This window comes from Paenibacillus glycanilyticus NBRC 16618, assembly GCF_004000805.1.
GTDB lineage: Bacteria > Bacillota > Bacilli > Paenibacillales > Paenibacillaceae > Pristimantibacillus > Pristimantibacillus glycanilyticus.
Genome location: NZ_BILY01000036.1, coordinates 1 through 57,671, shown reverse-complemented (window position 1 = coordinate 57,671; position 57,671 = coordinate 1). Strand labels below are relative to the sequence as shown.

Genomic DNA, 57,671 nt, shown 5'->3' with positions numbered 1-57,671 from the left:
TGGGGGATCTGCTGTTCACCTCCGGTCAAATTCCGCTGGACGCATCGGGCCAATTGGTAGAGGGCGGAATCGAGGAACAGACGCACCAGGTTTTCCGTAATTTACAGGCAGTATTAGAAGAAGCAGGAGTAACATTAAATAATGTTGTAAAAGCAACAGTATTTATGAAAGACATGAATCAATTTGCAATTGTTAACGGCATCTATTCTTCCTACTTCGGCGACCATAAGCCAGCACGCTCCGCGGTTGAAGTGGCGCGGCTTCCGAAGGATGTGCTTGTCGAAATCGAGCTCATTGCATCGACTGTTGTCGAATAGAAACGAAAAAAAATTATCTGTAAAAAAATATTTTAAATATCGCATTTTTTTCCAAAAAAGCAGAAGGAATTAGCACAAAAATGTGGAAGTATACACCAAGTCTCAGATAGGCAAAGGTGGTGAACACAAGTGCAAATTACTGATGTCAGACTCCGCCGTGTAAATTCGGAAGGGCGTATGAAAGCTATTGCTTCTATCACCATTGACAATGAATTCGTTGTTCACGATATTCGCGTCATCGATGGTAACAATGGCATGTTTGTGGCTATGCCTAGCAAACGTACGCCAGATGGAGAATTCCGGGATATCGCTCACCCAATCTCTTCGACGACCCGGGAGAAAATCCAAGCTGCTGTACTCGCTGAATACGAGCGTGCGGCAGTGGAAGAAGTGGCAATTGAAGAAGGAGCTTAAGCCTATCCTTTAAGTAACGGAATTGCGTCCCTTTGTCGGGACGGCGGACGCCGTTTTAACAAAGGGATAATAGAAAAGAGGGCCGTGAGGCTCTCTTTTCTTTTTGTGTATAATGGGATATAGTCTTTTACAAGGTGGCGGAACGCGTACTTTTGCGTAATTTATTCATAGGACATCCAAACTTATAAATAACAACATTCAAAATAGGTAGTGTAGGAGGAATTTCAATTGAAGGTAATGACGATTGTATTGGCTGCCGGTCAAGGCAAGCGGATGAAATCGAAACTATATAAGGTTCTTCATCAAGTGAGCGGCAAACCGATGGTTGGCCATGTGCTCGATACGGTTAATGAAGCAAAGAGCGAGCGGACGGTAGTTATCGTTGGTCACGGGGCGGAAATGGTAAAAGGCTACCTCGGCGACCGCGCGGAATACGTGCTGCAGGAGCAGCAGCTGGGCACCGGCCATGCCGTACGCCAAGCAGAAGCGCTTCTCGGTTCGGAGGAAGGCACAACGATCGTTATTTGCGGCGATACTCCGCTTGTACGGGCGGAGACCATTCAATCGATGCTGGCCTTGCATACATCCACTGGCGCGGCAGCAACGGTTCTGACCGCATCCTTCGATAACCCGACGGGTTACGGACGCGTTATTCGCGGCGCGGACGGCGCCGTACAGCGCATTGTCGAGCAGAAGGATTGCTCGGCCGAAGAAGCAGCCGTGAAGGAAATCAACACGGGTACGTATTGCTTCGACAACAAGAAGCTGTTCGCGGCTCTGGCGGAAGTGAAGAACGAGAATGCGCAAGGCGAATACTATTTGACCGATGTTATCGGTATTTTCCGCAATGCAGGCGATACGGTTCAAGCTTATTGCACGCCGGACCTGGCGGAAGCGATTGGGGTAAACGACCGCGTAGCGCTGGCGGATGCCGAACGATTCATGCGCGAGCGTATTAACCGCAGGCATTTAATTGAAGGTGTAACGATTATTGATCCCGCGAATACGTACATTGAAGCCGATGTGCGCATTGGAGCGGATACGATTATATATCCGGGCACCGTTCTGCGCGGCAAAACGGTTATCGGCGAGGAATGCGAAATCGGGCCTCAGGCCGATATCACCGATTCCGAGATTCAAAACGGCGCTGCCGTAAAATATTCGACGGTTGCCGATTCGGTTGTGGGCAAGGACAGCACGGTTGGTCCTTACGCGAACCTGCGTCCGGGCTCGAAGCTTGGCGAGGGCTGCAAGGTCGGCGATTTCGTCGAGCTGAAAAACGCTACGCTTGGCGACGGCAGCAAAGTGTCGCATTTGAGCTATGTGGGCGATGCTGTAGTCGGCAAAGACGTTAATATCGGCTGCGGAGCGATTACGGTCAATTACGACGGCTTCAACAAAGCGATTACGGAGATCGGCGACAATGCTTTTGTAGGCAGCAACGTCAATCTGATCGCACCGGTGAAGCTTGGCGAGGGCGCTTACGTCGTAGCCGGATCGACCATCACTCATGACGTTCCTTCCGGGGATCTGGCGATTGCTCGTCAGCGTCAGGAGAACAAAGCCGGTTATGCGGATAAGATCCGTGCCCGCGCGAAAGCGAAGAAAGAAAGAAGCAAGAAAGAATAGGTTTTCCAGCAGTTGGGCAAAGTGATATGGAAATTGACTTTTTAGGAGGTTCCTATCCCGATGTCCATAGCAATGACGGCAGAACAAAGAAATACAACCATGAAGAGCGAACTCCGCAGCTTGAGGGCAAGCGGCCGGGTACCCGGCGTCGTTTACGGCAAGCAGCTCGCTTCCCCGGCTTCCGTGGCCATTCAGGAGAAGGAGCTGCTCGCTTTGCTGCGTTCCCATCCGAATGCGGTCATCGACCTGGACATTCCGGGCGCGGGCAAACAGTCGGTCATGATTGCCGACGTACAGCGCGAGAAGCTGTCGCGTAAGCTGATCCATGTTGATTTCCAGCAAATCAATATGAATGAGGAAGTAACAACTCATGTCCGTATCGATCTGGTTGGGGACTCGCAGGGCGAGCGCGAGGGCGGCATCGTGCAGGCTTTGCTGCATGAGCTGGAGGTGCGCTGCCTGCCGGGAAGCATTCCGGATTCGATTCCGGTTGACGTAACCGGCCTTCTGATGGGAAGCAGCTATCTGGTGGGAGACGTTCAGGCTCCGGCTGGCGTAACGATTATGACCGATCCTTCGGCGGTGCTCGTGACGGTTCTGGTACCTCAGAAGGACCTCACGGCTGAGGAAGCGGAGGCGCAGGAAGTGGAAGCGAAGGAAGCGGTATCGCGTTCCACGGAAGCGCAAATGCACGAGGTTGATTTCGCAAAATAAAGGAATGGACAAACGGTATCTGCCCTCCGCGGGAAGATACCGTTTCTTCCTTTCGTGCAGGGAATATTGCCCATCGTGTAGAATGAATATAGACATACGCAAAATGAGATTGGAGAGCAGGATAGCATGAAGTGGATTGTAGGGCTGGGGAATCCCGGCACAACCTATCAAAGCACGCGGCATAATGTAGGCTTTATGGTCATAGACGAGCTGGCTCGGCGCTGGAACATTCAAGTGACGCAGAGCAAATGCAAGGCTTTGATCGGCGAAGGAAATGTACAAGGCACGAAGGTTGTCCTTATTAAGCCGATGACGTATATGAATCTGTCCGGGGAATCTGTCCGGAGCTTCATGGATTACTTCAAGGCTGATCTGGAAGACGGACTTATTGTTTACGATGATATGGATACGGAGGTCGGTAAAGTCCGGCTTCGTTATCAGGGCAGCGCAGGAGGCCATAACGGCATCAAGTCGCTTATTCAGCATTTGGGCACGCAGCAGTTCAACCGGATCCGAATGGGCGTCTCGCGTCCGCAGCCGGGCCGCAACATTGCCGACTACGTGCTCGATAATTTCCCGAAGAGCGAGCAGGAAGCGCTGAAGAGCATGATTGAACAGGCCTGCGACGCGGTGGAGTATAGTCTGAAGGCGAGCTTCGACAATACGATGGCCAAGTTTAACAAGTAACCGCCTAAGCTCGGACAAAACGGGCATACTGAAGGGTATAACTATTCTTCAGGAGGCATACATATGGCTGTGAACTATATTTGCCGGCACTGCCGGACGCCGATGGGGACGATAGAGGAGAAGGAAATTTCAGAGTCGCGGCTCGGTTTCCATTTCTTGACCCCCGAAGAGCGCAGCGATATAATAGCGTATAACTCGAACGGCGATATTACGGTTAAGGTTGTTTGCGACTACTGCCGCGAGGCGCTGGAAGCAAACCCGGAGCTTTTGCTCGTCGTAAATCCGCTGCAGTAATGTAACGCAATAGCGTTCGTAGCCTTGGCATTCGGCTGAGGCTTCTTTTCGATGATTCCTATTGTAAAATAAAGCTTCTATTTCTTTGCCTTTTGTCTTGTGTATAGAAACGGGGTGCCTTCACGATTGAAAGCGTTAGTACAGGCTTTTGCCGCGGATCCGGATGTACAATCGATTATAGCCGGCGTCCGCAAAGGAATGCGCGAACAGATGATATCGGGACTTGCGGGCTCTTCCAGGCAAGTACTCGTTGCGGCGGTGAAGGATGATCTAGACCGTCCGCTGCTTGTTGTCACGCATAATATGTATGCCGCACAGAAAATTGCAGAGGATTTGCAGGAATGCATCTCTGCCGATGATGTATTGTTATATCCCGCGAACGAGCTGGTAGCTGCCGAAGCGGCGATCTCAAGTCCTGAGACGCTGGCGCAGCGCATGGATGTGCTGATCAAGCTGTCCGAAGGCTTCCGCGGGATTATTGTCGTTCCGTTCTCCGGCATTCGGCGCTATCAGCCGATTAAAGGGGTTATGTCCGATGCCAAGATTACGGTAAAGGTTGGCGACACGATTGAACTGGATGATTTCCTGCGCCAAATGACCGGTCTTGGCTATGTCCGCGCGGACCGCGTGGAGTCCAAAGGCGAGATGAGCGTACGGGGCGGTATCGTGGACTTTTATCCGCTAACGGCGGAGCTCGCGTACCGGATCGAATGGTTTGGAGACGAGGTAGATTCCATTCGCACCTTCGACCCATCCGACCAGCGTTCGCTTGATAACCTGCAGGCGTTTACCGTAACGCCTTGTCAGGAGATCGTTGCCGACCAGCGGCGCTTTAGCGCTGCAGCGGAGCATGCGGCGACTCTTCTTGCCCAGCAGCTCGACAAAATGACGGACCGCATGGCGAAGGATCGCCTCCGTCAGGAAATCGGCGGCGAGATCGAGAAGCTGCGGGAGCAAGTCTATTTTCCTGAAATCTATAAATATATATCCCTGCTGTACCCGGAAAGACAGACCATTCTGGACTATATGCCGGAGGATACGGTTCTGATCCTGGATGAGCCGACAAGGCTGATCGAGACGGGCCGCCAACTGGAGCGGGATGAGGCGGAATGGTCGACCCATCTGCTCTCCAACGGCAAATCGCTGCCAAGCTTTACGCTTGCCCGGGAATCGGATGAGATTCTGCATCACCGGAAGTTCCAAACGCTGTTTATGTCGCTTTTCCTGCGTCAAATCCCGCATTCGCAGCCTCAAAATATTCTGAATATGACGAGCCGTGCGATGCAGAACTTCCATGGGCAGATGAATGTGCTCAAGGCGGAGATGGAGCGGTGGAAAAAGACCGGCGCGAAGGTGATGATGCTGGGCGGCAACGCCGAGCGGCTCGACCGGATCCGCCGCGTGCTGCAGGATTACCATATCGAGCCTCCGATCCTGATTGAGGGTAATCTTCAATCCGGCTTTGAGCTGCCCTCCTCGCATCTTGTCATTATTACGGAAGGCGAGATGTTCTCGCAGAAGCAGCGCAAAGCGCGCCGGATGGATAAGAAGATCGACAATGCCGAGCGGATCAAGAGCTATACCGAGCTGAAGGTCGGCGATTACGTCGTTCACCAGAACCACGGTATCGGCAAATACGTCGGTATCGGCACGCTGGAGATCGGCGGCATTCATAAGGACTACCTGCATATCCTGTATGCCGGCGGCGATAAGCTGTCCGTGCCGGTCGAGCAGGTCGACATGATTCAGAAATACGTCGGTTCCGAAGAGAAGGAGCCGAAGATCAATAAGCTGGGCGGCAGCGAATGGGTGCGGGCGAAAAATAAAGTCCGCGCTTCCGTTCAGGATATTGCCGATGACTTGATCAAGCTGTACGCGGAGCGTCAGTCGGCGCCCGGATTCGCTTTCGGCCAGGATACGGCCTACCAGAACGAATTCGAAGCGATGTTTCCTTACGATGAGACGCGCGATCAGCTGCGGGCGATCGAAGAGATCAAGAAGGATATGCAGAAGCCGCAGCCGATGGATCGTCTCCTCTGCGGCGATGTAGGCTACGGCAAGACCGAAGTGGCGGTTCGCGCCGCTTTCAAGGCGGCAATCGAAGGGAAGCAGGTAGCTATTCTAGTGCCAACGACCATTCTTGCCCAGCAGCATTACGAAACCTTCCGGGAACGATTCTCCGGATATCCGTTCAACATTCAGGTATTAAGCCGGTTCCGTTCCCGCAAGGAGCAGAACGATACGATGAAGGGCTTGAAGGCGGGTACGGTCGATGTAGTGATTGGCACGCACCGCTTACTGTCGCAGGATGTTATTTTTAAAGACTTGGGTCTGCTTATCGTCGACGAAGAGCAGCGGTTCGGCGTGTCGCATAAGGAGAAGCTCAAGAAGCTGAAGACCAATGTCGACGTACTGACGCTGACCGCTACGCCTATTCCGCGGACCTTGCATATGTCTATGCTGGGCGTTCGCGATTTGTCGGTCATCGAGACGCCGCCGGAGAACCGTTTCCCGGTGCAGACTTACGTCGTCGAATACAGCACCTCGCTCGTGCGCGAAGCGATTGAGCGGGAGCTTGCCCGTGGCGGGCAGGTTTATTACCTGTATAACCGCGTGCAAGGGATTTACCAGATGGCCGAGCAGATCAATGCGCTTGTGCCGGATGCCAAGGTTGCGGTCGGTCATGGCCAAATGTCGGAGCAGGAGCTGGAGAAGACGATTCTGGACTTCCTGGACGGCGAGTCCGACGTGCTAGTCAGCACGAGCATTATCGAGACAGGCGTCGATATTCCGAACGTAAATACGCTGATCGTGCACGATGCGGACAAAATGGGTCTCTCCCAGCTGTATCAGCTGCGGGGCAGGGTTGGCCGTTCGAACCGGATTGCTTACGCCTATTTCACCTATCAACGGGACAAGGTGCTCACCGAGGTGGCGGAGAAGCGCCTGCAGTCGATCAAGGAATTTACGGAGCTGGGCTCAGGCTTCAAGATCGCGATGCGCGACCTTTCCATCCGCGGAGCGGGTAATTTGCTTGGAGCGGAGCAGCATGGCTTTATCGCCTCCGTCGGATTTGATCTGTATTCGCAGATGCTGGCTGACGAAATTGCGAAGCGCAAGGCGGAGATGGAAGGCGTGGAAGTGAAGGAAGAGCGCCGCGTCAGCACGCTGATCGATGTCAGCATCGACGCTTACTTGCCTTCCGATTATATTTACGACAGCATCCAGAAGATCGAGATCTACAAGAAGGTGGCTACCGTTACGTCGATTGACGAAGCGGAGGATCTGGCAGAGGAGCTGATCGACCGTTTCGGCAATCTGCCGCAGGCCGTGGACAATCTGCTCTCGGTTGCGCGGCTTAAGGTATACGGCACGCAATACGGCATTGAACAGATCAGCCAGAAGGGCGATGACCTTATCGTCCGCTTCAGCGAACGCGAGAAGAAGCGGATTGACCGCAAGCTGGTGGATCAGCTGTGCGTGCAGTACGAGAACCGGTTCCGCCAAGGCGCAATTCAGGATGAGTATCCAACGCTTCTGCTGCGCGGCAAAGGGCTTGAGATGGATCAGAAGGTCCAGCTTCTTGAGGGCTTCCTGAAGAAATTCAAGGATGCGAGAAAAGGCGAAGAAGCGCTGCAGGACGCAAAAAGCTGAGGATAAATCAGCGCTTCGAATGCCGGGCTGCTCCTCCTTGCGCGGGGCAGCTGTTACAACCTTGTGGTCAAGCCTTGTCGTTTTCTGTTACAATACAATAAACTTCTCAATCTGAAAGGGGATTCAACATGTTGCACACAAAACGCAAATCGACATGGCGCAGAAGCGCACTGCTCGTGATCGCGGCAGTGCTGGTCATGACGATCATGGCGGCTTGCGGAGGCAAGAAAGATAACGAGGGCGGCTCCACGGGCCTCACTTTCGCGGGGGCAGGCAAAGGTACTGTCGTTGCAACCTACAAAGACGGCAACGTCACAGAAGCAGAGTTCAACAAGTACCTGGATATCTTCAACATCATGCAGCCGGGCTACGAGCAAGTGATTGCAATCCCGCAATTCAAGGAGCAATTGCTGCAGCAATTCATTTCGTACAAGATCCTTGCCAAGCAAGCTACGGAAGCAACGCTTAAAAAAGCAGGCGATCAAACGGACGAGCAAATGAAGAGCTTTGAAGATACGCTTAAAACGAACGCCGACGTGAAAAAGAAGCTTGATGACAAAAAAATATCGACAGCTGACATAAGAACCTACCTCAACCTGATGCTGGTTGTGGTTGAGCATATGAATTCGAAGGTAACGGACGACGAGATGAAAGCCGAGTACGCAAAAAACATCGGCAACTACAATCCGGTAACCGTTCGTCATATTCTCGTAGCAACAACGGACCCTTCGGATTCCACGAAGACGCTCCGCACGAAAGAAGAAGCTCTGGCCCGCGCAAAAGAAGTGAAAGCGAAGCTTGATGCAGGCGGAGATTGGACAGCTCTTGCGAAACAGTATTCCGATGATACAGGCTCGAAGGATAGCGGCGGCGAATACAAGGACGCGAAAGCTTCGGATTGGGTAGAGGGCTTCAAAAATGCGGCTCTGACGCAGCCAGTAGGCAAAATCGGTGATCCGGTTGAGACCGAATACGGCTACCATGTTATCGAAGTTGAAAAACGCGACCAAGTAGCGTACGACAAAATTACGGCCGAGCAGAAGCAAGAAGTACAAAGCGTAGTGGCTTACAACCACATGAATACGTTCATGACGGACGAAATGCCGAAGCAAGACGTGAAAATCACGCTTCCTGAAGCATCCGCATCGCCAGGTGCTTCTGCATCGCCAGGTGCTTCGGAGTCCCCAGCGGCGTCCGAATCCCCGGCTGCATCGGAATCCCCGGCAGCTAAATAAGACTTTAAAGAAAGCTGATCCCATCATGCAAATGATGGATCAGCTTTTTTTGATGAAACACTTTCTTGTATTTGTAAAAAGTGATATCATAATTATATCAAAACAATATAAGGGGTGTTCTTATGAAGGAATATAAGGCTTGGCACGTAAATGGATTCCTCGCATTGCTCGCCGCGATAATTTCTTTTGCCGGAGGTATCGCACTTATTATATTTGGCTCCGATCAGCTGGACCCGAACGTTTTCCTGATTGTTCTTGGGATATTGCTTGAGGTGGTCTTTATCGTGGCAATATCCTCGCTTACAATCGTTCAGCCGAATGAAGCGAAGGTGATTACGTTCTTCGGTACGTACGTAGGTACGGTCCGTATGAGCGGCTTGTGGATTGTAGTACCGTTCACGAACAAAAAGAAGGTGTCGATGAAAGTCCGCAACTTCAACAGCCAGACCTTGAAGGTGAATGACGCGGAAGGCAATCCGGTTGAGATTGGCGCCGTTGTAGTATTTAAAGTGACGGAGACCGCTAAGGCCTCCTTTGACGTGGATAACTACGAGCGCTTCGTGGAAATTCAGAGCGAGACGGCTGTTCGCCATATCGCTGCCCAATATCCTTACGATACCTTCACCGACTCCGCACAGCAGTCGCTGCGCGGCAATGCGGATGAAGTAGCGGCGGAGATGATGAATGAACTGCAGAATCGACTGGCTGTAGCCGGCGTAGAAGTGCTGGAGACCCGCCTGACGCATCTGGCTTACGCGCCGGAGATCGCAAACGCGATGCTGCAGCGCCAGCAGGCGATTGCAATCGTATCGGCACGCCAAAGAATTGTGGAAGGCGCGGTTGGCATGGTGGATTCCGCATTGAAGCAGCTGGCGGAGAACGGAATCGAGCTGGATGAGGAGCGTCGCGCGGCAATGGTCAACAATCTGATGGTTGCCATTGTATCCGACCGGGGGGCAACGCCGGTTATTAATACGGGCACGCTGTACTCCTAAGAGGACTGTCCAATGGGGAAAGAAAAGAAAGCTTTTGCGCTCCGGCTCGATCCAGATTTACACCGTGCCATCGAGCAATGGGCGAATGATGAATTCCGCAGCGTGAACGGGCATATCGAGTTTTTGCTCCGGGAGGCGCTTGGCAAAGCCGGAAGGCTGCCTAATCCAGCGCCCAAGAATCCGGCTAATAATGAGTGATGTTTGGCAGCCGCCGTTCCATCTTTTAAAGGGTGGAACGGCGGTTTTCTCATGTATGGATTTTTTCACGTGGAACAATTAGTGGGGTTAATTATTAAAAAGAAGGAAATGAAGCAAGGTTTTTGGCATAGAAGGGAATGCTTTAAATGGTGCTTTACGGATTGTCTTACACATCTGTCCGAGATTGCCTGGCTTCAGCAGGAAACCCGCGGGAAGCGGCGGATGGCCGTGCATAAGAAATTGGGAGCCGATGAATACTATGGTCAGATTCACAAAAGAATTCGTTATCGAACGCGCTAGACATAAGAGCCGCCGAAACACAACCAGCATAACGGCAGCTTTAGAATAGGCGCTCCGCTAGCTGAATCATTCTTTTTCCGCGAGAACGCTTTAATCCTTGGGTTATGGACCAGGTGGGCGGCAATCGCTTGTTATGAAGGCTAATCGTATCCAGTGACTTAAAATCCTCTAGGAAAGTGGGGCAACAAGAAATGAAAGCAACTGGAATTGTACGTCGCATCGATGATCTCGGGCGTGTGGTGATTCCGAAGGAGATCCGCCGTACTTTACGTATCCGTGAAGGAGATCCGCTCGAAATATTTGTTGACCGCGATGGTGAAGTAATCCTGAAGAAATACTCTCCAATCGGTGAGCTTGGCGACTTCGCCAAAGAGTATGCCGAATCCTTATTCGAGAGCACCAACCATGTTACCCTCATTACCGACCGCGATACGGTTATTGCCGTAGCCGGCGCTTCGAAAAAAGAACTGCTGGAGAAGCAGATCGGCTCGATTCTGGAAGGCTGCATGGATAACCGCAAGACGATTGAAGGCACTTCCGGCACATACGAGATCGTTAAGGATATGCACGACACATACTCCGCTTATGTAGCAGCACCAATCGTTGCAGGAGGAGATCCAATCGGCACCGTTGTCCTGCTCAGCAAAGACGAAGCGGTTAAAATGTCGCAGATGGAAACCAAAATGGTGGAGACGGCGGCAGGCTTCCTGGCAAAACAAATGGAACAATAATAAGGGCGAAAATGAAGGCTTGGTTCCCGTTAACCGACTGCAGGTTGCATCGTAACGGAAACCAAGCCTTTTTATGTGGCGGTGCGGTTGATATGGTCCCGGGATGCCCGTGGAGAGCTTCCGATCACTCTCTTGAACATTTTCGAGAACAGGAACGGATCGGTATATCCGACGGAGCGGGCGATGTCGCCAATGGTAAGCTCTTGGTGATGCAGAAGCTCAACGGCCCGGTTCATCCGGAAACGGAGCAGGAAGGCCTGCAAGGAGACCCCCAGCTGCGCTTTGAATAAGCCGGACAGGTAAGTGCGGTCGAGCCCCACGAAATTCGCGATGTCCTGAACGGAGATCGGAAGGCTGTAACTGTTCTCGATAAAGGCAACCGCTTTGTTGATGTAGGCTTCTTTCGTATTAACGGCATGCGCCGGGGCAGAGGGCATCTTATTGCAGGCAACCAGCCGGGCCATGTACTGGTACAGAAGACTTTGACTGAATAGATCCGCGCTGCCGGGATGATCTTCAAGGGCTTGATGGAATTGCTCATAGACGGATTCGAAAAAGTCCTTCTGCTCCGTCGCGTCAAATATCGGATTTGCGGAGCTAAGTCCGGCCCGCTGCAGAAGCGATTTCGCATGAAGTCCTTTAAGTCCTACCCAGGAGTAAGTCCAGGGGTTCTCCTCATCAGCTTTGTAATACACAAGCGAGCCCGGAATGATAAGAAAGCCTTGGCCGGCATGCAGCTCATAGCTGAGCTCGCCTAACCGGAATTGACCGGTGCCGCTGTGGATGTAATGAATAATATACATATCGCGCAGACCGGGACCCCAATAATGTCCGGGATCGCAATCCTGCTTGCCCCAAAAGAGCAGGCTTAAGTCCATATAACGCTCTGTTGCCGGACTGGGCAGATAAATTTCGGTTAACGGCATAGGGCGGTTCCCTCCAATGCGGATGGTACACAGCTTATTTCTTTATTATAAACAAGGCGGCGCGGCTCGTCATAAGGAAATGGGATTATGACAAATAAATAAGAGGCTTTGCCATGTTCGCTTGCCTGCTTCGGATATATAGTGGAGGAGTCAATTCCTTTTACGAAAACGGAGGCGGAAGCAAAGATGTCTAAAATTACTTTTCTAGGTGCGGGAAGCACGGTATTCGCGAAAAATGTTCTTGGTGACGTAATGTCAACGGAGGCCCTGCAAGGCTTCGAGCTTGCCTTATTCGATATTGACGCGGGACGGCTGCGTGATTCCGAGCAGCTGCTGTTGAATATGAAAGCATCCCTCGGAAGCAGCTGTGTCGTTAAAGCCTATTCCGATCGGAAAGAAGCGCTCCGCGGAGCTAAATATGTGGTCAACGCCATTCAAGTCGGCGGCTACGATCCTTGTACGATTACGGATTTTGAGATTCCGAAAAAATACGGGCTGCGCCAGACCATTGCCGACACGGTTGGTATCGGCGGCATTTTCCGCAACCTGCGCACGATTCCGGTCGTGCTTGATTTCGCAAAGGATATGCGCGAGGTATGTCCGGACGCTCTGTTCATGAATTATACCAATCCAATGGCGGTTCTGACGAACGTGCTGTCGACGGCGGGCGGCGTTAGAACGGTGGGCTTGTGCCACAGCGTGCAGGCTTGCGTGTCCGATCTGTTCAGAAGCTTGGAAATGGACGCTACGGGAGTGGAATCCAAGATTGCGGGCATCAACCATATGGCGTGGCTGCTTGAAGTGAAGAAGGATGGCGTGGATCTGTATCCGGAGATTAAGCGCCGTGCGGCGGAGAAGCAGAAGGAGAAGCATCATGACATGGTCCGGTTCGAAATGATGCTGAAGTTCGGCTATTACATCACGGAGTCGTCCGAGCATAACGCGGAGTATCATCCGTACTTCATCAAGCGCAATTATCCGGAGCTAATCGAGCGCTTTAATATTCCGCTGGATGAGTATCCGCGCCGTTGCGTCGAGCAGATCAAAGGCTGGAATAATATGCGTGAATCGTTGCTTGCCAACAGCAATATCGAGCACAAACGCAGTCATGAATACGCTTCCCATATTATGGAGGCCATTGAAACGGGCAAACCGTTCAAAATCGGCGGCAACGTTATGAACACCGGCTTGATTACCAACCTGCCGAAGGAAGCTTGCGTAGAGGTTCCGTGCCTTGTTGACCGCTCGGGCATCAATCCGACGTATGTCGGCGATCTGCCGCCGCAGCTGGCTGCGCTTAACCGCACGAACATCAATACGCAGCTGCTGACGATTGAAGCGGCGCTGACGCAGAAGAAAGAGCATATCTACCATGCCGCTATGCTGGATCCTCATACTTCGGCGGAGCTGTCCATGGATGATATTGTGGCTTTGTGCGACGATTTGATCGAGGCTCATGGGGATTGGCTGCCGGCATTTAAGTGATGCTTGCTTGGTGATCGATGGTGGGCGGGGGCAGGGAATGTAGCTCCTTCCGGTTGCTGTTGCGGCCCCGAATATTGAATGAACTCGTATAACGAGTATTCGGGTCCACAAAGGCAAACGCTACGCTCCTCCACGAGCTACATACCCTTTCCCTATCTATCGATCGCAACGCGATCAAAAACCGCACAAAGCGCGGTTTTTATAGGTAAATTAGGCCGCCCACTCATACTGGGCGGCCTAATTTTTTCTGGGCGGCCTGGTGGACTCAGGCCGTCCCTAAAATAATTCGGCTGCCCGGTTTAATGGGCAGCCTATTGCTGTTTATAAAGCAATTGATGGAGGGGAGGGATTGTATCTCTTTCACGAGCGGAGCGTTTGCCTTTGCCGTCTAAAAGCCTCGTTTACGATCTTATTCAAGCTTTTAGACGGCAACAGCAACCGAAAGAGATACAATCCTGGACTGAGCATTTTTACGGTGTAGGACAAGGAATAGAGTACTCCGACCGCCTCTGCGAATTCCGGGTGATTGGGATTGCCTTTGCCATTCAGCATGAAATAGTTCATTGCGGGGACTTCGATGACGGAAGGGGAATTTTTGGGCAGATAAAGCGGCTTGTCGTTCTTTTTCCAATCATATTTCATTTCGAATATCCCTCCGGTCCTTTATGGTTTGCTTGCGCGTCCTGCCAGAAAAGCACGGATAACTTGCTCAGCCGACTGCTCAAGCAGGATGGGGGCACGCTCCATCGCTTCCTGTAAGGTCATTGGCGTATTCATGATGCTGTGTACGCTGCTAATTCCCTCCGCATGCAGGACATCAATGCCGGAGCCGACGGAGCCTGCCAACGCAATCGCAGGTACTCCATGCTTCTTGGCCAGTTGGGCGACGCCCATCGGCGCTTTGCCGGAGGAAGTCTGGTGATCGATGCGGCCTTCCCCGGTTATGACCAGATCCGCACCGTCTAGATGCTCCTCCAGACGCACATGCTCCAGAACGACATCAATGCCGCGGCGAACGGAAGCGGGAAAGAAGGCCAGATAGGCGCCGCACAAGCCGCCGGCTGCACCTGCGCCAGGGCGTTCGTGAAGCCGGATTCCCGTCTTCGCTTCGATTAGATCCGCCCACGCCGTCATCCCATGCTCTAGAAGGTCTACCGTCTCGGGAGAAGCGCCTTTCTGCGGACCAAATACGCTTGAAGCCCCCTGCTCCCCGATAAGCGGGTTTTGCACGTCAGTGGCGATAACAAAAGAAGACTCCGCAATGCGCGGATCCCATAGACTGTCGTCAATCGTCGCAATATCCGCTAGAGACCCTCCGCCGGGCGAGACGGGATTGCCCTGCTGATCCAGCAGCCGCATCCCTAGAGCCTGCAGCATGCCGGTCCCGCCGTCATTAGTGGCACTGCCGCCTACGGTGAGCAGAAACCGCCGGCAACCACGGTCCAGCGCGTGGCGGATAAGCTCGCCTGTCCCGTAAGTTGTCGTCAAGGCCGGGTTACGCTGTTCCTCGGACAGCAAGCAAAGGCCGGAAGCTTCCGCCATCTCAATAACGGCCGTCTGTTCGATTATTCCGTAAGAAGCGCTGACGCTTGCCCCTAGCGGGCCCGTTACGATAACGGTTATGCGCTCACCGCCCGTAGCGGCGAGCAGGCTGTCGAGCGTTCCCTCTCCGCCGTCAGCGATCGGAAGCTTGACGATGCCGGCATCCGGCACGCACCGCCGGATGCCTCGAGCAATGGCTTCCGCTGCCGAAGCGGCGGACAAACTGCCTTTGAATGAATCCGGTGCTATAACGATTTTCAGAGCAGCCCTCTCCTTTTATGTTCCTTATTGCCTTTAGTATACCTGATTCCCCGGTCCCTGCGCTGTAAGAGGGGGAAAGGAGCAACATGAGCGGTCAGCGCGGACTGCAGCAGGCAAAAAGCCTGCTACGTGCGGCAAATGGCGCCGTAAGTGCGGGCCAAACGGGCCACAGCAGGCAAAAGGCCTGCTATATGCGGTAAACAGCGCCGCAAGAGCAGCCTGTACAAGCTGCAGCAGGCAAAAGGCCTGCTAAATGCGGTAAATAGCACCGCAAGAGCAGCCTGTACAAGCCGTAGCAGGCAAAAGGCCTGCTAAATGCGGTAAAAGCGCCGCAAGAGCAGCCTGTACAAGCTGCAGCAGGTAAAAAGCCTGCTAATTGTTATCTCCAGCTACAGGGCATTATTAATCCCCATGCAAGAAATGGTATACTACCTATAGAATCTGCTTGTGGCAGGAAGGAGCATTACGAATATGGCGCAAACGATAACGGTAGTTGGCCTGGGATCGGGCGATCCTGATCAATTAACGCTTGGCGTGTGGCGGAGGCTGCAGGAGGCGGAGGCGATTTATGTCCGCACGGAGCAGCATCCGGTGATGTCGCTGCTGCGTGAGCATCAGCTGGCTTACACGTCCTTTGACAGCGTTTATGAACAGCATGACACCTTTCCGGAGGTTTATGATACAATAGCGGATACGCTTGTCCGCAAGGCGCAGGAGGCATCCGCGCCAATCCTGTATGCCGTACCTGGGCATCCGATGGTAGCGGAGCGCACGGTACAGCTGCTGCGCGAGCGCTGCTCGCTGGCTGGTATAACGCTCGAAATTATCGGCGGGGAAAGCTTCCTTGACCAGGCTTTTATCCGTCTTGGCATTGATCCGATCGAAGGCTTTGCGCTGCTTGATGCGGCAGAGCTGAAGGCGGCTCACGTACAGCCGCGCTTACATACGGTTATCGGGCAGGTCTATGATGCTTATACGGCATCGGATGTGAAGCTCGCGCTGATGGAGCGTTACCCGGATGACTACGAGGTTGTTGTTGGTCACGCGCTTGGAGTAACGGGCGAGGAACAGATCCTTAAGGTTCCGCTGTACGAGCTCGACCGGACGCCGGGCTTCGGCAATCTGTCGCTGATTTGGGTACCCCGTACGGAAGAGGATGCCGTTCTTAACCGCACGTTCGACCGTCTTCATGAGATCGTTGCTATTCTGCGCAGCCCCGAAGGCTGTCCGTGGGACCGCGAGCAGACGCATCAGTCCATCCGCAAAAATTTCATCGAAGAGCTGTATGAAGCGCTTGAAGCCATTGATAACGACGATCCCGACAATATGCGGGAGGAGTTTGGCGACGTGATCCTTCAGGTGATGCTGCACAGCCAGATGGAAGAGGAGACGGGAGCATTCTCTGTCTATGACGTTATCGAAAGCCTGAACGAGAAGCTGATTTTCCGCCATCCGCATGTGTTTGGCGACCGCAGCGCCGGGGATGCCGGCGAAGCGCTTGTCAACTGGGAGCAGATGAAGGCGGAGGAGAAGAAGCGGAAAGGCGAAGCCGATGCCCGCAAATCGCAGCTGGACGGCATTCCGAAGGATCTGCCGGCGCTTATGAAGGCCTACCAGCTTCAGAAGAAAGCGGCAAAGGTTGGCTTTGATTGGGAGGAGCTGGGACCGGTTCTGACCAAAATAGAAGAGGAGCTTCGCGAGCTGCGCGAGGCGATAGATTCGAAGGATTCGGAAGAGCAGGCAGGAGAGCTGGGAGATTTGCTTTTTGCGGTTGTGAACGCTTCTCGCTTTATCCACGCGGATCCTGAAGAAGCTCTCTCTCGCACCAATGCAAAATTTAAGAGCCGATTCTCTTATATTGAGGAGCAGCTTCGTATAAACGGCAAAACTTTTGACCAGACTGATTTAACAGAAATGGATCGTTGGTGGGAAGAAGCGAAGCGACAATAGAGCCTCGGATTCGCCACGAATCGCAACATTTCTGCATCTTTCGGTAAATTTTTTTACTCGTGCAGCAGGATTTTTTTACAGACAAGCAGAATAAGTATCAACGTGTTTGTGTTTATGCTTAAAATTACCAAACAAACGGCAGCACCCAGTAGCAGCGCTGACCGAACAAAACAGGCGAATTGAATTTAGGAGGATATTAATAATGAACAAAACAGATCTGATCAACAACATTGCAACAAAAAGCGGTTTGACTAAACGTGACGTAGAAGCGGTACTGAACGGCTTCCTCGGCGAAGTTACTGACGCGCTTGCAGGCGGAGACAAAGTACAATTGATCGGCTTCGGTACTTTCGAAACTCGTAAACGTTCCGGCCGCGTTGGCCGCAACCCGCAAACGGGTAAAGAAATCTCCATCCCAGAATCCAAAGTTCCTGCATTCAAAGCAGGCAACAAACTGAAAGACGCTATCAAGTAATACATGCGTCTCGATAAATTCCTCAAAGTATCCCGGTTGATCAAGCGCCGTACGGTAGCAAAGGACGTGTCCGAGCAAGGACGCGTCTGGATCAACGGCCGTGAAGCGAAAGCTAGCAGCACGGTTAAAGCAGGGGATGAGCTTACGATCCAATACGGACAGAAGACGGTAACCGTTCGCGTCGAACGAATTGCCGAGACGACCCGCAAGGATGAAGCCGGTGAGCTCTACACTTTGATCAAGGAAGAACAACGCCCGCGCGAGGATAATCTCGGCTGGTAAACAACAAAGAGCTGTCACCTTAAGTGGCAGCTCTTTTTTCAATTCCAGGAGTGTAGGTTTGCGTCTCCCATAAACATGGCTTAGAATTCGCCGGATCAATCCCGTCTAAGGGCGGGAAGCCGGTTCACCTTGATGCTCAGGAGGTAGACAACCCTTGATTCCGGCCATGACGAATTTGCCCGAAGTCCGTCCTTCAAAGGGCGGAGGCGTATTGGGACTAACCTTTTCTCTCTTTATTAAAAATGCCGCAGTGCTGCTGTTCATAACGGCAATCACAATCGTGCCGGTCGAACTCATAATCTGTTACGGTTTTTCCAACCTGTCCATCGATAATATTCTCAAGGATATTATCATCTCCCAGCTATTCCTAACCTTGCTGACCCCGGTTGTCGTTTACTGCTTGATTGAGAGACTCCGGGGCGGCAAGGGCAGCGTTGCCGATGCTTACCGCTGGGGGCTCCGCAAGTGGCCTCGGATGATCATGTATAGTTTTCTCCAAAGCGTCATTTTTTCGGCGGGGCTCCTGTTGTTTGTCATTCCGGGTTTGTTCATGTACGTCAGGCTTCTGCTGCTTCCCGCTGTCGTCTCGATTGAGAATACCTCCGTGACGAATCCGCTCGAGAGCAGCCGCAATATGGCCGCAGGACAATTCTGGCGTTTTCTCGGACTTGGCATTGTTGTCAATCTAGTTAATTTTCTCTTAGGCTTGGGTGCAAGCAAGCTGCTGCTAGAGTCGGGGATGATCAACGGGATTACGGTTACGCTTTATTATCTGTTCATAGACTGGTTATCGCTAATTGGGGTTATTCTATCTCTCGTTCTTTATCTCAAGATCAGAACGGAGCAATATGCGGCGGCTGCCCGGGGGGCGGAAGAAGCTGCGGTAACGGCATAAATAGTTAAGGAAAAAGAGCATTTCTCCGAACGGGGAAGTGCTTTTTTTCATTCTCCGAAACAAACATATCAATGATATCATTAAATATTTATTGTAAAACGATAAATATCTGTGGTACTTTAATGGTGAATTTCCATCAAGCAGAGGAGGGGCATACTTATGGAATTGCAGCCCTTATTAAATGCCGTCTGGATTCGCCGTATATGGCAGCTTTTTATTTTTGGTTATCAGCAGGCCATGTCCTGTATTTTTCCGGTTATTATATTCGCTTCTCTTGCTTTAACCAAGGTTATATCCATACCTTACGTTCATCGTTACGATCTGCTTTTGCTGATCTGCCTGTTTGCCCAGATTGGAATGGTGGTATTTAAACTGGAGACGATCGACGAGCTCAAGGTCATTTGCATGTTCCATATTATCGGATTGATGCTTGAACTGTACAAAGTGCATATGGGTTCTTGGTCTTACCCGGGGGAAGGCTGGTCGAAGCTGTTTGGGGTGCCGCTCTACAGCGGGTTTATGTACGCCAGCGTTGCGAGCTATATCTGCCAGGCATGGAGGAGGCTGTCGATCTCCGTATACGGGTGGCCGCGGCAGCGTTATGCCGTAATGGTGTGCGCTGCTATTTATCTAAACTTTTTTACCCATCACTATTTGTGGGATATGCGGTGGCTGCTGACGCTGCTTCTGATTATCGTCTTTTACCGGACATCCTTTGCTTACAAGGTGGGGGGGAGGGAGTACCGCATGCATGTCGTGCTGTCCTTCCTGCTTATCGGCTTTTTCATCTGGCTCGCGGAAAATATTTCGACGTTTATGGGGGCATGGGCCTATCCGGACCAGGAGCATACCTGGCATATTGTCCACCTGGGAAAAATCAGCTCCTGGTTCCTGCTTGTTGTCATCAGCGTCATTATCGTTGCGCAGCTGAAGCGCGTAAAAAGCGCCAGAGACGGAGGAAATCCAGCGCTCTAGCGAAACCGAATATGAAAGAGTAGAATTGCCCTCGCGCGAATGTTCTAAAGTTCGTCCAACCCCCATAAGCTAGTCTCAAGCTATGCTTTCGAAGTGGAGGGACGGGTCAATGGTTGAACAAAGCAAAGGGCAGAAGCGGCAGGAAGTCAAAATGCTGAACCGCAAGCTGCTCGAAATTACTGGCGTATTAAATGTGGAAAGTTTCGACAGCGAAGAGTTTCTGCTCGATACCGATCTTGGCTTCTTGATGATAAAAGGGCAAAACCTGCATATCAAGCATCTCAATCTGGAGCAAAACCTGGTCGCCATCGAGGGGTATGTCCATTCACTCGCCTATTTGGACGCCAATACCTCTACCAAAACTAAAGGCTTATTCGGAAAGCTGTTTAAGTGACCTCCTTAAGCCTACAGTTTCTCACAATGGGGATGATGCTGCTGTCAGGCATCGGGATGGGTGTAATCTTCGACGGCTATCGGGTTGTGTCGAATGAATTGCGCTTCCCGCGGTGGACGCTGCCGGTACTCGATATGGTGTACTGGCTTGCCGCATCGCTCCTCGTATTTCGTGTGCTGTACGCCAGCAACTATGGCGAGGTGCGGGCGTATGTATTCCTCGGCTTGCTTATTGGCGTGCTATGTTATTATTGGCTGCTGAGCAAACCAGTCATCCGTACGGTAAAATGGCTGATTGATGCGGTACGAGCCCTCATCCGGTTCACGCTGCGGACATTTGACCTTCTAATTGTGAAGCCGGTCGTCCTTTTATACCGGTTTATCCGCGTATTAATCGGATTTGGGACCGCACTCACTATTTTCCTGTTAAAAATTGTGCTACAATTGGTTCGTCCGTTCTGGCTTTTGCTGCGTTTTCTGCTTGGTCCGCTTACGCGCCCTCTATGGCGATGGCTTGGACCAAAGCTTTCCAGCCTGCAGCTCAAAGAAAGATGGGACAAGATCCTATCGGGCGTTATTAAATTATGGAAACGCCTGTTCAAATGATTTAGGAGGTTTACCGTTATGACGACTGCCACAGCCAATCCATCGACAGGGAACGCAGGATCCAAACGCCGTCTGCGCATATGGGCCATGTGCATCACTCTATTTTTGTGCTGGGCGGCGTATACCTTTATAGGTCAAATCAAGGATGCGCGTGCCACGCAGGCGCAATTGACAGAGATCAAGAAGCAGGTAGATGATTCCACTTTGCAGTCCAAGCAGCTTCAACAACAGATCGATCGGCTTAACGATCCGGAATATATCAGACAACTTGCAACGAAGGAACAAGGAATGGTAACACCTGGAGAACAACAGATTCAGGTCATTAAATAGACGCTACAACGGGTGAACGTCTGTTGACCTTACTTTGACGATTCGGTTATAATCACGATAGTAACGCTATTTAGCTTAGGGAGGAACATTTTATTTTATGGCAATTGAAGTAGGAGCCAAGTTAGAAGGCAAAGTGACAGGCATAACGCATTTCGGAGCATTCGTTGATTTGTCCGGGGGTGTCACAGGGCTCGTTCACATCTCGGAAATTGCCGATAACTACGTCAAAGACGTGAAGGATCACCTGAAAATTGACGATGTTGTTAAAGTCAAAGTGATCAACGTTGATAAAGACGGTAAGATCGGACTTTCCATTAAACAGGCAGTTGACCGGCCTGAGGGCCAAGCAGCACCACAACGTGAACCACGTGCAGGCGGTGGCGGCGGTTTTAACCGTGGAGGCGGCGGCGGTCAAGATCGCGGTGGACGTCCTTTCAACAAGCAGTCGGCTGGCAGACCGTCTTACAACAAACCGTCATTCGAGGATAAAATGTCTCGCTTCCTGAAAGATAGCGAAGAACGTATCTCCTCCCTGAAGAAAAATACCGAAGGCAAACGCGGCGGCCGCGGTGCTAAACGGGTCTAAGCTGGATTTTATACAATCATATGAGGGCAGAACCTAAACGGTTCTGCCTTTTTTACCGCAATGGACCATGAATATGGTCCATTCGGCGATAAAACCTACCGCTAACCGCGGTCGCTCATCTTCGAGTTGCATCGATTCTGGTTTTCTCACGGCAGTCCATTCGGCGATAAAACCTACCGCTAACCGCGGTCGCCCATCTTCGAGTTACATCGATCCGGGTTTTCTCACTGCAGCACGCCTTCTCGTCACTCCCCAAACTCTATGTTTATAAACGATTCAAGTAGGGGAATTAAGACCATCCCGTACGGAGCGACAAACTTCCTCATAAAAGCAGACTTCAATTGTCTTCGTGATGCAGCGAACGGAGTTCTACGAAGCCCCTTCTCGCCCCAGACGCAAGAAAAAAACGCTCCATTCACGTTTTTCGGCCCCCGCTATGCGCATTTTTCAAAAAATATACCTCATTTCAAAAAAAGTTTCAGCTTGTTTCCCCGATACTCCCTGCAATCCCGACAGCAGAAAACAAAGAATTCACGGACAGAACGAGGCGCGACGCGACGGTTTTTGTTGAAGCGGCAGTAGTGCCAATAGTCACGTGTCAGGTTTAAACCCAGCAGCGGCGCGGATTTGAAAGCGTTGACAATTTGTGGGTGAAGGATTTGGCTTTTGTCGGAAAAAACTTTGGCACGCCCACGTTAAACTGACAAACTTCATACGGACATGCTCCTATAATGAGAACCACAACAAAACGAAATGGGTGGTGTTCGATATGAAAAAAGAAAACGTGATTATGTTTCCCGCAGGTGAGCAACAAATGGGATGGGGACGTTCCATGATGGAGAAGGGCCGTGGATGGTTATCTTCGAGAAGGCTGGTCCAGCTGGTGCTTGCGAAAAAATGGACAATCATGCTTGTGGGGCTTGGCTTCCTGCTCGGAAGGGCGGTGATCCTGGAATCCCTGATGCCCTTCGCTGCGGCTTACTTTGCGGTCGTCTACTTTCTTCGAAAAGACGCGTTCGCCTGGACAGCCGTATCGCTCGTGGCCGGGAGCTGGTTCGCGGTTACGCCCGCACCCTTATGGATCGGGATGGAGCTCGCCGTTCTATTCTTATTATTTAAAGGCCTGGAGGCTTACGAGAAAGCGGAGCTCGGGACTGCTCCCTTACTCGTCTTTATCTCCACCTTACTTGTGCAGCTATTTGGACTCTTCATAGGAGATACGATGAGCTGGTATGGGTTCATGATGGTGGTGGTGGAGGCAGCGCTCAGCTTTGTGCTTACGCTTGTCTTTATTCAGGCCATACCGGTTCTGACCATGGCGAAAAAAACCGCCTCTCTCAAGAATGAAGAGATTATCTGCCTGATGATTCTGCTTGCCTCCGTCATGACCGGAGCGGTAGGCTGGCAAATTTACGGTCTGTCCGTTGAACATATTATGTCGCGCTTCCTGCTGCTATTGTTTGCCCTTGCAGGCGGAGCTCCGCTTGGAGCCTGCGTCGGCGTAGTTGCCGGACTTATTCTTAGTCTCGCTGACTTTAACGCGGTTGTGCAAATGAGCTTGCTTGCTTTCGCGGGTCTATTGGCCGGCCTTCTGCGTGAAGGCGGTAAAGCCGCGGTTGCCTTCGGCATGCTGCTTGGCACCTCGATTCTCGCCATCTATGTGGGAAGCGGATCGGATGTGATGACGTCGACATGGGAGTCGGTCACCGCAGCTGTCCTGCTTATGCTTACCCCAAAAATTATGATACGAACCATCGCCCGCTATGTTCCGGGTACAAACGAGCATGCCAAGTCGCAGCATGAGTATGCCAAGCGCGTACGCGATGTAACGGCGGAGCGGGTATCCCAATATTCGGAGGTGTTCCGCCAGCTCTCGAAGAGCTTTGGCCAACTCAATAACACGGCGGGTGCCGTGAAGCAGGAGGAGGAGCTTAATCATTTCATGCAGGCGGTGTCGGCGCGAAGCTGCGCGGACTGCCACCGGAATAAGGCTTGCTGGGAGGGCAAGTATTTTCAAACCTATCAAATGATGAAGGACATGATCTCGGCGGTGGACGAGGATCGCATTCCAACGCACAATATGCCGCGCACATGGGCGTCCCATTGCGCGAAGCCTGCTCAGGTGCTTGGCATTATCGAGCAGGAGTACGAGCTTTATAAGAATGATATGCACTGGAAAAAGCAAATATTCGATTCCCGGCAGCTGGTGGCGGATCAATTATCGGGCGTATCGCAGGTGATGGAGGACCTGGCGCATGAAATTAAAAGGGAGGGGCAGACCCTGCACCTGCAGGAGGAACAGATCCGTGAAGCCTTGGAGGGACTGGGATTATCCATACAGGAAATTGAGGTCATTAATCTGGAAGAGGGGAATGTGGAAATCGAACTGTATCACCATTTTGCCAGGGGCTACGATGAATGCCGCAAAATTATCGCTCCGCTCTTATCGGATATACTAGGCGAGCATGTGGCCGTCAAATCGGAGAGACCGGCAGAGAAGAATGGCGAACCAACCCTTGTCGTGTTTGGTTCGGCCAAGGAATTCGAGGTGGAGACAGGCATTGCCGGTGCCGCCAAAGGAGGCGACCTGCTGTCGGGAGACAGCTTCAGTATGCTGGAGCTTGGCAATGGCAAATTCGCCGTAGCCATTAGTGACGGCATGGGCAATGGAGAACGCGCGCGCCAGGAGAGCAGCGCAGCCCTGTCGATTTTGCAGCAGCTTTTGAAGTCCGGGATGGACGAGAAACTTGCCATCAAATCGGTCAATTCGATTCTTCTCTTGCGTTCGCCCGATGAGGTGTTCGCGACAATCGATCTGGCGATGATCGATTTATATACGGCGAGGACGACCTTCATGAAGATTGGCTCGACGCCAAGCTTTATTAAACGAGGAAACGAGGTGATTCCCGTAACGGCGAATAATTTGCCGGTCGGTATTTTGCAGGATATTGAATTCGACCTGATCTCCATGCCGCTGCAGCCGGGCGATACGATCGTCATGATGAGCGACGGGATATATGACGCGCCGGGACATGCGGTCAATAAGGAGATGTGGATGAAGAGGATTATTCAGGAGCTGAAAACCGAAGAACCGCAGGAAATGGCCGATGCCTTGCTGGAGACCGTGGTGAGGTATCATGAGGGCGATATTAAAGACGATATGACGGTGCTTGTCGCAAAGATCGATAAGCATTTGCCGGAATGGGCGTCATTCCGATGGCCGGGAATCAACCGGCTGGAGCGGCCGCGGACGGTTAGCTGAAGGAGGCAGATGATAAATGGGCGGATGCAGGCTCTTGGACGAAAGCGCGGCAGTTTGCGCTTTCGCTCCGGGAGCCTTTTCGCATGGCTTAGGCACGATTATAAATTTTTCATTGCAGGGGCTGCATAATTTCTCGGGAAATAGGGCAATCTAGCGGTTTATCCCTCGCTTCAAACGGCAAAACTAATAGAGAGGTTATGCTTGTTTTGAAGAGGAGGCAAGGAATAATGAAACAAATATTGCTGGTGACGGATGGCTGCTCCAACGTCGGAATGAGTCCGGTTGTAGCGGCGGCGCATGCGAAGTCGGAAGGTATTGCGGTTAACGTGGTAGGAATTCTCGATTACGGCGATGTGGGAGAACTTGGTGCATCCGAAATAGAAGAGATTGCTCGCGCCGGAGGGGGCCTGAGCAGGCTTGTGAATATGCGGCAGCTGTCGCAGACGGTTCAAATGATGACGAGAAAAACGGCGGTTCAAACGATTCAGCTGGCGGTCCAAAAGGAACTGAAGCAGGTGCTTGGCAACGGTTCGATCGAAGCGCTCCCACCCGAGAAGCGGAGCGAGGTCGTCCGTGTTATCGACGAGCTTGGCGAGACATCCAAGCTGCAGGTTGCCCTGCTGATAGACGCAAGCGCCAGCATGAAGCCGAAGCTTCGCGCGGTCGAGGAAGCGATTCATGATCTTATGCTAAGCCTGCAGGCGCGTCAGGGGCAGAGCGAGATTGCCGTGTTCCATTTCCCAAGCAGCAAGCATGGCGAGGACTGCAAGCTGGATCTGGATTGGACCGATAATCTGAAAGGCATTTCCTCTATATTTACGAAATTCCCCATGAGCGGGACAACGCCAACGGGTCCGGCGATGATGCAAGTCATTGATTTTTACCGGCAGGGGGATTATGGTAAGAAGAGCAGAAACGATGAAACGGATGGGATGATGAGTGACTACGTCGTTTAAGTTGAATCTCCGCCGCGGTGCCGTTGTAACGGGGAAATGGAAGCACTCCCGTTATCGAGTCGAGCGGTTGCTTGGAGAGGGAGCGAACGGCAAGGTTTATCTCGTTCATGCCGACCGCGGCTGGTGCGCATTAAAAGTAGGGATAGACGCCATTGATCTGCAGTCGGAGATCAATGTTCTGCAGGCTCTCGAGAAGCAGGACCGGAAGCAGACCTACCTTTATGAAGTGGATGATCTGCTTGGAGAGGATGGCAAAGAGTATCCTTTCTATATTATGAGATACGTGCGCGGGGTAACGATTTCCGACTTCCTGGATAAAAACGGGCCCGAATGGTTCCCGCTTATTGGTCTTAATCTGCTTGGCAAGCTGGCCGAACTTCACCGCAGGGGCTGGGTATTCGGCGATCTGAAGATCGATAACGTGCTGGTGGCCGACTACGGGTATGTGGAGCTTGTCGATTACGGCGGCGTTACGGCGATGGGCAAAGGGATCCGCCAGTTCACCGAAATTTATGACCGAGGCTTTTGGAATGCGGGCACGCGCTCGGCGGATGCCAGATACGATCTGTTCTCCTTCGCCATGCTTTGCATCATGCTCCATGAGCCGAAGAAGCTTCACGCGCTGACGGGAGGGTTGCCGCAAATCCGTTCAACCGAAGAGCTGGAACGTTTAATTGGCGAGTGCAAGGGGCTGGCTCCCGTAGCGGGATGGCTGAGGCAGGCACTCGGCGGGCAATTCTTCGACGCTTCGGAAGGAGCGGAGGCCTGGAGGAGACTGCTGCACCGCAGGGATACGCGGGTCAAAAGCGCAAAGACGCCCGGATGGCTTAAAGGGCTTGCCGCCGTGTCGGCCGTTGTGCTTGGCATTTCGGTTTACTGGCTGCTTCGAAGTGGTATATAGCTGATATATAGAAGAAACATATACTAAAAGGGAATGGGGAGATACATACGCATATGGAAACGGGAGACCATAAGCTGCTGATCGACATGATGAAATACGCAGCAACCGAACAGCTATGGTCAAAGGGCGACCGAATCGTGGCCGCCGTATCCGGCGGTCCCGATTCAATGGCTCTGCTGCATCTGCTCTGGCTTGCAGCCCGGCAGGAGCAGCTTACGATTATTGCGGCCCATGTCAATCATGGCTTCCGCAAGGAGGCTTCCCGGCAGGAGGCGGAGATTGTCCGCCAATACGCGGTGAAGCTGGGCGTGCCTTTCGAGATGATTGAACTCGATATGCCCGCATACATAGAAGAAACGGGAATGAATGCGCAATCCGCGGCGCGGGAGAAGCGTTACGCTTTTCTGCATGAAATTGCGGTAAAATACGATGCATCCGCCATCGCCCTTGCCCATCATGCCGATGATCAGGCGGAGACGGTGCTGATGCGGGTCATCCGCGGAGCGGGCCTAACCGGCCTTGCGGGAATGGCCGCCAAACGGAAAGAAAAAAACGTGGAACTTATTCGACCATTACTTCGTATGAACAAGTCAGACATTGTGCGCTACTGCTCCGGGCAGGATATTCCTTATTGCCTCGACGGCAGCAACAATGAGCGATATTACTTTCGAAATGTCGTTCGGCTGGATGTTATCCCTTATCTTTCGCAATTTAATCCTCAGCTTACCCACTCGCTCAGGCGGATCGCCGATGTGGCGGGGGCGGAGGATGACTGGATGGAGCTTGAAGGACAGCGGCTCTTTGCATCGCTCGTAACGTCGTCGCCGGATGAATGCAAGCTTAATGCCGGCGAGCTTGTCGGTCTTCATGTCGCTTTACAAAGAAGATTGATTAAACTAATATTAAATTATCTTTCGAAGGATGCAGAAATTGCCTCCTTTGACGCGATTGAGACGATGCGGCTTGCGGCAGCCCCTGCAGCCCCGAGTACCTGGCGATACGACGCAGGCTCGGGTGTTCGGTGCATCCGCGAGTATGGCAGCATCCGATGGGTGCGAGTGCTGAACGCATCGGGCACGTCCGAAGATAGCTATGCCTTTTCCATTTCCGGGGATTCGAAGTCGGCGTTTATCACGGCCGGCGGAAGAGCGCTGCATATCGAGCGACTGAAGCGGGGTGAAGCGGTAAGACCTGCGGGACGGAGCGAGGTTTGCTTTGATGCGGACCAGCTTGATTTTCCGCTTACGGTACGTAATCGGCAGCCTGGCGACCGAATTCAGGTTTTAGGATTAAATGGGTCCAAAAAAGTGCAAGATATGTTCGTTGACGAAAAGATCGCGCCATCCGAGCGTGAGCGATATCCGCTGCTGGTTGATGCGAATAACCGCCTGCTCTGGATTCCGGGGATACGACGTTCAAGCCATGCGCAAACCGGTCATGAGACAACGGACTTCCTGTTCATTCGAATGGAGAACGAATAAGAAGCACTGCTGTATTCATAATTATAAAGTGAAAGATATAGGAGGATTTACATTTTGTTGAACGATATTAAAGAGGTACTCTACGACGAAGGCCAAATCAAGGCGAAGGTGAAGGAGCTTGGGGAAACGTTAAGCCGCGACTTCGACGGGCGTAATCCGCTCGTTATTTGCGTCCTCAAAGGTGCGTTTATTTTCATGTCTGACCTGGTCAAAGAGATGCCGATTAAACTTGAGATCGATTTTATGGCGGTATCGAGCTACGGGGCTTCGACCAAATCGTCGGGCGTCGTAAAGATTATTAAAGATCTTGATGCCTCCGTGGAAGGGCGTGACGTCCTGATCGTCGAAGATATTATTGACAGCGGTCTGACGTTGAGCTACCTGATCGATGTGCTGGAACGCCGCAATGCCAAGTCGGTAACGGTTGCCACGCTGTTCGACAAGCCTGCACGCCGGTCGGTTGATCTTGAAGCGGACTACACCGGATTCTCGCTGCCGGATGAGTTTGTTGTCGGCTACGGCCTCGATTACGCAGAGAAATACCGCAACCTTCCGTTCATCGGAATTCTGAAGCCGGAAGTTTACGAGAAATAGAATTTGCGGTCAAACCGGCATGTCTCCCCCTCGCTCTTGGTTCTATTGAGATGGAAAGTCATGCTATGTTAAAATATTAAAAGCGTCTTGAGAGGAGGTAGGGGATGAATCGGATCATCCGTAATACTGGATTTTATTTGATCATCTTTTTAGTAACGGTTGGGATTATTCAGTTTATCAGCAGCCAAAATAATACTACCGTCGGAATTCGTTACGATCAGCTTCGCCAAGCGATCAGTTCCAATAACGTGGAAGAGCTGACCGTGAAGTACGATGGTTATACTTATTTGGTTTCAGGTAAATATAAAGAACCGCCTGCGGACTCCAAAAACGGAGAAAAGAACTTCTCCTCGCGTATCGGTCTAGAAGCGGGGCAGGATATTCTTGATGCAGAGAAGCAATACGGATTTAAGCTGAACTACAAGCCAATGGATACACCCAGCATCTGGCTTACGTTCCTTACTTCCATAATTCCGTTTGTGATCATATTTATTTTGTTCTTCTTCCTGATGAATCAAGCTCAGGGCGGCGGAGGCAAAGTGATGAACTTTGGCAAGAGCCGCGCAAGGCTGTACAACGAAGAGAAGAAGCGCATTACCTTTGAGGATGTGGCGGGCGCCGACGAAGAGAAGCAAGAGCTTGTCGAAGTCGTTGACTTCCTGAAGGATCCTCGCAAATTCAATGTCGTGGGCGCACGCATTCCGAAGGGCGTATTGCTTGTGGGTCCTCCGGGTACCGGTAAAACGCTCCTTGCCCGTGCGGTTGCCGGCGAGGCAGGCGTGCCGTTCTTCAGCATCTCCGGTTCGGACTTCGTGGAAATGTTCGTCGGTGTCGGCGCATCCCGTGTCCGCGACTTGTTCGAGAATGCGAAGAAAAACGCTCCGTGTATCATCTTTATCGACGAGATCGATGCGGTTGGTCGTCAGCGCGGCGCCGGACTTGGCGGCGGACATGACGAACGCGAGCAAACGCTCAACCAATTGCTCGTTGAGATGGACGGCTTTGGTGCCAACGAAGGCATTATTATCGTCGCTGCGACGAACCGTCCGGATATTCTTGACCCGGCGCTTCTTCGTCCGGGACGCTTCGACCGTCAAATCACGGTTGACCGTCCAGACGTAAAAGGCCGCGAAGCGGTATTGAAAGTCCATGCGCGCAACAAGCCGCTTAACAAAGATGTGAAGCTTGATGTGATTGCAAAACGTACGACGGGCTTTACCGGCGCGGATCTCGAGAACCTGCTGAACGAAGCAGCGCTTCTTGCAGCCCGCCGCAACAAGAAAGACATTGCCATGCAAGAGGTTGACGAGGCGATTGACCGCGTAATCGTCGGTACGGAGAAGAAAAGCCGTGTCATCAGCGATCGCGAGAAACGGATCGTCGCTTACCACGAAGCTGGTCATACTATTGTCGGCTACTTCCTGGAGCATGCGGACATGGTACACAAAGTTACGATTATCCCACGCGGCCGTGCCGGTGGTTACGTCATTATGCTTCCTAAGGAAGACCGTATGCTCGTAACGAAGCAAGAGCTGCTTGATAAAGTTACGGGTCTGCTTGGCGGACGCGTTGCGGAGGAATTGTTCATTGGCGAGATTGGTACGGGCGCATACAGCGACTTTAAGCAAGCGACCGGTATCGTCCGCAGCATGATCATGGAATACGGTATGAGCGATAAGCTTGGTCCGATGCAGTTCGGCCAATCGCAAGGCCAAGTATTCCTGGGCAGAGATCTTGGGCATGAGCAGAACTACTCCGATAAGATCGCTTACGAGATTGATCAGGAAATGCAATTCTTCATCAACGATTGCTACGCTCGCGCGAAGCAGTTGTTAACAGAGAAGAGCAGAGAAGTACATTTGATCGCTCAAACGCTTCTTAAAGAAGAAACGCTCGAGCTTGAGCAAATCAAGAACTTGATCGAATCCGGCGGTCTTGAAGGCGGAGATGAGTCTTCAGGAGAAGGAAGCGGTGCAGCGGAATCCTCGTCCGAGCCAATCGTAGATACGATCGGCGGCGTGAAGGTCCGCATTCAAACCCGCGATGCAGGCGAGATTACGCCTCCTGAGCTGGATGAACAAAAACCAGACGACGAAGATCCGAATAAAGGATCCTAATTAAAAAAACAGCTGTCCAATGTTTGCTTGATAGCAAATGAAGGGCAGCTGTTTTTGTTTATCGTTCGGGTTTTGAGGGTATTCATTAAAGGACTAACCAAGACTATGTTAGCTATTTGTCCGAAAATTTCGAATACTACTCGCACAAATGTTACATAATCGACATGTTGTTTGGTGAACAAAATTTCTGTGTCAAATTAGTTGACATAATGTGATTGACGGCTGTTAGATTGTAATTATAATTAAGGAGAATAGTGGCGCTGGACATCAAGAATAATAAAGATAGTGCAATTGCCCTAAACACAAATATAAAGCAGGGGAGAGAACAGGTATGAAGAAACAAGTTGGTTTAATGCTTATGATCATCCTGGCGTTGACATTTGTCTTGTCCGCATGCGGCAGCAAGAGCCATGACAACACCAATAACTCTAACAAAGGCGGCAACGAGGGTGCTGCATCCCCGGGTACTTCTGGAGCGACTTCCAAACTTAAGATTGGCATGGCTACAGACGTTGGCGGCGTTAATGACAAATCCTTTAACCAAAGCGCTTGGGAAGCTCTGAAGAAAGTAACGGCTGATACCGGTGCTGAAACCAAATATCTTGAATCCAAAGGCGATGCCGACATGGAGCCGAACTTGAAGGCTTTCGTATCGGAGAAATATGATCTGACTTGGGGTATCGGCTTCCTGTTTACGGACGCGATGACGAAAGTCGCAACAGAGAATCCAAACTCCAAATTCGCGCTTATCGATGCTGAAGTTGATCTGCCTAACGTTGAATCCGTATCTTTTGCGGAAAATGAAGGCTCCTTCCTCGTTGGCGTTGTTGCCGGTCTGATGACGAAAACAAACAAAATCGGTTTCGTAGGCGGCATGGAAATTCCGGTTATCAAAAAGTTCGAAGCCGGCTTTAAAGCTGGTGTAGAAGCGGTTAACCCTGAAGCTGCAAAAAGCATGAAAATCAACTATGTAGGCGACTTCTCCAAGCCTGACCTTGGCAAGCAAGCGGCTGCAACGATGTATGACGCTGGCGTCGACATCATCTTCCACGCTTCCGGCGCATCCGGTAACGGCGTATTCAACGAAGCTAAATCCCGTAAAGACGCTGGCAAAGACGTATGGGTAATCGGCGTAGACAAAGACCAATCGCTCGAATTCGGCGACGAAATCACACTGACTTCCATGATGAAGGGCGTAGAAACGGCTGTTTATAAAGTTTCGACGGACCTGATCAACGGTACATGGCAAGGCGGCAAAGTCGTAACGCTTGGTCTGAAAGACAATGGCGTAGGTTTGCCTGAGACTTCCACGAAAAACGTTCCAGCTGATGTTCTTGCGAAAGTTGAAGAGTACAAACAAAAAATCATCAGCGGCGAGATCACGGTGCCAGTTAAATAATTTTCCTCGCGAAAATATTTGATGTCGCTGTGTCAAGGCAAGGCCGGCAGGAAGCCGGTCTTGTCCTTTTTTGCCATACAGGTAGAAACCCCGGGGGGATGATGAAAGAATGGACCGGAGCACAACGGCTGTTGAACTAAAAGGAATAACGAAACGTTTTCCAGGGTTAGTGGCCAATGACAACATCAATTTTGAACTGAAAAAAGGCGAGATTCATGCACTGCTCGGCGAGAACGGGGCGGGCAAATCAACGCTGATGAACATTTTGTTCGGCTTGTATCAGCCTGAAGAAGGCGAGATTTGGGTTAACGGCAAGAAGACCGTCATTGACGGTGCAGGTAAGGCAATCGAACTTGGGATCGGCATGGTCCATCAGCATTTCAAGCTTGTGCAGCCGTTTACGGTGGCAGAGAATATCGTGCTCGGCAACGAGCCGTCGAAATTCGGTTTTTTGAAATATAGAAAAGCAAATCAGAGAGTTCGGGATCTCTCCGAACGTTACGGATTGAAAGTAGATCCGCAAATGCGGATTCAAGATATTACAGTCGGCATGCAGCAGCGGGTAGAGATTCTGAAGACCTTGTACCGCGGTGCCGATATTCTGATCTTCGATGAGCCAACAGCCGTACTGACGGTTCAGGAAATCGAAGAGCTGATTGAAATTTTGCGGAACCTGGCGGCGGAGGGCAAATCGATTATTTTGATTACCCATAAGCTGAAGGAAGTTATGGCGCTGGCGGATTCGGTAACGGTTATCCGCAGAGGCAAGGTTATTCGCACCCTTCCAACATCGGAAACAAACGAACGGCATTTGGCCGAGCTGATGGTCGGCAGAGACGTCACCTTCGAAGTCGAGAAATCGAAAAAGGAGCCTGGCGATGTTGTGCTGTCCGTTGATTCGCTGCGTATGAAGGGCGATCAAGGCAAGCAGGTTCTCGATGGCATCAGCTTTGATGTTCGCGCCGGCGAGATTCTTGGTATTGCAGGGGTTGACGGCAATGGCCAAAGCGAACTTATTTATGCGATCACGGGGATGCGCGGCGTTAACGGCGGAAGCGTAAAACTGAACGGCAAGGATATTACGAACCGAACGCCGCGCGAAGTGTCGCTGGCCGGTATCAGCCATATTCCGGAGGACCGGCACAAGCATGGTCTTGTCCTTGATTTTACGCTGAGCGAGAACATGATTCTCGGCAGCTATTTCGATCCGCAGTTCGGCAAGAACGGCTTTATCGACTTTAAGGCGATGGACACGCTGGCCGATAAGCTGGTCAATGAATTTGATGTCCGCGGCTCCGGTATCCATGCGAAAGCGCGCTCGCTCTCCGGCGGCAACCAGCAAAAGGCGATTATCGCCCGCGAGCTCTGGAAAAACCCGGACCTGCTTATTGCGGTTCAGCCAACGCGCGGTCTCGATATCGGCGCGATCGAATACGTACATAAGCGGCTTGTCGAAGCGCGGAATGAAGGCAAAGCGATTCTGCTCGTTTCCTTCGAGCTGGATGAGCTATATTCCTTGTCCGACCGAATCGCGGTTATGTACGAAGGACGTTTGATGGGTGAAGTGGATGCCGATCATCGCGACGATCAGCAGCTTGGCATGATGATGGCAGGCGATGCATCCGCAGTAGCTGCAACCGAAGGGAGGAAGTAGAACGAAATGAACACGATGAGAAAAATATTCGACAAGTCTTCCTTCCTCGTGCCGCTCGTGGCGATCATCCTTGGTCTTATCTGCGGCGCGCTTGCGATGCTTGCGGGTGGATACGATCCTTGGATGGCGTATACTGCCTTGGTGAAGAAGCTGTTCGGTAGTCCTTACGATATCGGCGAAGCCATCCGTGCGATCACGCCGCTTATCTTTACCGGTATTGCAGTAGCTTTTGCTTTCCGTACAGGCCTCTTTAACATTGGCGCTGACGGTCAGTTTTTAATGGGGATGACAGGCGCAACGATTGTCGGGGTAACGCTTGATTTGCCGTGGTATATTCATGCGCCGCTAGCGATTATCGTAGGCGGGCTGTTTGGCGGCCTGTGGGCGGCGCTCGCCGGTTACTTGAAGGCAGCGAGAGGCGTTAATGAGGTTATCTCCTCCATTATGCTGAACTGGATCGCCCTCTTCCTGTCCAACTATATCGTAGGCACGTATCTCGTCATGGAAGGCCAGCAGAAATCGAAGCCGGTTCACGAATCGGCGCTTGTATCGATCAAGTGGCTGTCCGAAAGCATGGGCAATGCCCGTATGCATTGGGGAACGCTGATTGCGCTTATCGGTGTGGTCGTGTTTTACGTTATCTTGTGGCGCACGAAAAAAGGCTACGAGCTCCGCGCGGTTGGCCTCAATCCGAACGCCGCTCTGTATGCGGGGATGAACGTTAACCGCACGATCATTACTTCGATGTTTATCAGTGGCGTGTTCGCCGGACTTGGCGGCGTATTCGAGATTCTTGGCGTCTTTGGTTACCAGACGGTTATGGCCGCGTCATGGGGTTACGGCTTTGACGGTATCGCGGTTGCTCTTCTTGGCGGCAATACGCCAATCGGCGTATTCCTTGGCGCCGTGCTGTTCGGCGGATTGAGCTACGGCTCGGCCGGCATGAGCTTCGGAGCGAATGTACCGCCGGAGATTGTGCGGATCGTTATCGGATCCATTATCTTCTTTGTCGCTTCGCATGGACTCGTGAAGTTCTTCCTGAAGCCGTTTATGGCTCGCCGCTCGAATAAAGGCAAGTCGGAAGGAGGCAGTGCCCTGTGAACGCACTAGATACAATCGGACAATTAATTAGCATTACGCTTGTTTTCTCAACCGCTCTGATCTTTACCGGACTTGGCGGCGTGTTCTCGGAGCGGTCCGGCGTCGTGAATATCGGCCTTGAGGGACTTATGATCGCGGGCGCTTTTGGGGCTGCCGTATTCACCGATCAAGCCATTCAGGGCGGGATGAAGCATGGCGCTCCGTGGATCGGACTTCTTGCCGGTCTGGTTTTGGGACTTGTGGTGTCTCTGCTGCATGCGGTTGCCACGATTACGTTTAAAGCCGACCAGACCATTGTAGGCGTCGTTATTAATATTTTGGCGGCGGGCCTTGCCATCTATCTGACGAAAAGCCTTTATGAAGGCTCCGGACAAACCCCAACGCTGGAATATGTGTTTAATCCGGTCGCTATTCCGGGACTATCGGATATTCCTTTGCTCGGCAAAGGTATTTTCACGGCTTACCCAACCACTTATATTGTGATCGGTGTTGTTATTCTCAGCTATATCGTTCTGTACCGTACAACCTTTGGCCTCCGCCTCCGTGCGGTGGGCGAGCATCCAAGCTCGGCGGATACGGTTGGCATCAGCGTTACGAAGTACCGTTACATCGGCGTTATGCTGAGCGGTGCATTGGCCGGACTTGGCGGTGCAACGATTGCGCTGACAACAACAAGCAACTTTGCCCATAATACGATTTCCGGGCAAGGCTTTATCGCGATTGCGGCCGTTATTTTCGGCAAATGGAATCCGCTTGGCGTAGCCGGAGCGGCGATCTTCTTCGGGATGGCGCAAGCGCTTCGGAACTGGGCGCAGCTGTTCGAATGGTCGCATCATATTCCGAACGAATTTTTCTATATGCTTCCGTATTTGCTGACGCTTCTTGTGCTTGCCGGCGCAGTTGGACGCTCGGCGGCGCCAGGTGCGCTGGGCGAGCCGTATGATCCGGCGAAAAGGTAGCCGGAATCCCTTTGAGGCAGCCGTTTATGCCCTCTTCTCCACTTCATGCAAAATTTGCTGTGGAGAAGAGGTTTTTTATTGTCTAAATACATTGACAGCATCCTGCACCTGGAGTAAATTAAACCTTAACAAAAGAATCATAAATAGGCCATTGACTTTGAAATAGTTTGTGCATCAATTCACAAAGTCTGGATAGCCATAATCGGAATGGGACTCATCGCCCATCCCTCATAAGAGGAGAGGATCAACTGTGGAAGCACTGGCGCTGGAACGCAAGGCGGAACAGAATCGTGAACTGCGTGAAAGGCTCATGCAATTGAAGAAGGAACGCAATGCCATCATTCTTGCCCATTATTATCAACGAGACGAAATTCAAGAGGTGGCCGATTTCCGCGGGGACTCGTTCCTGCTCGCGCAAAAGGCTGCACAAACCGATGCGGACGTTATTGTTTTTTGCGGCGTTCATTTTATGGGAGAAAGCGCGAAAATTCTGGCTCCTAACAAAACCGTCATTATCCCCGACGAACGGGCCGGCTGTCCAATGGCTGACATGGTTAACGTGGACGGCTTGCGCAAGCTGAAGGCACAGCATCCGAACGCGACTGTTGTTACGTATATTAACTCTTCTGCGGAAATCAAAGCGGAGACGGATATTTGCTGTACCTCGGCCAACGCCGTTAAAGTGGTGAATTCGGTTGAAGGCGATGAAGTCATCTGGGTACCGGACAAAAACCTTGGCCACTACGTGCAGCAGAACACCGACAAGAAAATGATTATCTGGGAAGGTTATTGCAACACCCATGATATGCTGACGGTGAAAGACGTTGAAGAGATGAAGGCGAAATATCCGAACGCTCAATTTGTCGTGCATCCGGAATGCCGTCCGGAGGTTGTGGAGCTTGGCGATTTCGTCGGCAGTACAACGGCTATTATTAAATATTGCAAAGAATCGGATTGTCAGGAGTTTATCGTTGGTACGGAAGACGGTACCGGCTACCAATTGCGTCTGGACAGCCCGAACAAGACTTTCCATTTTGCATCCAAATATTTGGTTTGCCCGAACATGAAAGTGAACAACTTGAAGAAGCTGGTGAAATGCCTGGAAACCATGCAGCCTCAAATTTACGTTCCTGATCATGTTGCGGACGAGGCCCGTAAGTCCCTGGAGCGCATGTTACTCGTTAAATAGGAGGAGCATGCGCTACTCCTATGCTTGGAGGCGCATTACGAAGATGATGATACCAAGATATCTTGTTGATTTGTCACTCGAGGACTTGCCGGTAATAGAGAAGGACGTTATTGTGATCGGGGCCGGCATCGCCGGTCTTTTTACCGCACTTCGGGCAAGCGAGAATAACCAGTCTGTCTTAATGATTACGAAAAAATCACTGCTCGACAGTAATACGCGTTATGCGCAGGGCGGTATCGCGGCCGTCATCTCGGATGACGATTCCCCGGCTTACCACCGAGAGGATACGCTTATCGCGGGTGCCGGCCTCTGCTCCGAGGATGCCGTTAACGTTCTGGTTCACGAAGGGCCGGAAGGGGTTAACAATCTGATCAGAATGGGCACGCAGTTCGATCTCGAGAACGGTGAATTCGCGCTGACCAAGGAAGGCGCGCATAGCCAGCGCCGCATCCTTCATGCCAACGGCGATGCGACGGGTTACGAGATTGTGCGCGCCCTTTCGGAGAAGGCGACGGCCGACCCGGGCATTGACGTGTGGGATGATCATTTCGTGATCGATCTTGTTACGCAGGATGGCGAATGCTGCGGAGCGATCGTGCAGAAGCCCGACGGGCACCGCTTGTACGTAAGAGGCAAAGCGACGATTCTCTGCTCCGGCGGGACGGGACAATTATATCGTTATACAACGAATCCGGATGTCGCCACCGGAGACGGCATTGCAATGGCTTACCGGGCAGGCGCGCTTATTCAGGATATGGAGTTTGTGCAATTCCATCCGACTTCGCTGTGTTATCCCGGCGCTCCGCGTTTCTTGATCTCGGAGGCCGTACGCGGTGAAGGCGCTTATCTGCGCAATATCCGGGGCGAGCGGTTCATGGACCGTTATCATCATCAGCTGGAGCTTGCGCCGCGCGATGTCGTGGCACGCGCTATAGTAAGCGAGATGGAAGAGACAAAATCCACTTTCGTCTATTTGGATATCACGCATGAGTCGCCGGAAATGGTGAAGCATCGTTTCCCTACGATTTACGAATTCTGTCTGCAATACGGGCTGGATCTGACAACCGACTGGATCCCGGTTGCGCCGGCTGCCCATTATATGATGGGCGGAGTCAAAACTGATCTGTTCGGGGAAACCAATATAAGAAGACTGTTTGCATGCGGAGAAGTATCGTCTACCGGCGTTCATGGCGCGAACCGCCTGGCGAGTAATTCGTTGTCGGAAGCGATTGTGTTTGGCAAACGGATCGTAGACAGCATTATGAAGCTGCCGCAGCTGGAGACGAAGCCTGTTATTGAAAAGGAACAGCCGCGCAGCGGCGCACCTATGCAGGCGGTAGTCGAGAAAAGGCTGAAGCTGCAGAAGGTGATGGTGCGGTATGCCGGACTTCGCCGTGACGCGCATGGTCTTGAGAGAGGGCTCGAGGAACTGAAGCGCCAGCTGCCGTTCTTCCAATCGGTTCTGACCAAACGCGAGGAATACGAGTTCGCCAACCTGCTGACCTGCGCGGTTCTGACTACGGAATCCGCGCTTCAGAGGGAAGAAAGCCGAGGCGGTCATTTCCGGGAGGACTTCCCGGAGAAGAATGACGAGGTGTGGCGCAAGCATACCGTAATGCAACGGCTGCAAGGAACGACAGAGGAGCGAATTATTCATGTTTGATACAACATTTGGCACCTATAACCATGCCCTACGCGAGCAAATCCGCAGCTGGCTGGCCGAAGATATCGGAAGCGGCGATATCACGACGGCAACTACCATCCCGATGGGCTCGCAGTCGACAGCGGTGATCCATGTGAAAGAGAGCGGGATTATTGCCGGTCTTCCGGTTGCGCGGATCGTTTTCGAGATTGTGGACCCGGCGCTTAGGTTCGAAGCAAAAGTACAAGACGGCGAGTATGCGGAAAAGGGTACGGTCATCGCAACCGTAGAAGGCAGTACCCATAGCCTTCTCACCGGCGAGCGTCTGGCGCTTAACCTGATGCAGCGTATGTCAGGCATCGCAACAAAAACGAATGCTTTCGTAACGGCGTTGGAAGGCTTGCCGGTCCGTCTTGTGGACACGCGCAAAACAACGCCCGGCCACCGGATGCTGGAGAAGTATGCGGTCCGAGTTGGCGGAGGGGCAAATCACCGGTTCGGTTTATATGACGCCGTAATGATCAAAGATAATCATATCAAGGGCGCCGGCGGAATCCGCCAGGCTGTTGAAGCATCCCGCGCGGCGATCCCACATACAATGAAGATCGAGGTAGAGGCGGAGTCTCTTGAACAAGTGGAAGAGGCTCTGGCTAGCGGCGCGGATATTATTATGCTCGATAACATGGCACCGGCGCTGATGACGGAAGCGGTAAGCCTCATTAAGTCGCGCTCGCCTCATGTTATAGTAGAAGCATCGGGCAACGTGCGTTTGGATACGGTTCGCGCCATTGCAGCCTGCGGCGTAGACGTTATTTCCGTCGGCGGCTTGACCTATTCGTTTAATGCCCTTGATATCAGTCTGGATTTGAATGAGAAAAAAGGAGGCGCGCGGACGTGATTTTAGTAATCGATGTGGGCAATACAAACATCGTTCTGGGCGTCTATAAAGGCAAGGAACTGCTGCATCATTGGCGGCTCAGCACGAACCGCTCGGCGACCGTTGACGAGTACGGCATGAACATACACAATCTGTTCCACTATGCGGGAATCCGGATGGAGCAGATCGAAGGCGTTATTATCTCCTCGGTTGTTCCGCCGCTCATGCGTGCCCTCGAGCAGCTATGCATGAAATATTTGCGCAAGACGCCGCTTGTCGTGGGTCCGGGCATTAAAACAGGGCTTAATATCCGCTATGAGAATCCTCGCGAGGTCGGAGCCGACCGGATCGTGAACTCCGTTGCGGGTATCGTGAAATACGGCTCGCCGCTTATCGTTGTTGATTTCGGCACGGCCACAACGTTTGACTATATCGATGCTTCGGGAAGCTATCTGGGCGGAGCGATCGTGCCCGGTATCGGTATTTCCACGGAAGCTTTGTACCAGCGTGCGGCCAAGCTGCCGCGTATTGAATTGGTCAAGCCGAAGAGCGTCATCGGCCGCAATCCCGTTACGTCCATGCAAGCCGGTATCATCTACGGTTACGCCGGACAAGTTGACGGCATCGTGAACCGGATCAAAAAAGAATTTCAAGTGAGCCCGCGCGTTGTAGCAACGGGAGGGCTTGCGGAGTTAATTAGCACGGAATCGGAAACGATAGAAGAAGTCGATCCACTTCTGACGTTGGAAGGATTGCGCATTATTTACGAACGGAATCAGGAGGGATAACCATGGAGCAGTTACCAGACGTACTCGTCCGGGGTACGGCGTGGGGAGGTAAAATTCGCGTATTTGCAGCCTGCACAACGCAGCTTGTAAACGAATTGCAGCGGCGCCATCAAACATTGCCGACTGCAACAGCCGCTTTTGGGCGTACGGCTACGGCTGCCGCCATTATGGGAGCCATGCTGAAAGGCGAGGAGCAGCTGACGGTAAAGGTAAAAGGCGACGGTCCAATCGGCCAAATCGTCGTTGACGCGAATGCGCACGGCGAGGTGCGCGGGTATGTCGATAACCCGGATGTCCTGCTGCCAAGCAACGAGCACGGGAAGATTGACGTTGCCGGCGGGGTAGGCCGGAACGGTTATCTCCACATTATCAAGGATCTGGGCCTCAAGGATCCTTATCTCGGCAGCGTACCGATTGTATCGGGCGAGCTGGGCGAAGACTTCACTTATTATTTCGCCGTATCCGAACAGACGCCTTCCGCAGTTGGACTTGGCGTGCTTGTGGAGCCGGAAGGAAAAGTCACTCATGCAGGCGGCTTTATTTTGCAGCTTCTGCCGGGCCTTACCGATGAGGAGATTACCCGTCTTGAGCAGGCTATTGGTTCCATTCCGCATGTGACGAAGCTGATGGAGCAGGGCGAAACGCCGGAAGGCATCCTTCGCAGGCTGGTAGGAGACGATCTGCATATCCACGATTCGCTGGAATTGAAATTCCAATGCAAATGCTCGCGGGATCGGGTGGAGCAGACACTGATCAGCCTTGGGGCATCGGAGCTGGAGCAGATTATTGAGGAAGACGGCAAGGCAGAGGTGGTCTGCCATTATTGCAATGAGGCTTACACGTTTGACCGGGAGCAGCTGCAAGAGCTGCTTGACCAGGCGAAGCCAAAGCTCGTGCAATAATGCCGGAGGCAATGGGGAAATGAAGAAATACGGGGTATTAAAAGCAGTTGTTGTTCTTCAAGCGATCTGTATGATCGTATTAAGCGTGGCGGTTATTGTGAAGCTGTCTCCGTTCTCGGACGATCCCGACAAGCATGATCCCGATTCGGAGACAAAGGCGCAAGCCGGGGATACGCCAAGCGATTCCGATCACTCGCGCAGCGAAGGAATCGCCGCAACGGTAGGCGGGTTTCCGATTACGGCAGCGGATTTGGCCGATCAGCTTAAGCGGCAATATGGCGACAATGTACTGCGGACCATGATGGTTCGCAAGGCGATTGACCTGGAAGCTGAGGCTCAGCAGTTAAGCCTGTCCTCCGAGGAAGAGGAGAGGGAGCTTACCGCTATGATGGACGGCTATGATAGCGAGCAAGTTTTTTATGAAGTAATGAAAGAGCAGCTTGGCATGACCAAGAGTGATGTAGAGGAAGATATAAGGTACCGTCTGCTGCTCGAGAAAATTGCTATTCTAACCGTTAATCTGTCCGAAGTGGAGATCGAGAATTACATAGCGGCTCATCCGGAGCAATTCGCGGACCGGCTAAGGCTTCATGTGCAGTGGATTGTCACGGATACGGAAAAGGAAGCAGACGATGTACTTGATAAGCTTACGGCCGGCGATACGTTCGAACAGCTTGCGCTGGAGTATTCGAAAGATGCGAATACAGCGGATACGGGCGGCGACCTTGGTCTTATCGATTCGGATGATCCGTTCTATGATGCCGATATGCTGGAGGAAGCCGGCAGGCTGCAGACCGGCGAGTCGACCGGACCCATTAAGGTGCCGGAAGGCTATGCGGTTATTCGCGTGCTGGAGCGGCAGAAGACGGACGGCCTGTCCGGCCATGTCCTGTACGATACCGCCCGCAAGGAGCTGGCGCTGTCCAAAGCCAAGCCGCTTAACGAGATCGAGGATGATTTGCTCGAGAAATACAACGCAGAGATTACCCCTTAGGAGCACTTATCTATTATCTGGAAGCCGCCCACTGGGCGGCTTCTCCCTTTTCCTGTCAATTCAAGAAAGAAACTATTGACAACGGATGCGAGAGATTGATAAGATGTTAGTAGTGAAAAAACCAACTAAATTAGTCGGAATAAGGGAGGCAATTATTCTCATGGCTAGAATCGTTAACAGCGTAACTGAACTTATTGGTGATACACCGCTTGTCCGTTTGAACCGTCTTGTACCGGAGGACAGCGCGGAAATCTATGTAAAGCTTGAGTACCAGAACCCGGGCGCAAGCGTTAAAGACCGTATCGCGATCAGCATGATCGAAGTAGCGGAGCAAGAAGGCGTTCTGAAGCCTGGCGATACAATTGTTGAGCCTACAAGCGGCAACACGGGTATTGGTCTTGCGATGGTAGCTGCGGCAAAAGGCTACAAAGCGATCCTCGTTATGCCTGAAACAATGAGTATCGAGCGCCGCAACCTGCTTCGTGCTTACGGTGCTGAGCTTGTTCTGACTCCAGGATCCGAAGGCATGAACGGCGCCGTTCGCAAAGCGGAAGAGCTGGCGAAAGAGAATCCGTCCTACTTCATCCCGCAACAGTTCAAGAACCAAGCTAACGTAAAAGTACACCGCGAAACAACAGGTCCGGAAATCGTAGAAGCGATTAACTCGCTTGACGGCAAGCTGGATGCTTTTGTTGCCGGTATCGGTACTGGCGGTACAATCTCGGGTACGGGCGAAGTGCTGAAGAAGAACTTCGAAGGTATCAAGATTTACGCGGTTGAGCCTGCTGCATCCCCGATCCTGTCAGGCGGCAACCCAGGTCCTCACAAAATCCAAGGTATCGGCGCTAACTTCGTGCCGGATATCCTGAACCGTGAGATCTACGACGGCGTTATTACCGTTGAGAACGAAGAAGCTTTCGAATATGCACGCCGTGCTGCAAAAGAAGAAGGTATCCTGTGCGGTATTTCTTCCGGCGCTGCGATCTTTGCTGCTCTGAAAGTAGCGAAAGAGCTCGGCAAAGGCAAACGCGTTATTGCCGTTGTTCCTTCGAACGGCGAACGTTACCTGTCCACGCCTCTGTTCAACTTCGAGAACTAATATTGTCTCCTATAAGTCCCCCGTTCTTAGGAACGGGGGCTTTTTGACGTTTGCGGAGGCTTTTTGTATACTTAGCAAATCATAGCTGATCGGAGGGAATTAACATGTTCACCGCACTAGGGCAGTGGGCTTTATGGCAGGCAGAACGGAAATACACAACCTTGCCGCTGCTGAAGCGCATTCCTCTTCATACCGTTACCGTTGAATCATGGGAGTCGGCATGGTGCGCGGCTTCCCCGCATGCATTCGTATTGGAAAGCGGCAAGGATGGACGTTATACCTATTTGGGATTGCATCCGGAAGGAGTTATCCGCGGCAAAGGAGACAATGCCCAATCATCGGAATGGGACCGCGAGGGACAAGTCCTGTCGGAACAATCCTGGGAGGGCAAGCCGCTTGAAGTGGTCCGGCGCTGGATGGAGCCGCAACGCTCTCCTAAACTTGCGGATGGTCCTAAGTGGACGGGAGGCTGCATAGGCTTCTGGAGCTATGATGTGATCCGCTCTATCGAGCGGCTGCCCGAGCTTGCGGCGGACGATACGGGACTTCCGGATTATCTGTTCCTGCGGATGAACCGGATCTGGATCGTGGATCAGCAGGAGAAGATGCTGTACTGCGCGGTCCATACCGCGGTTACCGGGGAAGAGAACGAAGAGAAGCTGCAGGCCAAGTACGACGAGGCGGTTGTAGAGGCCGAGGAGATGGAGGTATTCTGGCAGCATCATATTCAGCTTCAGGGCGGCGAGGCGTCAGCCGTTCGCGAGGAACGCAGACAGTTCACGGAAAGCGATAGTCTTCACATTGACGTAGAGTCGGTCGAAGGCATCACCTCTCCATTCCGGAAGGAAGCCTTTATGGAGGCAGTCCGCCGGATTCAGCGGTATATCGGCCAGGGGGACGTATTCCAAGTGAACCTGTCGCAGCGGCAGAGCCGGAAGGTCAGCTCTTCGCCGGAAGAGTTGTACGAATGGCTGCGTATTTTTAATCCATCGCCTTATATGGGCTTTCTGCGCTGTCCGGACTTCCAGCTGGTCTCTGCCTCTCCGGAGCTTCTGGTCGAGCGGAACGGCGATAAGCTGGCAACCCGCCCGATAGCGGGCACGCGCCGCCGGGGCCGCTCGGAAGAAGAAGACCGCAAGATGGCGGAAGAACTCCGTACAAGCGAGAAGGAGCGGGCCGAGCATATTATGCTGGTTGACCTGGAGCGGAACGATCTTGGACGGATATCGGAATTTGGAACCGTTAGAGTGGAAGAGCTGATGGTCATCGAATACTATTCCCACGTGATGCATCTGGTCTCGCAGGTGGAAGGACGCCTTGCGGACGGGAAAGATGCCTTTGACGTCATCGCCGCGACGTTCCCGGGCGGAACGATTACCGGCGCGCCGAAGATCAGGACCATGGAAATCATCGAGGAGCTTGAGCCCGTGCGGCGCGGGGCTTATACGGGATCGCTCGGATGGATTGACTATAATGGCGATATGGAATTTAATATAATAATAAGAACAATGGCGGTGAAGGACGGTATCGTTAATATTCAGGCCGGGGCCGGTATCGTTATCGATTCCGATCCGGAGCGGGAATATTACGAATCGTTGAATAAAGCAAAGGCGCTATGGAAGGCGATTCAGTACAGCGAGCGGTTTGCGGAGCAGACGAGCCGGACGTAGCGCAGAGCGATACACAAAGGGGGAGCAGGAGCGATGATTCTAGTAATTGATAATTATGATTCGTTTACGTACAACTTGGTGCAGTATTTGGGTGAACTGGGCGAAGAGGTTGTCGTGAAACGGAATGACGAGATTGATCTTGCGGGCATTGAGGCGTTAAAGCCTGACCATATTCTGATCTCGCCGGGACCTTGCTCTCCGAACGAAGCGGGGATCAGCCTGTCGGTCATTGAGCATTTCAAGGGCATTATTCCGATTTTTGGCGTATGTCTTGGCCACCAGTCGATCGGACAAGCGTTTGGCGGCGACGTTGTGCGCGCGGAGAAGCTGATGCACGGCAAGACGTCTGAAATCCTGCATGACGGCAAAACGATCTTTGAAGGGATTCCTTCTCCGTATACGGCTACCCGGTACCACTCTCTTATCGTGAAGCGCGAGACGCTTCCGGATTGCCTGGAGATCAGCGCGGAAACGGCGGAAGGCGAAATTATGGGACTGCGCCATAAGGAATATCCGATTGAAGGCGTACAGTTCCACCCCGAATCGATCATCACGCAGCACGGTCACGACATGCTGCGCAATTTCTTGAAAATCCGCACGGGCGCGGCTCGATGAAGATCGGGCTGAACGGTACGGTAATGGAATCTGGCGAAGCTGTGATCTCGGTATACGATCACGGCTTTTTGTACGGTATGGGGTTATTTGAGACGTTCCGCACGTACGGCGGCCAGCCGTATTTGCTGGAGCGGCATATGAAGCGCCTGGCGGAGGGCTGCGAAGAGATCGGTATCCGTTACAAGCCGGATCTGGATGCCCTTCGGAAGATGATAGCGACCCTGCTGAAAGAGAACGGGCTTGCGGAAGGTTATATCCGTCTCACCGTTACGGCGGGAATCGGGGAACTGGGACTTCCGTCGGGAGATTACGAGCAGCCAACGGAGTTCATGCTTGTTAAGGCGCTTCCGCCCCATAACGAGAGCCTGTACAGCGAAGGAAAAGAATTACGGCTGCTTAAGACGGCAAGAAATACCCCGGAAGGGGCCATTCGATTAAAATCGCTCCATTATATGAACAATATAATCGCTAAGCGGGAATTGCTGGCAAGCGATGCTTCGACGACGGCGGAAGGGCTTATGCTGAGCCATGAGGGACTTCTTGCAGAAGGCATCGTCAGCAATTTGTTTTTTGTGCAGGAGGACACGATTTATACCCCTTCAACCGATATCGGCATTTTGCCGGGAATAACAAGGCAGCGGGTTATCGAATTGGCTCGAGGGCTTGGCTATACGGTGAGGGAAGGACACTATTTGTTTGAGGAGCTTCTTGCCTCGAATGAAGTATGGCTAACGACTTCTATACAGGAGCTTGTACCGGTAACGCGCGTAACCGATCATCACGGCGGCAGTACGGCGGTTGGTTCCGGCTCGGCGGGACCCGTGCTTCGGGAGCTGCTGCTCGCCTACCGCCAAGATACGGAGGAACAACAACGATGAGCGAACAAGAACAGGGACAGGAACTTACAGGCTATAAGCCGACCTTTTGGAATAGAAGCTATGAGCTTGGCGGCGGAATAAAGCTGGAGCTTGGGAAGCGGACGCTGATTATGGGCATTCTGAACGCTACGCCGGATTCTTTCTCGGATGGCGGACGGTATAACCATGCGGAGGCTGCCGCTGCGCGTGCGGCGGCTATGGTTGACGAAGGCGTCGATATTATCGATATCGGCGCGGAATCGACGCGTCCCGGCTTTGAGCCGGTCAGCGTAGAAGAGGAGCTCCGCCGCCTGCTGCCCGTTATCCGGGCCGTACGCGAGGCTGCGCCTCACGTGCCGATTTCCATCGACACGTACAAGGCCGAGACGGCGCGCCAGGCGCTTGAAGCAGGCGCGCATATTATCAACGACATATGGGGTCTGAAGTATGACCCCTTTATGGCGGCCGTGGCGGCCGAATATGGCTGTCCGGTTATAATCAGCCACAACCGCCCTGCCCGGGACTACGGAGACCTTGTCCCGGATGTGCTCGCCGACCTGCAGGCGAGCGTGGCCATTGCGCTTCGGGCTGGCGTTGAAGCGAGCCGGATCTGGCTCGACCCGGGCCTTGGCTTCGCGAAGAATCATGACGACAACCTGGAATTTATGGGCCGGTTGTCGGAACTGACCGCGCTTGGCTACCCGGTGTTGCTTGGCACCTCGCGCAAACGGTTTATCCGGCAGACGCTTGACCTGCCGGTTGACGATCTTGCGGAAGGCACGGCAGCAACTACGGCGCTTGGCATTGCCCAGGGCTGCCAAATCGTACGCGTGCATGATGTGCGCGCGAATAAGCGGACAGCGATGATGACCGACGCGATTATGTACCGCGGTTCTAAATAGAAAGCGAGGAAGCGAAGCATGGACAGCATGATCATGAAGGGCATGCAATTTTACGGTTATCACGGTGTTTTTCCGGAGGAGAACCGGCTGGGACAGAAGTTTATCGTTGACCTTGACCTGAAGCTGGACCTGGAGAAAGCGGCGGCAACCGATGATTTGGACGCAACGATTAACTATGCCGAGCTGTACGAGCAGATCAAATCCGTTGTGCAGGGAGAGCCTTATAAATTAATCGAAGCTTTGGCCGGCGGCATTGCAACGCGGGTTTTGGAAGCTTATACTATGATAAATGAAGTGGCGGTTCGCGTAACGAAGCCAAATCCGCCGTTCGAGATCCATTTTGACGGGGTTACAATTGAGCTCCGCCGCAAGCGGGACGGGAATGGACGTGTCGTCCGTGCCTAACACCTTGGCGGAAGCGTACATTGCTCTAGGCTCCAACCTTAACGATCGCGAGGGACTGCTTCGGCAGGCAATTGAATACCTCCGGCAGCAGCCCGGCGTTCAAGCGTTAAGGATATCCGGTATTTACGAGACTGATCCTGTCGGGTATACGGATCAGCCGGCTTTTCTGAATATGGCGATGGCCGTTAAGACGACTCTTCCACCCCTTGAGCTTCTTCACGTGTTGTTTAAAGTGGAGCAGCTTCTTGGACGCGTAAGAGATATACGCTGGGGACCGCGCACCATAGATATAGATCTGCTGTTATATGAAGATGTTGAGATGGATGACGAGGAGCTGACGCTGCCTCACCCCCGTATGCTGGAGCGGGCTTTCGTGCTTGTTCCCCTTGCGGATGTCATCGATCCGTCGCATCCTCTGCAGGACCGTGTTTCGGCTACTGCGGCAGCGGCGCTTCAGGATGGAAAGGAAGGCATCACGTTATGGAAAATCACCAATTGGCTCAGCGGGTCCGGGCATTCCGGAAGCTGAAGGGCTACACCCAGCAGGAGCTGGCAAAGGTATTAGGCGTATCGGTTGCGGTCCTTGGATCGCTGGAGCGGGGAACCCGCAAGCCCGATGCCCGGCTTATGATGAATATAGCGAATACGCTTGGCATCAGTTATGAAGAACTAATGGATACGGAATCTTAACGTATTTTTCATATGCAGTTGAACTCTGTTACGTCCGTCGATGATGGCGGTCATTCCATTCAGGAAGGAGGAACAAGGAGCAGTATGTTGAAAATCGGTGACATCGAGATGAAAAATAAAGTCGTGCTCGCGCCGATGGCGGGCGTCTGCAACCCGGCTTTCCGTCTGATTGCGAAAGAATTCGGAACCGGCCTCGTATGCGCGGAGATGGTCAGCGACAAAGCGATTCTGCACGGCAACAAGCGCACGATGGAAATGCTGTTTGTAGACGATCGCGAAAAGCCGCTTAGCCTGCAAATTTTCGGCGGTGACCGCGAATCGCTCGTCGAGGCGGCCAAGGTTGTCGACCAACAGACCAACGCCGATATTATTGATATTAATATGGGCTGTCCGGTGCCGAAGGTTACGAGCTGCGACGCCGGCGCGCGCTGGCTGCTTGACCCAAACAAAATTTACGAGATGGTTTCGGCGGTAACCGCCGCTGTCAGCAAGCCGGTTACCGTGAAGATGCGGATCGGCTGGGATGACGAGCATATTTACGCGGTAGACAACGCGAAGGCTGTCGAAAGCGCGGGCGGCAAAGCGGTCAGCGTTCATGGCCGTACTCGCGAGCAGCAATACACCGGCAAAGCGAACTGGGATATTATCCGCGACGTGAAACAGGCGGTTTCCATTCCGGTTATCGGCAACGGCGACGTCTTCTCGCCGGAAGATGCCCGCCGACTGCTCGACCATACCGGCTGCGACGGCGTTATGATCGGGCGCGGAGCGCTCGGCAATCCGTGGATGCTGTACCGAACGATTCAATACCTGGAATCGGGCGAGCTGCTGCCGGATCCGCTTCCGCGCGAGAAGCTGGAAGTTGCGATTTTGCATATGGACCGTCTTATAGCCTTGAGAGGCGAAGCAAAAGCCGTACGCGAAATGCGCAAACATATGGCCTGGTACCTCAAAGGACTTCCGGGCGCGGCACGCGTGAAAGATGTCATTATGGAAGAGACAGGACGCGACAAGCTTGTCGAAATTATGGAGCAGTACATTGCTTCTTTGGATGAAGAAGCATTTGCCGGCGTGGCCGGCAGTTCCAACAACGCACATTAAGAGAGGGGGACGATTATCGGTCAAGGGGCCGGTAATCCTCCTAAGTCTCTTTAAGATAAAGCGGTTACAACACAAATTTGGCTTTGATTGACATTCGGGGTCTCTTTGAAATATAATCTTGCAATATACATCAACGACATCGTCGTTTCCGCGCTAGCTGCCCCGCAACTTGGCATGAGGAACGGGGAATGCAATATATTTAAATAACAGTGAATTCATACGCCGTATGAATAATATGTCACACGACAGGAGAATCGGAAGATGAGCGATAAGGAAATCATTCTGACTCAGGACGGGTTAAAGAAACTTGAAGAGGAACTGGAAAACCTCAAGTCGGTCAAGCGTCGTGAAGTAGCGGAACGTATTAAGGTGGCCATTGGCTACGGCGACATCAGCGAGAACTCGGAATACGAGGATGCCAAAAATGAACAGGCTTTTATCGAAGGCCGTATCATTACGCTTGAGAAAATGCTCCGCAACGCGCGGATTATCAATAACGATGAGATCGATACCGATACGGTAAGTATTGGATCGGTTGTAACGGTGGAAGATTTGGAATTCGGTGATACAATGGAATATGCAATCGTAGGTACAGCCGAGTCCGATCCTCTTCGTAACAAGATTTCGAATGAGAGCCCTGTAGGCAAAGCGATACTGGGCAAGAAGAAAGGTACTGTTGTGGACGTTAGCGTGCCTGCCGGCATCATTCAATATAAAATCGTCGATATTAAAAAATAAGGTCTGCACTGCCATTTGCGCATATTTTTCGAAAGCTTCCTTAGCGGAAGCTTTTTGAACGTTAAATATAAGAAAGTATAGGCTGTCTCTATACGGTACTTATATTTCACTCGCGAAACGTCTGCTGCCCTCCACAGGATGGCGCAGCCGTTTACGCTTGAGCAGTGCCTTTCATTTAGGAGATGAATAAAGTGGATCAGCAAAACACGGGAGTGGAACAAGAACAAGAACTAAGCGAACTTCTGCAAATTCGCAGAGACAAATTGGACGAGCTGAGAGCTCTTGGCGTTGACCCGTTCGGCGTCAAATTCGAGCGTACGCACAATGCGAAAGATATTGTGTCCGCTTATGAAGAGCTCAGCAAGGAAGAGCTGGAGGAGAAAGCGATCAAGGTAAGCGTTGCGGGCCGCATTATGCAAAAGCGCGGCATGGGCAAAGCTTCTTTTGCGCATATTCAGGATCTTTCCGGCAAAATCCAAATCTACGTTCGCAAGGATACGGTTGAAGCGAACAAATACGCGGCATTCGAAATGCTTGATATCGGCGATATCGTTGGCATCACAGGCGTCGTTTTCAAGACAAACACCGGCGAAGTATCGGTAAAAGCTCACGAAGTGGAAGTGTTGACGAAGTCTTTGCTCCCGCTGCCTGATAAATATCACGGCCTGAAGGACGTAGAGCTGCGCTACCGTCAGCGTTACGTCGATCTGATCGTGAATCCGGACGTACAGCAGACGTTCATTACGCGTTCCCGCATTATTCAATCGATGCGCCGTTACCTTGATTCGAAGGGCTACCTCGAAGTGGAAACGCCAACGTTGCATTCCATTGCCGGCGGTGCTGCGGCTCGTCCGTTCATCACTCACCACAACGCGCTTGATATGCAGCTGTACATGCGTATCGCGATTGAGCTTCACCTGAAACGCCTTATCGTAGGCGGTCTGGAGAAAGTATACGAGATTGGCCGCGTGTACCGGAACGAAGGCATCTCGACGCGCCATAATCCGGAGTTTACCATGATCGAGCTGTACGAGGCTTATGCCGATTACAAGGACATCATGGCGCTGACGGAGAACCTGATCGCCCATATCGCGCAAGAGGTTCTCGGCACGATGAAAATTTCCTACCAAGGCCAAGAGATCGATCTGACGCCGCAATGGCGCCGTGTTTCGATGGTAGACCTGGTTAAAGAGGTTACCGGCGTAGACTTCAGCGTGGAGATGAGCGACGAAGAAGCTCATGCCCTCGCGAAGGAGCATAAAGTACCGGTTGAGCCGCATATGACGTTTGGCCACATTCTGAATGCGTTCTTCGAAACGCATTGCGAGCATACTCTGATTCAGCCTACGTTCGTTACGGGACATCCGGTTGCAATCTCGCCGCTGGCGAAAAAGAACCCGGTAGATCCGCGCTTTACGGACCGCTTTGAGCTGTTTATCGTAGCGCGCGAGCATGCGAACGCGTTCACCGAGCTGAACGATCCGATCGACCAGCGTCAGCGCTTTGAAGCCCAGCTTGTTGAGAAGGAACAAGGCAATGACGAAGCGCATGAGATGGATGACGACTTCATCCGCGCCCTCGAGTACGGCATGCCGCCTACCGGCGGACTTGGCATTGGCGTTGACCGCCTTGTTATGCTGCTTACCGATGCGCCTTCCATCCGCGACGTTCTGTTGTTCCCGCATATGCGCGAGCGCGCAGGCGAATAAGAAGTTAACGACAGCACCGCTTGGACTAACGGGTCCGGGCGGTGTTTTTTTTGCAAATATAAGACTGTATACGTTTTTATTATACTTTGCTTATATTTCGTTCGCGAAACGTATGTTGCCCTTCCTATGGACGGCGCAGCCGTTTTCATTTGGATAGGAGCGCACATTGACATTTGATAGGGAAAGTGAGAATGTATTTTAAAGGAAAAACAAGCTCGAGAAACTTAACGTTTGAGGTGAACCGCGGAAAATGTGGAAGAGTGGCTTGCGTGCAATCATTTGTTTATTATTTGTTCTCGTTGTTGGCCTTTTGCCTGCCATGAATGGTTATGTATCCGCTGAGGGGAATGTCGGCGCAGAAACCAATGCCTTAGGCAATATTGCGACAGAAGCTTTCTCGCCTGTCATTACCCAATCGGAACAGACCGCCTCGGCTACACCTCAAAATCAGGAGAAAATAGACCCAAAAAAAATATCGGCCTTTTCGGTATTGTCGATATCGGCATTGTTTGGCGCCTTATTCGCTTACCTGTATAGCAGATGGCTGCGTGCCCGGGAATTTACGGTGAGTGGCAAACCTCTTGCGGCTGGCGGAAAGCCGTCCCTGAACGGACTGTGGATCGCGCTTCTAGCGGCATTCGCCTTCCGATTCTACATAGCGGCTACGAATCCAGGCTATACGAATGATATCAATACGTTTATTTATTGGGCGAATCATGCCTTTAAGGACGGGCTCGGCAACTTCTATCAGGAAGGCTTGTTTGCCGATTATCCGCCTGGTTATATATATGTGCTCTATGTCATGGGGGCGCTGCAATCGTGGTTCGGCATCGGGTCAGCCAGCGATGCGGCAATCGTATTCTACAAGCTTCCGGCTATTTTCACCGATCTGATTACCGGTTATCTCATTTACCGTACAGCGGCGAAAAAGCTCGATCACCGCGCTGCGTTCGGGCTGGCGATGATTTTCGTCTGGAACCCTGCCGTCTGGATCAACTCGGCCGGATGGGGTCAGGTTGATTCCTTTTTTGCGCTGATTCTTGTATTAGCCATTCGGGCTATTACGGACGGCAAGCTGGAGCGCGGTTCAATCTGGTTTGCGCTGGCCGTGCTTGTGAAGCCGCAGGCGCTTATTTTTACGCCGGTTATGCTTCTCGCTTACGGCTACAACCTGAGGCATTGGAAGCGTATTGCCGCGGGGATTGGTTACGGCGTTATAGCGTTCCTTCTGCTCGCCGCACCGTTTATTTGGAAGAACGGCGGTTTATCCGGACTCTATGACCTTTATAAATCAACCTTGTCTTCTTATCCGTACGCCACGCTGAACGCCTTTAATCTTTATGCTTTAACGGGCGGTAACTGGGCGAAGCTGGACGCGCATTGGCTAGGCTTAGAATATTCGGTTTGGGGGAACATTGGGATCGTTTTTGCGACAGTAGTCTCCGTCCTGTTCTTCGCTTTCCGGAAGCAGCAGAAGGATCTGACCGGTTCCTTCTACATGGCTTTGATTCTGATCGTTACGGTCTTTATGTTTGCTGCCAAAATGCACGAGCGCTACATGTTCCCGGCACTCCTGCTGATGATTTTCGCTTATGTGGAAGCGAAGGATCGCCGTATTCTGCATCTGCTGCTTGGCTTTAGCATTACGCATTATATTAATGTCGGCTATGTACTGGCCTTCAGCCAGGAGAATACGTTCCTGCCTTCTTCGAACGGCATTATGATCGTAACTTCGCTCGTTAATATCGGTTTGTATTTGTACATGATCTATATCGGTTATGATAGATATATCAAAGGTCGCCAGCATCCGGTTCCGGCAGTGACGAAAGACGAGCTTGCCATGTCGGAAGAGCGGCTGCTTCAAAGCGTAAGATCACAGGAGCAGCCTCCCCGCAGGCTGCACCGCAAGGACTGGTTATGGATGTCCGTCATTACGGGCGTCTATGCCGTTATTGCGCTCATGAATCTCGGTTCCACGGTTAGCTTTGACAGCGGTTGGAAGGCGGACCGGGACGGCCAAAGCTTCTATGTGGATTTTGGCAAGCCGGTGCAAGTCGGTCAAATCAACAGCTTTAATGGGGTTGGCGTTGGCAAGTACAAGTGGGAATTCAGCAGCAGCACGCCTGATCAATGGAGCAATCCGATCGAGATTGAGCAAAAAGTTGGCGACGACTTGAAGTGGACGGTTAACCCCGTCAATCAGACGGTCCGTTATGCGAAGCTGACAGTAACCCAGTGGGGCTTCTCCATGCAGGAGGTTGCCTTCTACCCGGAAGGAAGCGACAAGCCGATCCCGGTTGAGCAGGTTGTTGATCTTGGCGATGAAAGCGACGTGCAGCAGGATGCGGCTCTAGCAGGCAGCAGGTTGTTTGATGAACAAAAGAATGCCGTATATAAACCGAACTACTTGAACAGCTCTTATTTTGACGAGATTTATCATGCCCGGACCGCTTACGAGAATCTTCATGGCATGAAGGCTTACGAGAATACGCATCCGCCGCTCGGCAAGCTGCTAATCGCGGTAGGGATCAAGCTGTTTGGGCTTAGTCCGTTTGGCTGGCGAATTGTAGGCACGCTGTTTGGTATCGGGATGCTGCCGATCATTTACCTGTTTGCCCTGCAGCTGTTCCGCAAGACGGGCTACGCGGCGACGGCAACGATTCTGTTTGCGGCAGACTTTATGCATTTCACGCAGACAAGGATTGCGACTATTGACGTGTATGGCGTCTTTTTCATCATGCTGATGTTCTACTTCATGAATAAATACAGGGAAATGAGCTTTTACAGGTCTCCTCTTAGGAAAACGCTCGTGCCTTTATTCTGGGCGGGGCTGTTGTTCGGAATAGGGGTGGCTTCCAAATGGATTGTCATTTACGGCGGTGCCGGCCTGGCGGTTATGCTGGCGCTAGTCCTTATTGAACGTTACCGTGAGCACGCAGCGGCAAAACGTATCCTGGCGGGCGGGGAAGAAAGCTATCCTTATACGGAAAACGAGGCTTATCAAAAGGCTTCCCGCGGGTTTATGCGCAATACGGTACTGACTCTTGCAAGCTGTCTTGTCTTCTTCGTTGCAATCCCGTTAGTCATTTACTGCTTGTCCTACATTCCGGTCCTACACGTTAAAGGAGATACATATACGGCGGAACGGCTTGTCGAGTACCAGAAGCATATGTATGACTACCACAGCAAGCTTGTCGCTACGCATCCGTATTCCTCCCAATGGTGGGAGTGGCCGTTTATGAAACGTCCGGTCTGGTATTATAACGGTAAGAATCTCGATCCTGGAATGGTCTCGTCCATTTCGGCATTCGGCAATCCGCTAATATGGTGGACGGGGATCTTTGCGGTTATAGCAGCGCTCTATATAAGCGTCAAACGCAAGGATAAGCGGATGTACGTGCTGTGGCTCGCTTATCTATCGCAATACCTGCCATGGATGCTCGTTCCGCGGCTGACGTTCTTGTATCACTATTTTGCCATGGTGCCATTCATGATTTTGGCCATCGTTTATATATTCACCCGCATTGAAGAAGGACGCGAGAATAAGAAATGGATCCGCTGGGTTTACGCCGGCATAGCGGTCGTTCTGTTTATAATGTATTACCCAGTCATTTCCGGTATGGAAGTAAACAAGGAATATGTGATGATTGCTCTAAGACATTTTGACTCTTGGGTCTTTTACAGCTGATGAACGGAAGGGGTAGACGGGCATGAAGGCGAGATACAGCATTATAGTGCCGATGTATAACGAAGAAGAAGTGATTCGCCATACGTATGTCAAACTGAAAGAAGTGATGGACGGTTACGGCGAGCCTTATGAGCTTGTATTCATTAACGACGGCAGCAAAGACCGGACGGTCGAGATCGTGGAAGCTATCTGTCAGCAGGACGCCAATGTCCGTCTGATCAACTTTTCGCGCAACTTTGGCCATCAGATCGCGATTACAGCGGGTATGGATTACGCGCAGGGCGACGCCATTATTATAATAGACGCGGATCTTCAGGATCCGCCGGAAGTAATGCTCGAGATGATCGCCAAATGGAAGGAAGGCTACGAGGTAGTCTACGGCAAGCGGCTGAAGCGCAAAGGCGAAACGGTCTTCAAGAAACTAACGGCGATGATGTTCTACCGTACGATGCGGAGCCTGACGAATTTCGATATTCCGATGGACACCGGCGATTTCCGCTTGATTGACCGCAAGGTATGCGACGTGCTGCGCGGATTGAAAGAGAAGAATCGCTTCGTTCGCGGTCTTGTCAGCTGGGTAGGCTTCCGCCAGACGATGGTGGAGTATGTCCGCGAGGAGCGTTTTGCGGGCGAGACCAAGTATCCGCTCAAAAAAATGATTAATTTTGCGGTGGACGGCATCACCTCCTTCTCTTATAAGCCGCTCAAAATCGCAAGCTATATCGGCTTTACCCTGTCGGCCACAAGCTTCGTTTATTTGCTGGTCGTGCTATGCCAGCGTCTCTTTACTTCGAGCACGGTAGCGGGATGGACAACCATTGTCGCCATTAATCTCTTGTTTAACGGAATTATTCTGATGCTGCTTGGACTTATCGGCGAGTATATTGGCCGGATCTATGACGAGTCCAAGAACCGTCCTCTGTATATCGTAAGAGAAGCCAGAGGGTTTAGCGAAGAGAAGGAACAAGCGGAGAAGCAGGAGAAGGAACGCGAATATGTCCATTGAGCAGCCGCAGCAGCAGATTAGCCCAAGAAAACAAAAGCTTGGCGCGTTAAAGCAATTCGTCTTATTTAATATGATCGGATTGCTCAACACTCTGGTGGACTTTGTTGTCTACAGTTTACTGGTGTGGGCGGGACTGTACGTCCTTCCCGCGCAGGTTATCTCTTATAGTGCCGGCATGGTGAACAGCTATGTGCTTAATTCTCTCATTACCTTTAAAGGGACTTCGAAAAGAGAGGACCAATACAAGGCAGACCGCGGAAGGGCTGTACGCTTCGTTGTGCTGAACGCGGCAGTGCTGGGAGTGTCTATGCTGCTTCTCTATGAGCTGACGAAGGAAGCGGGATTAGGTCCGTTCACGGCTAAGCTGCTAGCTACGGGAGTAACCGTTGTGCTTAACTTTGCAGGCAGCAAGTGGTGGGTATTCAAGCAGTCTTAAACCGCTTATCAGAATATCTCAAAAAAACTTTTAAAAAGTGCTTGCAATACACTAGGCGTTCATGA

The 57,671-nt window shown here is 52.0% G+C and carries 54 protein-coding genes (1 of these 54 running past the window's edge); 51 read left to right on the top strand and 3 right to left on the bottom strand.

The window, feature by feature from the left end; translation table 11 throughout:
- The 11 genes from PGL01S_RS23770 to spoVT all read left to right on the top strand — a co-directional run.
- On the top strand, nt 1–317 hold the 3' portion of the coding sequence (locus PGL01S_RS23770) for a RidA family protein (RefSeq protein WP_127497020.1). The gene continues 79 nt to the left of window position 1, outside the view; only the last 317 of its 396 coding nucleotides appear in the window; its start codon lies off the left edge, out of view; its stop codon occupies nt 315–317.
- A 129-nt stretch (nt 318–446) separates the two neighbouring features.
- Nucleotides 447–731 (top strand): septation regulator SpoVG, encoded by a 285-nt coding sequence (spoVG, locus tag PGL01S_RS23765; RefSeq protein ID WP_012772036.1) that lies wholly within the window; start codon nt 447–449, stop codon nt 729–731.
- Between the two features lie 228 nt (nt 732–959).
- Nucleotides 960–2,360, top strand: a complete 1,401-nt coding sequence (gene glmU / locus PGL01S_RS23760; RefSeq protein ID WP_127497017.1) for a bifunctional UDP-N-acetylglucosamine diphosphorylase/glucosamine-1-phosphate N-acetyltransferase GlmU — start codon at nt 960–962, stop codon at nt 2,358–2,360.
- Nucleotides 2,361–2,420: 60 nt separating this feature from the next.
- On the top strand, nt 2,421–3,074 hold the full coding sequence (locus PGL01S_RS23755) for a 50S ribosomal protein L25 (protein ID WP_127497014.1): 654 nt from the start codon (nt 2,421–2,423) through the stop codon (nt 3,072–3,074).
- 126 nt (nt 3,075–3,200) lie between these two features.
- Nucleotides 3,201–3,761, top strand: a complete 561-nt coding sequence (gene pth, locus PGL01S_RS23750) for an aminoacyl-tRNA hydrolase (RefSeq protein ID WP_127497012.1) — start codon at nt 3,201–3,203, stop codon at nt 3,759–3,761.
- Nucleotides 3,762–3,824: 63 nt separating this feature from the next.
- Nucleotides 3,825–4,055, top strand: coding sequence for an anti-sigma-F factor Fin (gene fin / locus PGL01S_RS23745; protein ID WP_012772040.1), 231 nt, complete (start codon nt 3,825–3,827; stop codon nt 4,053–4,055).
- Between the two features lie 126 nt (nt 4,056–4,181).
- Nucleotides 4,182–7,709 (top strand): transcription-repair coupling factor, encoded by a 3,528-nt coding sequence (gene mfd / locus PGL01S_RS23740; protein WP_127497010.1) that lies wholly within the window; start codon nt 4,182–4,184, stop codon nt 7,707–7,709.
- 128 nt (nt 7,710–7,837) lie between these two features.
- The gene (locus PGL01S_RS23735) at nt 7,838–8,944 is read left to right on the top strand and encodes a peptidylprolyl isomerase (protein ID WP_127497009.1); all 1,107 of its coding nucleotides are present in this window, start codon (nt 7,838–7,840) and stop codon (nt 8,942–8,944) included.
- A gap of 122 nt (nt 8,945–9,066) precedes the next feature.
- Nucleotides 9,067–9,939, top strand: a complete 873-nt coding sequence (locus tag PGL01S_RS23730) for an SPFH domain-containing protein (protein ID WP_127497008.1) — start codon at nt 9,067–9,069, stop codon at nt 9,937–9,939.
- Between the two features lie 12 nt (nt 9,940–9,951).
- Complete coding sequence (locus tag PGL01S_RS23725) at nt 9,952–10,137, top strand: type II toxin-antitoxin system antitoxin (RefSeq protein WP_127497007.1); 186 nt, start codon at nt 9,952–9,954, stop codon at nt 10,135–10,137.
- Nucleotides 10,138–10,628: 491 nt separating this feature from the next.
- Nucleotides 10,629–11,168, top strand: coding sequence for a stage V sporulation protein T (spoVT, locus tag PGL01S_RS23720; protein ID WP_127497006.1), 540 nt, complete (start codon nt 10,629–10,631; stop codon nt 11,166–11,168).
- Between the two features lie 71 nt (nt 11,169–11,239).
- Here spoVT and PGL01S_RS23715 read toward each other — a convergent pair whose 3' ends face one another.
- Nucleotides 11,240–12,094, bottom strand: coding sequence for an AraC family transcriptional regulator (locus PGL01S_RS23715; RefSeq protein ID WP_127497005.1), 855 nt, complete (start codon nt 12,092–12,094; stop codon nt 11,240–11,242).
- A gap of 186 nt (nt 12,095–12,280) precedes the next feature.
- On the opposite strand from PGL01S_RS23715, the gene PGL01S_RS23710 reads away from it, so the two are divergent.
- Nucleotides 12,281–13,579 (top strand): alpha-glucosidase/alpha-galactosidase, encoded by a 1,299-nt coding sequence (locus tag PGL01S_RS23710; RefSeq protein WP_127497004.1) that lies wholly within the window; start codon nt 12,281–12,283, stop codon nt 13,577–13,579.
- A 360-nt stretch (nt 13,580–13,939) separates the two neighbouring features.
- Here the strand turns inward: PGL01S_RS23710 and PGL01S_RS31050 are convergent, their stop codons facing one another.
- Nucleotides 13,940–14,221 (bottom strand): hypothetical protein, encoded by a 282-nt coding sequence (locus PGL01S_RS31050; RefSeq protein ID WP_174806594.1) that lies wholly within the window; start codon nt 14,219–14,221, stop codon nt 13,940–13,942.
- Nucleotides 14,222–14,242: 21 nt separating this feature from the next.
- Nucleotides 14,243–15,382: a glycerate kinase gene (locus PGL01S_RS23700; protein ID WP_127497003.1), complete on the bottom strand. Its 1,140-nt coding sequence runs from the start codon at nt 15,380–15,382 to the stop codon at nt 14,243–14,245.
- A 471-nt stretch (nt 15,383–15,853) separates the two neighbouring features.
- Between PGL01S_RS23700 and yabN the strand changes: the two genes are divergently transcribed.
- The 39 genes from yabN to PGL01S_RS23505 all read left to right on the top strand — a co-directional run bounded on the left by yabN (nt 15,854) and on the right by PGL01S_RS23505 (nt 57,606).
- A complete protein-coding gene (yabN, locus tag PGL01S_RS23695; protein WP_127497002.1) occupies nt 15,854–17,332 on the top strand; it encodes a bifunctional methyltransferase/pyrophosphohydrolase YabN in 1,479 nt (492 codons plus the stop codon).
- Between the two features lie 202 nt (nt 17,333–17,534).
- Nucleotides 17,535–17,807 (top strand): HU family DNA-binding protein, encoded by a 273-nt coding sequence (locus PGL01S_RS23690; RefSeq protein ID WP_012772051.1) that lies wholly within the window; start codon nt 17,535–17,537, stop codon nt 17,805–17,807.
- A gap of 3 nt (nt 17,808–17,810) precedes the next feature.
- A complete protein-coding gene (locus PGL01S_RS23685; RefSeq protein WP_012772052.1) occupies nt 17,811–18,089 on the top strand; it encodes an RNA-binding S4 domain-containing protein in 279 nt (92 codons plus the stop codon).
- 154 nt (nt 18,090–18,243) lie between these two features.
- Nucleotides 18,244–18,984 carry a hypothetical protein gene (locus tag PGL01S_RS23680; RefSeq protein WP_127497001.1) on the top strand — a complete coding sequence of 247 codons (741 nt, stop codon included), beginning with the start codon at nt 18,244–18,246 and terminating at the stop codon, nt 18,982–18,984.
- Between the two features lie 159 nt (nt 18,985–19,143).
- Nucleotides 19,144–19,959, top strand: coding sequence for a DUF817 domain-containing protein (locus PGL01S_RS23675; RefSeq protein WP_127497000.1), 816 nt, complete (start codon nt 19,144–19,146; stop codon nt 19,957–19,959).
- A 109-nt stretch (nt 19,960–20,068) separates the two neighbouring features.
- Nucleotides 20,069–20,353, top strand: a complete 285-nt coding sequence (gene yabP / locus PGL01S_RS23670) for a sporulation protein YabP (RefSeq protein ID WP_127496999.1) — start codon at nt 20,069–20,071, stop codon at nt 20,351–20,353.
- Nucleotides 20,350–20,958, top strand: coding sequence for a spore cortex biosynthesis protein YabQ (gene yabQ / locus PGL01S_RS23665; protein ID WP_127496998.1), 609 nt, complete (start codon nt 20,350–20,352; stop codon nt 20,956–20,958). Before yabP ends, yabQ begins: the two co-directional genes overlap by 4 nt.
- Nucleotides 20,959–20,976: 18 nt before the next feature.
- Nucleotides 20,977–21,288 (top strand): FtsB family cell division protein, encoded by a 312-nt coding sequence (locus tag PGL01S_RS23660; protein ID WP_012772057.1) that lies wholly within the window; start codon nt 20,977–20,979, stop codon nt 21,286–21,288.
- Nucleotides 21,289–21,385: 97 nt separating this feature from the next.
- Nucleotides 21,386–21,874 (top strand): S1 domain-containing RNA-binding protein, encoded by a 489-nt coding sequence (locus PGL01S_RS23655; RefSeq protein WP_127496997.1) that lies wholly within the window; start codon nt 21,386–21,388, stop codon nt 21,872–21,874.
- Nucleotides 21,875–22,643: 769 nt separating this feature from the next.
- Entirely contained in the window at nt 22,644–25,136 is a 2,493-nt protein-coding gene (gene spoIIE, locus PGL01S_RS23650; RefSeq protein WP_127496996.1) for a stage II sporulation protein E, read from the top strand.
- Nucleotides 25,137–25,363: 227 nt separating this feature from the next.
- Nucleotides 25,364–26,092 (top strand): vWA domain-containing protein, encoded by a 729-nt coding sequence (locus PGL01S_RS23645; RefSeq protein WP_127496995.1) that lies wholly within the window; start codon nt 25,364–25,366, stop codon nt 26,090–26,092.
- A complete protein-coding gene (locus PGL01S_RS23640; RefSeq protein WP_127496994.1) occupies nt 26,076–26,993 on the top strand; it encodes a serine/threonine protein kinase in 918 nt (305 codons plus the stop codon). Before PGL01S_RS23645 ends, PGL01S_RS23640 begins: the two co-directional genes overlap by 17 nt.
- A gap of 53 nt (nt 26,994–27,046) precedes the next feature.
- Entirely contained in the window at nt 27,047–28,474 is a 1,428-nt protein-coding gene (tilS, locus tag PGL01S_RS23635) for a tRNA lysidine(34) synthetase TilS (protein WP_127496993.1), read from the top strand.
- A 54-nt stretch (nt 28,475–28,528) separates the two neighbouring features.
- Nucleotides 28,529–29,068 carry a hypoxanthine phosphoribosyltransferase gene (gene hpt / locus PGL01S_RS23630; protein ID WP_012772064.1) on the top strand — a complete coding sequence of 180 codons (540 nt, stop codon included), beginning with the start codon at nt 28,529–28,531 and terminating at the stop codon, nt 29,066–29,068.
- 104 nt (nt 29,069–29,172) lie between these two features.
- Nucleotides 29,173–31,185, top strand: coding sequence for an ATP-dependent zinc metalloprotease FtsH (gene ftsH, locus PGL01S_RS23625; RefSeq protein WP_127496992.1), 2,013 nt, complete (start codon nt 29,173–29,175; stop codon nt 31,183–31,185).
- A gap of 331 nt (nt 31,186–31,516) precedes the next feature.
- The gene (locus PGL01S_RS23620; protein ID WP_127496991.1) at nt 31,517–32,584 is read left to right on the top strand and encodes a BMP family lipoprotein; all 1,068 of its coding nucleotides are present in this window, start codon (nt 31,517–31,519) and stop codon (nt 32,582–32,584) included.
- A gap of 109 nt (nt 32,585–32,693) precedes the next feature.
- The gene (locus PGL01S_RS23615) at nt 32,694–34,238 is read left to right on the top strand and encodes an ABC transporter ATP-binding protein (protein WP_127496990.1); all 1,545 of its coding nucleotides are present in this window, start codon (nt 32,694–32,696) and stop codon (nt 34,236–34,238) included.
- Between the two features lie 6 nt (nt 34,239–34,244).
- On the top strand, nt 34,245–35,339 hold the full coding sequence (locus PGL01S_RS23610) for an ABC transporter permease (protein ID WP_127496989.1): 1,095 nt from the start codon (nt 34,245–34,247) through the stop codon (nt 35,337–35,339).
- Nucleotides 35,336–36,298: an ABC transporter permease gene (locus PGL01S_RS23605; RefSeq protein WP_127496988.1), complete on the top strand. Its 963-nt coding sequence runs from the start codon at nt 35,336–35,338 to the stop codon at nt 36,296–36,298. The genes PGL01S_RS23610 and PGL01S_RS23605 overlap by 4 nt, the downstream gene beginning before the upstream one ends.
- A 250-nt stretch (nt 36,299–36,548) precedes the next feature.
- Complete coding sequence (nadA, locus tag PGL01S_RS23600; protein WP_012772070.1) at nt 36,549–37,487, top strand: quinolinate synthase NadA; 939 nt, start codon at nt 36,549–36,551, stop codon at nt 37,485–37,487.
- Between the two features lie 46 nt (nt 37,488–37,533).
- A complete protein-coding gene (gene nadB, locus PGL01S_RS23595) occupies nt 37,534–39,150 on the top strand; it encodes an L-aspartate oxidase (RefSeq protein ID WP_127497058.1) in 1,617 nt (538 codons plus the stop codon).
- Entirely contained in the window at nt 39,143–40,027 is an 885-nt protein-coding gene (nadC, locus tag PGL01S_RS23590; protein ID WP_127496987.1) for a carboxylating nicotinate-nucleotide diphosphorylase, read from the top strand. Before nadB ends, nadC begins: the two co-directional genes overlap by 8 nt.
- Entirely contained in the window at nt 40,024–40,794 is a 771-nt protein-coding gene (locus PGL01S_RS23585) for a type III pantothenate kinase (protein WP_127496986.1), read from the top strand. The genes nadC and PGL01S_RS23585 overlap by 4 nt, the downstream gene beginning before the upstream one ends.
- A gap of 2 nt (nt 40,795–40,796) precedes the next feature.
- A complete protein-coding gene (gene hslO, locus PGL01S_RS23580; protein ID WP_127496985.1) occupies nt 40,797–41,696 on the top strand; it encodes an Hsp33 family molecular chaperone HslO in 900 nt (299 codons plus the stop codon).
- Nucleotides 41,697–41,715: 19 nt separating this feature from the next.
- Entirely contained in the window at nt 41,716–42,690 is a 975-nt protein-coding gene (locus PGL01S_RS23575; protein ID WP_164775574.1) for a peptidylprolyl isomerase, read from the top strand.
- A 160-nt stretch (nt 42,691–42,850) separates the two neighbouring features.
- Nucleotides 42,851–43,789 carry a cysteine synthase A gene (cysK, locus tag PGL01S_RS23570; protein WP_127496983.1) on the top strand — a complete coding sequence of 313 codons (939 nt, stop codon included), beginning with the start codon at nt 42,851–42,853 and terminating at the stop codon, nt 43,787–43,789.
- Nucleotides 43,790–43,893: 104 nt separating this feature from the next.
- Nucleotides 43,894–45,459 (top strand): anthranilate synthase component I family protein, encoded by a 1,566-nt coding sequence (locus tag PGL01S_RS23565; RefSeq protein ID WP_127496982.1) that lies wholly within the window; start codon nt 43,894–43,896, stop codon nt 45,457–45,459.
- A 33-nt stretch (nt 45,460–45,492) separates the two neighbouring features.
- Entirely contained in the window at nt 45,493–46,074 is a 582-nt protein-coding gene (gene pabA / locus PGL01S_RS23560) for an aminodeoxychorismate/anthranilate synthase component II (RefSeq protein WP_012772078.1), read from the top strand.
- Nucleotides 46,071–46,952, top strand: coding sequence for an aminodeoxychorismate lyase (gene pabC, locus PGL01S_RS23555; RefSeq protein ID WP_127496981.1), 882 nt, complete (start codon nt 46,071–46,073; stop codon nt 46,950–46,952). The genes pabA and pabC overlap by 4 nt, the downstream gene beginning before the upstream one ends.
- A complete protein-coding gene (folP, locus tag PGL01S_RS23550; protein WP_127496980.1) occupies nt 46,949–47,833 on the top strand; it encodes a dihydropteroate synthase in 885 nt (294 codons plus the stop codon). Before pabC ends, folP begins: the two co-directional genes overlap by 4 nt.
- An 18-nt stretch (nt 47,834–47,851) precedes the next feature.
- Nucleotides 47,852–48,238, top strand: a complete 387-nt coding sequence (folB, locus tag PGL01S_RS23545) for a dihydroneopterin aldolase (RefSeq protein WP_127496979.1) — start codon at nt 47,852–47,854, stop codon at nt 48,236–48,238.
- A complete protein-coding gene (folK, locus tag PGL01S_RS23540; protein ID WP_127496978.1) occupies nt 48,216–48,767 on the top strand; it encodes a 2-amino-4-hydroxy-6-hydroxymethyldihydropteridine diphosphokinase in 552 nt (183 codons plus the stop codon). Before folB ends, folK begins: the two co-directional genes overlap by 23 nt.
- Nucleotides 48,719–48,928 carry a helix-turn-helix domain-containing protein gene (locus PGL01S_RS23535; protein WP_012772083.1) on the top strand — a complete coding sequence of 70 codons (210 nt, stop codon included), beginning with the start codon at nt 48,719–48,721 and terminating at the stop codon, nt 48,926–48,928. Before folK ends, PGL01S_RS23535 begins: the two co-directional genes overlap by 49 nt.
- 84 nt (nt 48,929–49,012) lie before the next feature.
- Entirely contained in the window at nt 49,013–50,029 is a 1,017-nt protein-coding gene (gene dusB / locus PGL01S_RS23530; protein WP_127496977.1) for a tRNA dihydrouridine synthase DusB, read from the top strand.
- Nucleotides 50,030–50,290: 261 nt separating this feature from the next.
- Nucleotides 50,291–50,767, top strand: a complete 477-nt coding sequence (gene greA / locus PGL01S_RS23525; RefSeq protein ID WP_127496976.1) for a transcription elongation factor GreA — start codon at nt 50,291–50,293, stop codon at nt 50,765–50,767.
- Nucleotides 50,768–50,949: 182 nt separating this feature from the next.
- Nucleotides 50,950–52,476, top strand: coding sequence for a lysine--tRNA ligase (lysS, locus tag PGL01S_RS23520; RefSeq protein WP_174806593.1), 1,527 nt, complete (start codon nt 50,950–50,952; stop codon nt 52,474–52,476).
- A gap of 250 nt (nt 52,477–52,726) precedes the next feature.
- Nucleotides 52,727–56,164: a phospholipid carrier-dependent glycosyltransferase gene (locus tag PGL01S_RS23515; RefSeq protein WP_244935724.1), complete on the top strand. Its 3,438-nt coding sequence runs from the start codon at nt 52,727–52,729 to the stop codon at nt 56,162–56,164.
- Nucleotides 56,165–56,186: 22 nt separating this feature from the next.
- Entirely contained in the window at nt 56,187–57,170 is a 984-nt protein-coding gene (locus PGL01S_RS23510) for a glycosyltransferase family 2 protein (protein WP_127496975.1), read from the top strand.
- The gene (locus PGL01S_RS23505; protein WP_127496974.1) at nt 57,160–57,606 is read left to right on the top strand and encodes a GtrA family protein; all 447 of its coding nucleotides are present in this window, start codon (nt 57,160–57,162) and stop codon (nt 57,604–57,606) included. Before PGL01S_RS23510 ends, PGL01S_RS23505 begins: the two co-directional genes overlap by 11 nt.
- Nucleotides 57,607–57,671: the final 65 nt, after the last annotated feature.

Excerpts from the sequence above, each read along its gene's own strand:
- PGL01S_RS23755 (WP_127497014.1), top strand. The coding sequence starts at position 2,421 with ATGTCCATAGCAATGACGGCAGAACAAAGAAATACAACCATGAAGAGC.
- pth (WP_127497012.1), top strand. The coding sequence starts at position 3,201 with ATGAAGTGGATTGTAGGGCTGGGGAATCCCGGCACAACCTATCAAAGC.
- fin (WP_012772040.1), top strand. The coding sequence starts at position 3,825 with ATGGCTGTGAACTATATTTGCCGGCACTGCCGGACGCCGATGGGGACG.
- PGL01S_RS23735 (WP_127497009.1), top strand. The coding sequence starts at position 7,838 with ATGTTGCACACAAAACGCAAATCGACATGGCGCAGAAGCGCACTGCTC.
- PGL01S_RS23730 (WP_127497008.1), top strand. The coding sequence starts at position 9,067 with ATGAAGGAATATAAGGCTTGGCACGTAAATGGATTCCTCGCATTGCTC.
- PGL01S_RS23725 (WP_127497007.1), top strand. The coding sequence starts at position 9,952 with ATGGGGAAAGAAAAGAAAGCTTTTGCGCTCCGGCTCGATCCAGATTTA.
- spoVT (WP_127497006.1), top strand. The coding sequence starts at position 10,629 with ATGAAAGCAACTGGAATTGTACGTCGCATCGATGATCTCGGGCGTGTG.
- PGL01S_RS23715 (WP_127497005.1), bottom strand. The coding sequence starts at position 12,094 with ATGCCGTTAACCGAAATTTATCTGCCCAGTCCGGCAACAGAGCGTTAT.
- PGL01S_RS23710 (WP_127497004.1), top strand. The coding sequence starts at position 12,281 with ATGTCTAAAATTACTTTTCTAGGTGCGGGAAGCACGGTATTCGCGAAA.
- PGL01S_RS31050 (WP_174806594.1), bottom strand. The coding sequence starts at position 14,221 with ATGAAATATGATTGGAAAAAGAACGACAAGCCGCTTTATCTGCCCAAA.
- yabN (WP_127497002.1), top strand. The coding sequence starts at position 15,854 with ATGGCGCAAACGATAACGGTAGTTGGCCTGGGATCGGGCGATCCTGAT.
- PGL01S_RS23690 (WP_012772051.1), top strand. The coding sequence starts at position 17,535 with ATGAACAAAACAGATCTGATCAACAACATTGCAACAAAAAGCGGTTTG.
- PGL01S_RS23685 (WP_012772052.1), top strand. The coding sequence starts at position 17,811 with ATGCGTCTCGATAAATTCCTCAAAGTATCCCGGTTGATCAAGCGCCGT.
- PGL01S_RS23675 (WP_127497000.1), top strand. The coding sequence starts at position 19,144 with ATGGAATTGCAGCCCTTATTAAATGCCGTCTGGATTCGCCGTATATGG.
- yabP (WP_127496999.1), top strand. The coding sequence starts at position 20,069 with ATGGTTGAACAAAGCAAAGGGCAGAAGCGGCAGGAAGTCAAAATGCTG.
- PGL01S_RS23660 (WP_012772057.1), top strand. The coding sequence starts at position 20,977 with ATGACGACTGCCACAGCCAATCCATCGACAGGGAACGCAGGATCCAAA.
- PGL01S_RS23655 (WP_127496997.1), top strand. The coding sequence starts at position 21,386 with ATGGCAATTGAAGTAGGAGCCAAGTTAGAAGGCAAAGTGACAGGCATA.
- spoIIE (WP_127496996.1), top strand. The coding sequence starts at position 22,644 with ATGAAAAAAGAAAACGTGATTATGTTTCCCGCAGGTGAGCAACAAATG.
- PGL01S_RS23645 (WP_127496995.1), top strand. The coding sequence starts at position 25,364 with ATGAAACAAATATTGCTGGTGACGGATGGCTGCTCCAACGTCGGAATG.
- tilS (WP_127496993.1), top strand. The coding sequence starts at position 27,047 with ATGGAAACGGGAGACCATAAGCTGCTGATCGACATGATGAAATACGCA.
- ftsH (WP_127496992.1), top strand. The coding sequence starts at position 29,173 with ATGAATCGGATCATCCGTAATACTGGATTTTATTTGATCATCTTTTTA.
- PGL01S_RS23620 (WP_127496991.1), top strand. The coding sequence starts at position 31,517 with ATGAAGAAACAAGTTGGTTTAATGCTTATGATCATCCTGGCGTTGACA.
- PGL01S_RS23615 (WP_127496990.1), top strand. The coding sequence starts at position 32,694 with ATGGACCGGAGCACAACGGCTGTTGAACTAAAAGGAATAACGAAACGT.
- PGL01S_RS23610 (WP_127496989.1), top strand. The coding sequence starts at position 34,245 with ATGAACACGATGAGAAAAATATTCGACAAGTCTTCCTTCCTCGTGCCG.
- nadB (WP_127497058.1), top strand. The coding sequence starts at position 37,534 with ATGATACCAAGATATCTTGTTGATTTGTCACTCGAGGACTTGCCGGTA.
- nadC (WP_127496987.1), top strand. The coding sequence starts at position 39,143 with ATGTTTGATACAACATTTGGCACCTATAACCATGCCCTACGCGAGCAA.
- hslO (WP_127496985.1), top strand. The coding sequence starts at position 40,797 with ATGGAGCAGTTACCAGACGTACTCGTCCGGGGTACGGCGTGGGGAGGT.
- PGL01S_RS23575 (WP_164775574.1), top strand. The coding sequence starts at position 41,716 with ATGAAGAAATACGGGGTATTAAAAGCAGTTGTTGTTCTTCAAGCGATC.
- cysK (WP_127496983.1), top strand. The coding sequence starts at position 42,851 with ATGGCTAGAATCGTTAACAGCGTAACTGAACTTATTGGTGATACACCG.
- PGL01S_RS23565 (WP_127496982.1), top strand. The coding sequence starts at position 43,894 with ATGTTCACCGCACTAGGGCAGTGGGCTTTATGGCAGGCAGAACGGAAA.
- pabA (WP_012772078.1), top strand. The coding sequence starts at position 45,493 with ATGATTCTAGTAATTGATAATTATGATTCGTTTACGTACAACTTGGTG.
- pabC (WP_127496981.1), top strand. The coding sequence starts at position 46,071 with ATGAAGATCGGGCTGAACGGTACGGTAATGGAATCTGGCGAAGCTGTG.
- folP (WP_127496980.1), top strand. The coding sequence starts at position 46,949 with ATGAGCGAACAAGAACAGGGACAGGAACTTACAGGCTATAAGCCGACC.
- folB (WP_127496979.1), top strand. The coding sequence starts at position 47,852 with ATGGACAGCATGATCATGAAGGGCATGCAATTTTACGGTTATCACGGT.
- folK (WP_127496978.1), top strand. The coding sequence starts at position 48,216 with ATGGACGTGTCGTCCGTGCCTAACACCTTGGCGGAAGCGTACATTGCT.
- PGL01S_RS23535 (WP_012772083.1), top strand. The coding sequence starts at position 48,719 with ATGGAAAATCACCAATTGGCTCAGCGGGTCCGGGCATTCCGGAAGCTG.
- dusB (WP_127496977.1), top strand. The coding sequence starts at position 49,013 with ATGTTGAAAATCGGTGACATCGAGATGAAAAATAAAGTCGTGCTCGCG.
- greA (WP_127496976.1), top strand. The coding sequence starts at position 50,291 with ATGAGCGATAAGGAAATCATTCTGACTCAGGACGGGTTAAAGAAACTT.
- lysS (WP_174806593.1), top strand. The coding sequence starts at position 50,950 with ATGAATAAAGTGGATCAGCAAAACACGGGAGTGGAACAAGAACAAGAA.
- PGL01S_RS23515 (WP_244935724.1), top strand. The coding sequence starts at position 52,727 with ATGTGGAAGAGTGGCTTGCGTGCAATCATTTGTTTATTATTTGTTCTC.
- PGL01S_RS23510 (WP_127496975.1), top strand. The coding sequence starts at position 56,187 with ATGAAGGCGAGATACAGCATTATAGTGCCGATGTATAACGAAGAAGAA.
- PGL01S_RS23505 (WP_127496974.1), top strand. The coding sequence starts at position 57,160 with ATGTCCATTGAGCAGCCGCAGCAGCAGATTAGCCCAAGAAAACAAAAG.